Raw genomic sequence first — 57195 nt, 5'->3', positions numbered from 1 at the left:
AGATCGCCACCCTGGGCGACCGCGTTGAAAGCAGCAAATCTCTGAAAATCCGTATTGATGGCCATCTGGTCTCGATTGCTGAATCAGCAACCGAAGTTTGCCGCGTGCTGGCTTACTACAAACCAGAAGGTGAACTCTGTACCCGCAGCGATCCTGAAGGGCGCCCAACGGTATTTGACCGTCTGCCTCGTCTGCGCGGTTCACGCTGGATTGCCGTTGGCCGTCTGGATGTGAACACCTGTGGTCTGATGCTCTTCACCACTGACGGTGAACTGGCGAACCGCCTGATGCATCCGAGCCGTGAAGTGGAACGTGAATATGCGGTGCGCGTCTTTGGTCAGGTCGACGATGATAAGATTCGTCAGCTGAGCAAGGGCGTTCAGCTGGAAGATGGCCCGGCTGCCTTTAAAACCCTGAAATTTGGCGGTGGAGAAGGGATCAACCAGTGGTACAACGTGACCCTGACCGAAGGACGTAACCGTGAAGTGCGTCGTTTATGGGAAGCGGTCGGCGTGCAGGTCAGTCGTCTGATGCGTGTTCGTTACGGCGATATCACCTTACCAAAAGGCCTGCCACGCGGTGGCTGGACCGAACTGGATCTGCCTGCGGTTAACTACCTGCGTAACCTGGTGGAGATGGATGATGAAACGGTCACCAAACTGGTGGTCGAAAAAGATCGTCGTCGCACCAAAGCGAACCAGATTCGCCGTGCCGTGAAACGTCACAGTAAAGTGAGCAGCACCCCACGTGCACCACGCCGCAATCCGGGCAGCAAACGTAACTCCGGTTAATCACGTTGCCCGATCGCTAAAAACGCAGCCCCAGGGCTGCGTTTTCTTTTTCTGTTACCAGTCAATTCCCTGCTGAGCCTGTATTCCGGCATCAAAAGCGTGCTTAACCGGCCGCATCTCAGTCACCGTATCCGCCATCTCAGTCAGGCTGCGATGACAGCCACGTCCGGTAATGATGACGCTCTGATGCGCCGGGCGCTGTTGCAGGGCCGCTATCAGCTCTTCCAGTGGCAGATAATCCATGCTGACCATATAGGTGATTTCGTCGAGCACCACCAGATCCAGCTGCTCATCGGCCAGCATCCGTTTTGCATGCTGCCACACCGCCAGACAGGCAGCGGTATCCGTTTCGCGGTTCTGCGTATCCCAGGTAAAGCCGGTTGCCATCACCTGAAATTCAACACCGTGCTGTTCCAGCAGGTTTCGCTCGCCATTCGGCCAGTCACCTTTAATGAACTGGATAGCCGCCACGCGTTTGCCATGACCGGTGGCGCGGAGTGCGGTGCCAAAGGCCGCAGTCGTTTTGCCTTTGCCATTGCCGGTAAAGACCATCAGGATGCCACGAACCTCAGTGGCTGCAGCAATACGCGCATCAACCTGTTCTTTTAACCGCTGCTGACGCTGTTGATGACGATCGTCAGCCATTATTCAGCGGCTCCCGGTTTTCTGCCTGGCTGGGCATCAAAGCTGATCCCGGTTTTGCGACGGCTGTCATCACCCATAAGATAAAGGTAGAGCGGCATCAGATCGGCAGGGGTTTTCAGCTTATTGGCATCTTCCTGCGGGAACGCGCTGGCACGCATTTTGGTTCGCGTCCCGCCCGGATTAATACAGTTCACCCGCAATGCCTGCGTTTTATACTCATCAGCCAGTACCTGCATCATGCCTTCGGTAGCAAATTTAGAGACGGCGTAAGCCCCCCAGCCCGCGCGACCGGTACGGCCCACGCTGGAGGTGGTAAACACCAGTGAACCGGCATCAGATTTTAACAGCAGCGGCAACAGCGCCTGCGTCAGGAAGAAGGTGGCGTCCAGGTTGATGTTCATCACCTGCTGCCAGACCTGTGGGTCGAGTTCAGCCAGCGGCACAATCTCACCGAGGATACCGGCGTTATGCAGCACGCCGTCGAGACGCGGGAACTGCTGTGCCAGCTGTTCTGCCACCTGCTGGCAACGTTCCGGTGTCGCTTCGGCCAGATCGAACACCACAGTGTGAGCAGGGCAGAGATTGAGTTGATTGATCGCCTGTTCGACCTGCTGAAGCTTCTCAGGGTTACGGCCCATCAGGATCACTTCTGCGCCATAGCGGGCATAAGTCAGCGCCGCTTCCCGGCCAATGCCATCTGAAGCGCCAGTGACCAGGATAATGCGATGATTGAGCAGGTCGCTTTTCGGTTGATAATGCACAGCGGGGTCCTCCAGCGAAAACAGCATGATTCCGCTTTATGCCTGAATTTACGAATGGGCGCAATCGCCAACCCACGCATTCTGTGCCAGCTGCTGGCATTTCAGGCGACGAAGCGGGGCAAAACGGCTAAACTGGCGAACTGTTTTTGATTCTCAGTTTACTAAGGCGACCTATGGATTTTATTTCAACGTATGGACTGTTTTTAGCGAAAGTGGTGACACTGGTGGTTGCCGTCGCTGTGATTGTCATGATTGTGATGAATGCCGCGTTACGCAAACGGGCACAAAACGGTCAGCTTCGACTGACTCATCTGGATGATGACTATCAACAGATGAAAGAGGATTTGCAGCTGGCAAAAATGAAGCCTCAGGCACAAAAAGTCTGGCTGAAAAATCATAAGAAAAGTGAAAAGCTGAAAGCCAAAGCGGAAAAGCAGGCGGCGAAGCAGGGGCAGACAGACAGTGCGAAGCCCACGCTCTATGTACTCGATTTCAAAGGCAGCATGGACGCCCATGAGGTGACTTCACTGCGCGAAGAGATTTCAGCCGTGCTGGCCGTCAAGCAGCCTGGCGATGAAGTGCTGCTGCGTCTTGAAAGCCCTGGCGGCGTGGTTCATGGCTATGGCCTGGCAGCCTCGCAGCTGCAGCGTCTGCGCGATCAGGGTCTGCGTATCACGGCGGCCGTGGATAAAGTGGCGGCCAGCGGCGGTTACATGATGGCCTGCGTAGCCGATTGTATTGTGGCAGCACCTTTCTCGATTATTGGCTCCATCGGCGTGGTCGCGCAGATCCCCAATTTCAACCGCTTGCTGAAACGGAACGATATTGATATTGAGCTGCATACCGCCGGACAGTACAAGCGCACGCTGACGCTGTTTGGTGAAAACACCGAAGAGGGACGTGAGAAATTCCAGGAAGATCTCGACGAAACGCACCTGCTGTTCAAGCAGTTTGTCCACCAGATGCGCCCGTCACTCGACATCGATCAGGTGGCAACCGGTGAACACTGGTATGGCCGCCAGGCGCTGGACCTCGGCCTGGTTGACGAAATCGGCACCAGCGATGATCTGATCATCCGTCAGATGGATAAGTTCAGCGTGCTCGGCGTGCATTATGCCCGCCGCCGTAAGGTGATGGATCGCTTTACGCAGAGCGCCGGCTCGGTGGCAGAGCGCCTGCTGCTGAAACTCTGGCAGCGCGGCGAAAAGCCACTGCTCTGATGATCTGATGATGCTAAACCCGGCCTGCGCCGGGTTTTTTCATTCCAGGTGGTAGAGCGGCGACAGCACCACGGCAAGGTGTTTGAACACGTTAAACACCGCCGTGGTTTTAGCCGTCGGCACTCCATCGGCATCGAGAAAAAACGGTCCGCGAAATACCAGCACTTCTCCCTGCTGAATCACCTCATCCGCCTGCATTCCCGCTAAATAATCATCATGTTCTTTGATCAGCGCATTGGCCTTTTCCAGCAACGCCTGGCGGGAAATAGCCTGAGTTGAACTCTGCATTTATTCACTCCTGTTTGACAGTACTCCAATCCTTTCTATATTACTGGCGAGTCACAGGGTGTGACAAATCGGTGTAATCGATGAAAACCTGGCGTAAGTCCGGGCTGAGTGCTAATTAAGTTGCGTAACAGATTTTATCAGGTAGAGTGTGGGCGATTCCGATTTCAGGGATTTTGCACCAGGATGTGCGATGAGTTCAGATAGAAAAAGCACTCTTTATCATGCAGTTGCATAACGCCACATCATCTGATCTGAGATTGACCCCTCCGCCTTGAAATGTTAAACAGGCGCAGCAATATTGAACCCATTGGGTTTTTGGGCATCCAATCCTCTCCCGTTAAGCAGGATGTTTTCATTAGGTAAAGGTAAATATGGGTAAAGCACTCGTTATTGTTGAGTCCCCGGCAAAGGCTAAAACAATCAATAAATACCTGGGTAGTGATTACGTGGTTAAATCCAGCGTGGGTCATATCCGGGATCTGCCGACCAGTGGTTCAACCGCGAAGAAAAGTGCTGACGCCTCGACAGATAAGAAAGTCAAAGACGCTTCGACTGACAAGAAAGTCAAAAAAGTTAAAAAAGATGAGAAGGCCGCACTCGTCAGCCGCATGGGTGTTGACCCCTATCACGGCTGGGAAGCGGACTATCAGATTCTGCCCGGCAAAGAGAAAGTGGTCGCCGAACTGAAGGCGTTAGCCGCCAATGCTGACCACATCTATCTCGCAACCGACCTTGACCGCGAAGGGGAAGCCATTGCCTGGCACCTGCGGGAAGTGATTGGTGGTGATGACTCGCGCTTCAGCCGCGTCGTGTTTAACGAAATAACCAAGAATGCGATTCGTCAGGCGTTTGAAAAGCCGGGCGAACTGAATATTGATCGGGTGAATGCTCAGCAGGCGCGTCGCTTTATGGATCGCGTGGTGGGCTACATGGTCTCGCCACTGCTGTGGAAAAAGATCGCTCGTGGTCTCTCTGCCGGACGTGTGCAATCCGTTGCCGTTCGCCTGGTGGTGGAACGTGAACGTGAGATTAAAGCTTTTGTTCCCGAAGAGTACTGGGAAGTTAATGCCGCGCTGACCACGCCGAAAGGCGATGAGCTGTCGATGGACGTGACGCACAAAGGCGATAAAGCCTTCCGTCCGGTCAACCGCGACGAGACGTATGCCGCCGTCGCGCTGCTGGAAAAAGCGCGCTATGAGATCGTGGATCGTGAAGATAAGCCGACCAGCAGCAAGCCGGGCGCGCCTTATATCACCTCGACACTGCAGCAGGCTGCCAGCACCCGTCTCGGCTTTGGCGTCAAGAAGACCATGATGATGGCTCAGCGGCTGTACGAAGCGGGCCACATTACTTATATGCGTACCGATTCGACCAACCTGAGTCAGGATGCGGTCGCCATGGCGCGTGGCTATATCGAAAGTAATTTCGGTAAAAAGTATCTGCCTGAAAACGCCATAACTTACGCCAGCAAAGAGAACTCCCAGGAAGCGCACGAAGCGATTCGTCCTTCTGATGTGGAAGTGGTGGCGGAAAAGCTGAAAGATATGGAAGCGGATGCGCAGAAACTCTATCAGCTGATCTGGCGTCAGTTTGTTGCCTGTCAGATGACACCAGCAAAATATGACTCCAGCACCATTACTGCCGCCGCCGGTGATTTCCGGCTCAAAGCGAAAGGCCGTATTCTGCGTTTCGACGGCTGGACCAAAGTGATGCCTGCGCTGCGTAAGAATGATGAAGATCGTACGCTGCCTGCGGTAAGCGTGGGTGATGTTCTGGACCTGCAGCAACTGCTGCCCGGTCAGCACTTCACCAAGCCACCGGCGCGCTTCAGCGAAGCGTCACTGGTGCGCGAGCTGGAGAAGCGCGGAATTGGTCGTCCATCCACCTACGCCGCCATTACCTCGACGATTCAGGATCGTGGCTACGTACGGGTTGAAAACCGCCGTTTTTATGCGGAAAAAATGGGTGAAATCGTCACCGATCGTCTGGAAGAGAACTTCCGCGAACTGATGAATTATGATTTCACCGCCCGCATGGAGAGCAACCTTGATCAGGTTGCCAATAACCAGGCGCAATGGAAAGCGGTACTCGACCACTTCTTCACCGATTTTACCCAGCAGCTTGAACTGGCTGAGAAAGATCCTGAAGAGGGCGGAATGCAGCCGAATCAGATGGTGCTGACCTCGATTGACTGTCCGACCTGTAGCCGTCCGATGGGGATTCGAACTGCCAGTACCGGCGTCTTCCTGGGCTGTTCCGGCTATGCGCTGCCGCCTAAAGAGCGCTGCAAACAGACCATCAACCTGATCCCGGAAAATGAAGTTCTCAATATTCTGGAAGGGGATGATGCTGAAACCAACGCCCTGCGTGCCCGTCGTCGCTGCCAGAAGTGTGGCACGGCCATGGACAGCTACCTTATCGATAACGAACGTAAACTGCATGTCTGTGGTAATAACCCGGAGTGTGATGGTTACGAGATTGAGAAGGGCGAATTCCGCATCAAAGGCTATGACGGCCCGGTGGTGGAGTGCGAGAAGTGTGGTTCGGAGATGCACCTGAAGATGGGACGCTTTGGTAAGTACATGGCGTGTACCAATGAAGAGTGCAAAAACACCCGCAAGATCCTGCGTAGTGGTGAAGTTGCTCCGCCGAAAGAGGATCCGGTTCCGCTGCCAGAGCTGGCGTGTGAGAAGTCAGATGCTTACTTCGTGTTGCGTGACGGTGCGGCGGGCGTTTTCCTCGCGGCCAACACCTTCCCGAAATCACGCGAGACGCGTGCGCCGCTGGTGGAAGAGCTTCAGCGCTTCAAAGATCGTCTGCCTGAGAAGCTGAAATATCTGGCCGATGCGCCAGCAGCCGATCCGGAAGGCAACAAAACGCTGGTGCGGTTCAGCCGCAAGACCAAGCAGCAGTATGTCTCCTCAGAAAAAGAGGGCAAGGCAACCGGCTGGTCCGCCTTCTATATAGATGGCAAATGGCAGGAAGCGAAAAAGTAATACCTGAAGGCCAGCGCTCGCTGGCCTTTTTTCTGCCGACAGGGTCTATGCTTAGTGAATCCTGTAGCAGTGAATAAGCTCAGTGCGCAGGGAACCGGGGCAGAAGAGGAAAGCGTCCCGCGCCATGGATGACGCGGGCCGAGCGACCAGGGATTGGCTTGAGCGACTTTCCGATCTGCCCCGGTTCTATGCGCAAGACAGGTCTCAAAGCAGGCCAGACCCGACTCTGTCATCATACTCTGGCCAGCGCTCGCTGGCCTTTTTCTGAGCCTTATATCAATCCGTTCTACTCTCTCACTTAAACTGATATAGTTGTTATAGCATTTCCGACCTTTCCTGATGCATAGCATCTTTTTACCCTCGCGACTATACGTCAACCGGGGATGCGACTCTGTAACTTACCGGGATGGAATAGATATGAAATTACAGCAGTTGCGCTATATCGTTGAAGTGGTCAATCACAATCTCAACGTCTCTTCGACGGCGGAAGGTCTCTACACCTCTCAACCCGGCATCAGTAAACAGGTGCGTATGCTGGAAGATGAACTGGGCGTGCAAATCTTTGCCCGCAGCGGTAAACATCTCACCCAGGTCACGCCTGCAGGGGAAGAGATCATCCGTATAGCGCGAGAAGTTCTCTCCAAAGTGGATGCGATTAAATCGGTAGCCGGTGAACACACCTGGCCTGATAAAGGCTCGCTCTATGTCGCAACCACGCACACCCAGGCTCGCTACGCGCTGCCTGGTGTGATCAAAGGATTTATTGAGCGCTATCCTCGCGTCTCTTTGCACATGCATCAGGGTTCTCCAACTCAGATCGCCGAAGCCGTCTCCAAAGGTAATGCGGATTTTGCCATCGCCACCGAAGCCCTGCATCTCTATGACGATTTAATCATGCTGCCGTGCTACCACTGGAATCGGGCGATTGTGGTGACTGCCGATCATCCGCTGGCCGGAAAAGGGCAGGTCACCATTGAGGAGCTGGCCGAATATCCCCTTGTGACCTACACCTTTGGCTTTACCGGGCGTTCAGAACTGGATACGGCTTTCAATCGTGCAGGTTTAACGCCACGCATCGTCTTTACCGCGACCGACGCCGACGTGATCAAAACCTATGTCCGCTTAGGTCTGGGGGTTGGCGTTATCGCCAGCATGGCAGTAGATCCGGTGGCCGATCCTGACCTGATTCGCATTGAAGCCGCCGATATCTTTACCAACAGCACCACTAAGATTGGATTCCGCCGCAGCACCTTCCTGCGCAGCTATATGTATGATTTTATCCAACGTTTTGCACCGCACCTGACGCGCGATGTGGTAGATACTGCGGTTGCGTTGCGCTCCAATGAAGACATTGAAGCGATGTTTAAAGATATCAAACTGCCGTTTAAATAGAATTTAACCTCCCCGCGTAAACATAAGGCTGCCTGGTGCAGCCTTTTTTGTCTCCAGGCTTTAGCGCCAAATGAGACTCAAAAGTTTTTATGATTTTTTTGTAAATGAAACATTGATCACATGTTTCCTCATCGGGCTTTCTTAAATGCGAATTACAACACATTTTTAACTATGTCACTTTGCGGCTTGCCAGGAATATTCCCATACTCCAGTTAAGAGCTAACGTGGGAAGCCAGTAAACATAAGGTTCTTAAGTGTTATCTATAGTTTTGAGTGGATCTGTTTTTAAATTAACTCAAATTTTTTAGCGGGTTTTTTAATTAAATATTAGTTCCGGTATTAATGATTTCTTACGTTACCTGGGCTCATTGATTAATACCGTTAATCGTTGTACTCAATAAAAATAACTGGATTTTTGGCCTTAACGCGTTTAGGATTCCTCCTAAATCTTAATCGATGTTATCAATCATTTTGTTGAGAGTGATTATCAAAAACTATGAATACACGACTGACTGTACAACCGGGTTTCCCGGTAAAAAGCACCAAGGTTGAGCGTACCGGCAACACTCGTCGCAAAGCCTGGTTAACCGTATTCGCTGCCTCTGCGCTGTTTTGGGTAGTTGTCGCGTTAATGATTTGGCGTATCTGGGGCTAAAGCCATGTGGGCAAATACACTCAGCCATAAACGTTCCCTGACCTCGGGTCAGCACAAGACGGTCTCCTGTAAAGGAAAAGAACCCCTTGCAAAGGACGAAAAAGTGTCTATCCCCGATTCATGGGATTTGAGTGATAACCAGAGACTTTTTATTGAGTCGTTTCTGGACCCTAAAAACAAATAACGTTGTCAGACCATTTCTTCGTCACTGTTCTTTTAAAACCGGAATTTCCGGTGGGCCTATAAATGCCCTTACCACATCCTGTACGACCAAAGGGTGTCGCCTCTTTCTATAAGGTGACCGCAAAAACTTTTACGCCCGATTCCGGCGAAGGAGTGAACCAAATGAATATTATTAAAATGTCCTGGCTCAGCGCGTATGCATTCTCCTTTGCGTTCTGGTCTGCGGCGGTGTGGATAACCCTGTAATTTGAATTAAAATCACCTTTTCATGATGCCTCGTGACTTTACGGGGCATTTTCGTTTGCGATCGATTGTAGCAATTTGTGTTGTAATCAAAACGTTAACGAAATTGTGGTCTATCTTTAACATAAACCTTTGTCTCTCTGAGGTTTAAAGACCATGAATGAAAGGAGGAGCTATGTCGTCTACCCTACGCGAGCAGAGTCAGGAAGTACTGCAGGTCGACACCAAAAAATATCACATCTTCAGTCTTCCCCATGCTGCTCAACACCTTGGCAATATCGATCGCCTGCCAAAATCCCTCAAGGTCCTGCTGGAAAATTTACTGCGCTATCAGGATGGTGACTCTGTTACGACGGAGGACATCCAGGCGCTGGTTGACTGGCAAAAAGATGCCCACGCCGATCGTGAAATTGCCTACCGGCCAGCCCGTGTATTAATGCAGGACTTTACTGGCGTGCCTGCGGTAGTCGACCTTGCTGCGATGCGAGAAGCAGTGAATCGGCTAGGCGGCGATGTGGCGAAAGTCAATCCGCTGTCACCGGTTGATCTGGTTATCGACCACTCGGTGACTGTCGACCATTTTGGCAATGATGACGCCTTTGAAGAGAACGTCCGGCTGGAGATGGAGCGAAACCATGAGCGCTACGTCTTTCTCCGCTGGGGCCAGAAGGCGTTTGATAAATTCCGCGTGGTGCCGCCGGGCACCGGTATTTGCCATCAGGTGAACCTGGAATATCTCGGCAAGGCGATCTGGCATGAAACCGTGAATGGTGAAGAGTACGCCTGGCCCGATACCCTGGTCGGTACGGACTCTCACACCACCATGATCAACGCGCTTGGCGTGCTGGGATGGGGAGTAGGGGGAATCGAAGCCGAAGCCGCCATGCTCGGTCAGCCTGTCTCAATGCTTATCCCGGATGTGGTGGGTTTCAAACTCACCGGCAAACTGCGGGCGGGCATTACGGCAACCGACCTCGTGTTGACCGTTACCCAGATGCTGCGTAAGCACGGCGTTGTCGGTAAATTCGTTGAATTTTACGGTGATGGCCTGGCCGATCTGCCGCTGGCAGACCGCGCGACCATCGCCAACATGGCACCGGAATATGGCGCAACCTGCGGATTCTTCCCGGTTGATGACGTCACGCTGAGATACATGACCCTGACCGGACGCGATGCCGAACAGGTAGCGTTAGTGGAAGCCTATGCCAAAGCGCAGGGTCTGTGGCGCAACCCTGGCGATGAGCCGCGTTTTACCAGCACTCTGGCGCTGGATATGAATGAGGTGGAATCGAGTCTCGCAGGACCAAAACGTCCGCAGGATCGGGTGTCGCTGGGCGATGTGCCCGCCGCGTTTGATGCCAGCAATGAGCTGGAAGTGAATCAGGCGCAGAAACCCCATAAAATCGTTGAGTATACCGACAGTGATACCGGGCTGACGCATAAGCTGACCGATGGAGCGGTGGTGATCAGTGCGATTACCTCCTGTACTAACACCTCCAACCCCAGCGTCTTAATGGCGGCCGGTTTACTGGCGAAGAAAGCGGTCGAGCGGGGTCTGAAACGTCAGCCTTGGGTCAAAGCCTCACTGGCACCCGGTTCTAAAGTGGTTTCAGACTACCTGGCCGTCGCGCAACTGACCTCCTATCTCGACGAGCTGGGCTTTAATCTGGTTGGTTATGGCTGCACCACCTGTATCGGTAACTCCGGCCCGCTGAAAGATGAGATCGAGTCTGCGATCAAAGCAGGCGACCTTACGGTGGGTGCTGTGCTGTCCGGCAACCGCAACTTTGAAGGCCGTATTCATCCGCTGATTAAAACCAACTGGCTGGCGTCGCCGCCGCTGGTGGTGGCCTATGCGCTGGCGGGTAACATGAAGATCAACCTGCAGACCGAGCCGCTGGGCCACGATCGTCAGGGCCAGCCGGTCTACCTGAAAGATATCTGGCCTTCGCCGGAAGAGATCGCTACGGCCGTGCAGCAGGTCACCAGCGACATGTTCCATAAAGAGTACGCTGAAGTCTTCGACGGTACGCCAGAGTGGCAGGAGATTAAGGTGAGTGAAGCCGCGACTTACGACTGGGATGAGGGATCGACTTATATTCGTCTGTCGCCTTTCTTTGACGATATGGAGAAAGAGCCTAAGCCGGTGCAGGATATTCGCGGTGCGCGGGTGCTGGCCATGCTGGGCGACTCGGTCACTACTGACCATATTTCACCGGCGGGCAGCATCAAAGCGGAAAGTCCGGCCGGACGGTATCTGCTGTCACACGGCGTGGAGCGTACAGACTTTAACTCCTATGGTTCGCGTCGCGGTAACCATGAAGTGATGATGCGCGGCACGTTCGCCAACATCCGTATCCGCAATGAGATGGTACCCGGCGTGGAGGGCGGTTATACCCGACACTACCCAAGTGGCGAACAGCTGGCCATCTATGATGCGGCAATGAAATATCAGGCGGAAGGCGTGCCGCTGGCGGTCATCGCGGGTCTTGAGTATGGCTCAGGTTCAAGTCGCGACTGGGCGGCGAAAGGACCACGTCTGCAGGGGGTCAGGGTAGTAATTGCGGAATCTTTTGAGCGTATTCACCGTTCAAACCTGATTGGGATGGGCATCCTGCCACTGGAGTTTCCGCAGGGTGTGACCCGCAAAAGCCTGGGGCTGACCGGTGAGGAGCGCATTGACGTGGAAAATCTTCAGGCACTGACGCCTGGCTGCAGCGTTAAAGTGACGCTGACCCGTGCTGACGGCAGTAAGGAAGAGCTGGACACCCGCTGTCGCATCGATACCGGTAATGAGCTGACCTATTACCGCAATGACGGCATCCTGCACTACGTTATCCGCAATATGCTGGACTGAAAAAAAAGCCGGGGAAACCCGGCTTTTTTTATGTAGCTTACAACGTCTGTAATAAGAAGCGGTGAGACCGTGGCTGCACAGGGAGCACGGTCAGATCGGAAAGACGCAAAAGCCGTCATCCATGACATGCCCGGCCCGCGCAATTACGCACCTCATCCCTGAGGTGCGCCCGTACCGGGCCAACGCTTTGCGTTGTTCAAAAACGCTCCCGGCGTTTTTATCCGGGCGGCGGGACGCTTTCTTCTTCTGACCGTGCCCCCTGCGCGTTGAGCTAATCCGTTGCTTGAGGATTCTCTCAGATTGGGCTTCTTCAAGGGTCAGATGCCAGTGAGTCCCAGCTTATTTATGACTTCGGCAGCAGATGCCCCATCTTTTCCGCTTTCGTATCCAGATAGTGCGCATTCTTCGGATTACGTCCCACGACCAGCGGCACGCGTTCAACAATGTTGATACCGGCTTCGCTGAGGATCTCCACTTTACGCGGGTTATTGGTCAGCAGTCGCACTTCATTGACGCCCAGCAGTTTGAACATATCGGCGCACAGCGTGAAGTCGCGCTCATCGGCGGCAAAGCCCAGCTGATGGTTCGCTTCTACCGTGTCATACCCTTTGTCCTGCAACGCATAGGCGCGGATCTTATTCAGCAGACCGATGTTACGGCCTTCCTGACGGTGATAGAGCAGTGCGCCGCGACCCTCTTCTGCGATGGCATTGAGAGCGGCTTCCAGCTGAAAACCACAGTCGCAACGCAGGCTGAAGAGTGCATCGCCGGTCAGGCATTCAGAGTGAACGCGCGCCAGTACCGGCTCGTTATCATTAATATCGCCAAAAACCAGTGCAACGTGGTCATGTCCGGTTGCCAGTTCTTCAAAACCAACCATCAGGAAATCTCCCCATGGCGTGGGCAGTTTGGCTTCTGCCACCCGTTTAAGCTGCATGTGACTCTCCAGAACCTTCAGAGGATGCACTATCATCATGATAGTGCACAGGCCAGTGTGGCCCGACAAACGTGCAATATTGTGCCACAACCCGCAAGCGGGCTGGTAATCTCTGATACCAATTGCAGTGATAAAGCACAATTATCCAATCGGCAACGGTTATGTTATTCTTTTTTAAGCTAAAGTTATGCAATTGCTCTCTTTTGACGCCGGGATAAGGGAAGAGGATGTTTAAGATTTCACGTCGTACCACCTTTGGAATGCTGCTGCTGCTGATCATGCCGGTTGCAGTCTGGCTGAGCGGCTGGCGCTGGCAACCAGGCGAAAGCAATGCGCTGCTGAAAGGTCTCTTCTGGATGACCGAGACCGTCACCAACCCCTGGGGCATTGTTACCAGCGTCGTGCTGAGTGCCTGGATGCTCTGGTGCCTGCGCTTTCGGCTGAAGCCAGCTATCTTACTGCTGCTGATCATGAACGCCACCATTCTGGCCGGGCAATACACCAAATCCTATATCAAAGAGCAGATTCAGGAGCCGCGTCCCTATGTGATCTGGCTGGAACAGCATCACGGGCTGGATGAAAAGACCTTCTACGAGCTGAAGCGCAAACAGCGTGGCGAGATGGTAACCTCACTGATTGCCGATGAGACACAGCTCCCAGGCTGGCTGAAACGGCACTGGGCGTTTGAAACCGGTTTCGCGTTCCCGTCGGGACATACTATGTTTGCCGCCAGCTGGGCGCTGCTGGCATTGGGTCTGCTCTGGCCGCGTCGGCACTATAAAACCGTGGTGGTGATCTTTCTGTGGGCCACCGGCGTAATGGCGAGTCGTCTGCTGCTGGGCATGCACTGGCCACGGGATCTGGCGATGGCAACCATACTCTCCTGGCTACTGGTCACCATTGCCACCTGGCTGGCGCAGCGATTCTGTGGCCCGCTGACGCTGCCGCCGGAAGAGCAAAAAGAGGTGGCGCAGCGGGAGCCCTGATTGTAATTCACCCGTAAGACCCCATATTATTAGACGGGCCTGCGCAAAAGCGACCCGCCCGATGCTGCTGGGAGCAGCATTTTTGCTGGAGTTTTGGCATAATTCTACCCGACAACCTCACAACAGGATGCACTGTGAAATATTTGCTGATTTTTTTAGTGGTACTGGTCATTTTCATTATTTCCGTCACCCTGGGTGCGCATAACGATCAGGTCATTACATTTAACTATCTGCTGGCGCAGGGTGAGTTCAGCATCTCGACCTTACTGGCATCCCTGTTTGGCGCAGGTTTCGTGCTTGGCTGGATCATCTGCGGTCTGTTCTGGTTACGGACCCGCGTCTCCCTGGCGAATGCCAACCGGAAAATTAAGCGTATGCAGACCCAAATCGAGCAGAGTACTACCCTGGCGACCACGCCATCTTCTCCGGCTGGCCGGGAATAATCCCTGATGCATGAATTGCTGTTTCTGTTACTGCCGGTGGCGGCAGCGTATGGCTGGTATATGGGCCGTCGCAGCGCGCATCAGGATAAGCAACAGGAAGCCAACCGACTGTCACGTGAATATGTCGCTGGCGTAAACTTCCTGCTCTCCAATCAGCAGGACAAAGCGGTCGACCTCTTCCTTGAGATGCTGAAAGAGGACAGCGGCACGGTTGAAGCACACCTGACGCTGGGCAATCTGTTCCGTTCGCGCGGGGAAGTCGACCGCGCCATCCGCATCCATCAGGCTTTAATGGAAAGCGCCTCCCTGAGCTATGAGCAGCGTCTGCTCGCCGTACAGCAACTGGGCCGCGACTATATGGCGGCGGGCTTATATGACCGCGCGGAAGACATGTTTAAGCAGCTCACCGATGAAACTGACTTTCGGGTGGGTGCGCTGCAGCAACTGCTGCTGATCCACCAGGCAACCAGCGACTGGCAGCAGGCGATTGAAGTCGCAGAGCGGCTGGTTAAGCTTGGCAAAGAGAAGCAGAAAGGCGAAATAGCCCACTTCTACTGCGAGCTGGCTCTGCAGGCGATGAGCAGCGACGATCTCGATCGTGCCATGAGCCTGCTGAAGAAAGGGGAGTCGGCCGATCGTAACAGCGCACGTATCTCGATCATGATGGGCCGTATCCTGATGGAAAAAGGCGATTACGCTAAAGCGGTGGGCCATCTGCAGCGGGTGCTGGACCAGGATAAAGAGCTGGTGAGTGAAACGCTGGGGATGCTGGAGACCTGTTTCCAGCAGCTCAATCAGCCCGACGCCTGGTCAGAGTTTCTTCATCGCTGTGTTGAAGAGAACACCGGCGCAGCTGCGGAGCTCTATCTGTCTGACATCCTTGAGCAGCAGCAGGGGCCCGAAGCGGCCCAGAATTACATCAGCCGTCAGCTGCAGCGTCATCCTACCATGCGGGTGTTCCACCGCCTGATGGATTTAAATCTGCATGAAGCGGAAGATGGCCGGGCGAAAGAGAGCCTGATGGTGTTGCGTGACATGGTCGGCGAACAGATCCGCACCAAGCCGCGCTATCGCTGCCAGAAGTGCGGCTTTACCGCCCACGCACTCTACTGGCATTGCCCATCCTGCCGCACCTGGTCTTCGGTTAAGCCTATCCGCGGCCTCGACGGCCAGTAAACCGGCCGCTGCAGCCGCACCATTAATAGCTCATTATAGTTACAACATACTATAGGTTGAGTTAGCTTACAGACCTCAGCGACAGTGCATAATTTGCCAGGCAGGAGGGCAATGGCGATTGTGATGGTCAGACACCGCAGGTAGAATGCTTGCCGTTTGTCTATTGCGCCTGCGGGCGCCTGTTGCAGAGGAAATGCCATGCCTTCACCCCACAACGTGACCGCTTCGCCGATTCTGGTAGCGCTGGATTATCATGACCTCGACAGCGCACTGCGTTTCGTCGACCAGATCGATCCCCGCAGTTGCCGCCTTAAAGTAGGCAAAGAGATGTTTACGCTATTTGGCCCCTCGCTGGTTAACACTCTGCAGCAGCGCGGCTTTGAAATCTTCCTCGATCTTAAATTCCACGATATTCCCAACACCACCGCTCATGCCGTGGCGGCCGCTGCCGATCTCGGGGTCTGGATGGTCAACGTCCATGCCAGTGGTGGGGCTCGGATGATGAACGCGGCGCGTGAAGCGCTGCTTCCCTTTGGTAAAGAGGCGCCCCTGCTTATTGCGGTGACTGTACTGACCAGTATGGATGCAGAAGATCTCAAAGGGCTGGGCATTACGCTTTCTCCTGCTGAACAGGCAGAGCGACTGGCGAAGCTGACACTGTCGTGCGGGCTGGATGGTGTGGTCTGTTCCGCCCATGAGGCTGTCCGCTTCAAACAGGTTTTAGGTCAGGAGTTTGCGCTGGTCACGCCGGGGATTCGCCCGGCAGGCAGTGATGCTGGCGATCAGCGTCGCATCATGACACCTGAGCAGGCGAAGCAGGCGGGCGTGGACTATATGGTTATCGGGCGTCCGATCACCCAATCCGCCGATCCCGCCGCCACCCTGCAGGCGATCCTGCACAGTCTGGAGACACAATAATGGCGAAGGATAATCCACTGGTTTACTCAACCGATAGCGGACGCATTACCCAGCCGGAGCCGGCGAAGGAGCGGCCAAAAGGGGATGGCATTGTGCGCATCCAGCGCCAGACCAGTGGTCGCAAGGGAAAAGGCGTCTGCCTGATTACCGGTATCGACCTGGACGACGCGGCATTGACGCTGCTGGCGGCCGAACTCAAAAAGAAGTGCGGCTGCGGGGGTTCGGTGAAAGAGGGTGTTATCGAGATTCAGGGGGATAAGCGCGATTTACTGAAAAGCCTGCTGGAAGCCAAAGGCATGAAGGTCAAACTGGCGGGTGGCTGAAAAAAAATCGGGCTACCGAAGTAGCCCGATTGTTGTGTAGATGCTTAGCGTAGCCGATTATTCTTTTAATAAGGTCTTTAGTGGACCTGATGACCGATAATACCACCGACAGCGGCGCCACCGACTGTGCCGAGTGCGCTACCATTGGTCAATACTGAACCCCCAATCGCACCCGCGCCCGCGCCAATAGCGGTGTTGCGGTCACGTTTAGACCAGTTAGAACAGCCGCTCAGTGCAACAGCTAACGTAGTCGCCAGTACAACGGCAGTGATTCGTTTCATTGTTGTTGTCATACACTTCTCCTTTGATGTGCTCACAGAGGCAACACTCTTAGTATAGCTCCGATATTTCCTCAGCCCGCTTGTGTCGCATCATTGCCGCATCCGTGTCGGCATGGAAATGTGATCACCATGGACAAACCGTTTGTAGCGGGAGAGTCGCAATGTAAACCCGACAGGGCCACGCATTGCCTGAGAGGATTCTAAGCGTTCTGGTTAAATTCCGAAGATAGAAAATTCTGAAATCACGACACATTTTTGCATTCACAGCCATTCCTTCTGCGTTTATAGCCATTTGCTCCATAACTCTTTCGCGTCCGACTCCGCAAAATTCAGGGACGATTGTCAGCAGGAGAAAATAGATGCTGGAACACCTGAAACAACAGGTTCTGGAAGCGAATCTGGATCTACCCAAATACAACCTGGTGACCTTCACCTGGGGCAATGTCAGCGCTGTTGATCGCGAACAGGGTTTGCTGGTTATTAAACCTTCCGGCGTGCGCTATGAAGTGATGAAGCGCGACGACATGGTCGTGGTCGATCTGGCGAGTGGCGACGTGGTGGAAGGGGATAAACGCCCCTCCTCGGACACGGCGACACACCGCGCGCTTTACCTCGCCTGGCCGGAGGTGGGTGGCATTGTCCATACCCATTCGCGGCATGCGACCATCTGGGCCCAGGCAGGACGACCGATTCCTGCCTGGGGAACCACCCACGCCGATGACTTCTATGGTGAGATCCCCTGTACCCGGTCGATGCGCAATGAAGAGATTCAGCACGACTACGAGTGGAACACCGGTGAGGTGATTATCGAGACTTTTGCGCAACGTGGGTTGTCTCCTTCGGCGATCCCGGCGGTACTGGTCAACTCTCATGGCCCGTTTGCCTGGGGGAAAGACGCTCATGCTGCGGTGCACAGCGCGGTTGTGCTGGAGGAGGTGGCGTATATGGGCCTGTTCAGCCAGCAGCTGACCGCTAATCTGCCGCCGATTAACCAGACACTGCTTGACCTGCACTACCTGCGAAAGCATGGCGAGAACGCCTGGTACGGGCAAAAATAGCGAGCGGGACGCGATGGCGTCCCGTTTTTTTAGTCTCATCTGAGACTGGTATGGCGATCTCCATCATAGTTATCAAAACAACACGTCATTAAAAATAAAACAGCGTTTCATTTTATCGGGGCGATCACTGTTTTGATTACCTCAAGTCACTACTTTGCTTGCATCGCCTTCGGGCACTTCCTGCTCCACCCTCTGGCATAGCAAAGGTGACATCCATATGCATATCAAACGTGCAATAGACAAAATTCCGGGCGGTATGATGCTCATTCCGCTCTTTATCGGCGCACTCTGTCATACGTTTTCTCCAGGCGCCGGAAAATATTTCGGTTCTTTCACCAACGGCCTGATGACCGGCACGGTGCCCATTCTGGCCGTCTGGTTTTTCTGTATGGGCGCGTCGATTAAACTCAGCGCCACCGGGACGGTACTGCGTAAATCGGGCACGCTGGTGCTTACCAAGATTGCCGTCGCCTGGGTTGTAGCTGCCATCGCCTCTCGGGTGATGCCGGAGAATGGCGTAGAAGTAGGGATGTTTGCCGGGTTATCGACGCTGGCGCTGGTGGCTGCCATGGATATGACCAATGGCGGCCTTTATGCCTCGATCATGCAGCAATATGGTTCCAAAGAGGAGGCCGGTGCGTTTGTGCTGATGTCTCTGGAGTCCGGGCCATTAATGACCATGGTTATCCTGGGCACCGCCGGCATCGCCTCATTCGAGCCGCACGTGTTTGTGGGGGCGGTCCTGCCGTTTATTGTGGGATTTGCATTAGGGAATCTTGATCCGGAGCTGCGCGACTTCTTCGGAAAAGCGGTCCATACGCTGATTCCTTTCTTCGCCTTTGCTCTGGGTAACACCATTAACCTGGGTGTCATTGCGGAAACCGGACTGCTGGGCATCATGCTGGGCGTGTCGGTGATCATCATTACCGGTATCCCACTCATTCTGACCGATCGACTGATTGGGGGCGGGGATGGCACGGCTGGCATAGCTGCATCCAGTACGGCAGGCGCAGCGGTGGCGACACCGGTGCTGATTGCCGAAATGCTGCCGCAGTTTAAACCGATTGCCCCTGCTGCAACGGCGCTGGTGGCGACCTCCGTGATTGTGACCTCCGTGCTGGTGCCGATCATCACGGCCATCTATTCAAAACGTGTTAAGCGTCTTCATGTTGCCGTGGAGCAGCGTGCCGCTATTAAGTAACCCGCCTAATCAATCCCCGACGCGCGAGTCGGGGATCTCTCTGGATTTTGTGTTGTAAATCAATCTCTCATTTGGTCTGGCCTCACTCTGCATTACGCTGATGTGGCGTATTTAACGCATCAAATATAAACAGAGGATGAGACAATGACAGTTATTAACCAAGCAACGTGCAGATTATTTACCGAAGTCGGCAACACCACGCAGTTAGTCGCCTATTACGAAGAAGGACGTCGTACTATGTGGATGATGTTGCGTGCACAGCCCCGTCCGAGCTTCAACCATGAACTGATTGAGGAGATCATGAATCTGAGCTACGCCGCTCAGCGTTCCGGTCTGCCGATCGACTTCTGGGTTACCGGCTCTCTGGTGCCACAGATGTTCAACGCCGGTGGCGATCTGCGCTTCTTTGTCGAGTGCATTCGCAATAACCGCCGTGAGGCGCTGCGGGCCTATGCCCGTGCCTGCGTTGACTGCATCCATTCGGCAGCACGGGGGTTTGATACCGGCGCGGTGACGCTGGCGATGATTGAGGGCAGTGCCTTAGGCGGCGGATTCGAAGCGGCGCTGGCGCATCACTTCATTCTGGCGCAGAACAACGCGCGGATGGGCTTTCCGGAAATTGCTTTTAACCTCTTTCCCGGCATGGGCGGCTACTCACTGGTCGCGCGTCGTTCCGGCATGAAACTGGCAGAGGAGTTAATTTGTGAAGGGGAGTCCCACAGCGCAGAGTGGTATGAAACGCGCGGACTGGTGGATAAAGTCTTCCAGCCTGGCGACAGTTACCGCGCCACCCGCACCTTTATCGATACGTTACGTCCTAAACTCAACGGCGTGCGGGCAATGCTGAAAGCGCGTCAGCGCGTGCTGCAATTGTCACGCGCTGAGCTGATGGATATTACCGAAGATTGGGTCGATTACGCCTTTACCATCGAACCTAAAGACATTGCTTACATGGAACGCCTGGTTCAGTTACAAAACCGCCACAGCGCATCACTGCGTAAAGCGGGTTAATCTGAATTAGCGTTAAACGCGGGCAGGATGCTTAGCCAGCCAATGCCCAAACTGTTCCGCGGGCATTGGTTTTGCGTAGTAGTAGCCCTGACGCCCATCAACACCACTGTTAAGGACAAACTTCTCTTCATCCGGGGTCTCAATACCCTCTGCAATCACCTGCAAATCGAGCGCCTTGGCGACGGCGACGATAGCTCGTACCAGCGATTGTGAGACGGGCTGTTTATTAATATCGCGGATAAAGCTTTGGTCGAGCTTGATGGCATTGATCGGCACACGTGCGAGCTGAGAAAGCGATGAGTAACCCGTGCCGAAGTCATCCAGATGAACCTGTGCGCCCAGCTCCTGAAACTGCTTCATCAGCCGCAGGGCTTCAGCTTCATTCTCAATCAGGCAGCTTTCTGTGAGCTCAATATCGATAGGACAGTCGGTGATATTCGCCTCATGCAGCGCCTGTTTCAGGTCAGTATAGATGCTTTGATCAATCAGCTGACGTGCCGACACGTTGACGGCGACGCGCAGAAAAATGCCCTGCTGGCGCCAGACGATAATCTGTTTCAGCACATTGAGCATGACCCAGCGTCCCAGCGGCACAATCAGTCCCGACTCTTCGGCATAGGGAATGAAATCAGCAGGGGAGACCAGGCCGCGCTCGGGTGAGTTCCAGCGTACCAGCGCTTCGGCGCTGCGGACTTCACCATCACTGTCGATTTTCGGCTGGTAATGCACCAGCAGGTGATCCAGCTCCAGCGCCTTACGCAGATTGGTGTCCAGCCACAGGTACTCAAAGACCCGCTGGTTCATCTCTGCCGCGAAGACACAGAACTTGCCACGACCGTTCTCTTTGGCGTGATACATCGCGGTGTCAGCATTGCGAATAAGGCTCTCGCGATCTTCACCATGCAGCGGCGCGAAAGCGATCCCGATAGAGCAGCCGCTGTACACTTCGATTAGTCCGATACGGAAAGGCTGACGCAGGCGCTCAAGAATGCGGGAGGACATCGCCTCCAGCGCAGCCTGGCTGGTGTGCTCAGCCAGCACCACAAACTCATCGCCACCCAGCCGGCCCAGAGTCTGGTCTTTACCCAGACAGCTAAGAATCGCCAGTGAGACCGCCTGCAGTAACTGATCGCCGAACATATGACCGTATGCGTCGTTCACTTTTTTGAAATTATCGAGATCGAGATAGACCACGCCGGTCTCATCGCGCTCAGATCGCTCCAGCGCCAGGCTAATCTGTTGATGAATTGCGTTGCGATTAGGCAAACCGGTCACCGTATCGGTGTTTGCCAGCACCCGGAGGCGTTCCTGGGCGCGTCGCTCCTCGGTTATGTCGGTGCCAGAACAGATGAGGAAAATTTCATTTTTGCCACTGCCGCTGTGAACAAACTTATTACGAAACAGAAACAGTCGCTGACCTTTTTTGGTTTTAACCCAGCGCTCCACCTCATAGGAGTTACCGTCACGGAAGAAGCCCGCAATGTTGCGTCGTGACTGAGAGGCCTCCTGTTTGGTCATAAAGAGCTGAAAGACGTTACGGCCGATAACCTCATGCTCATTCAGACCGGTGTATTCTTCACTAAGACGGTTAAAACGCTGAATATTGCCGCGCTGATCGAGGATCACAATCACCGAGTTGGCTTCAGAAACCACCTGTTCGGCGAATGAAAGACCCAGGGTTAAGTCGCGGGCGACCGCTGAGGTATCGCCCCAGGCAGAAGCGGTTCCTGCCCAGGTCGCCTGGTTCACTTTGCGTCCGACAAAATGCATCGGAACATCAATGCCCTGCAGCGTCATGGTCAGATTGATGCTTGAAGTGATGACCGGCATCGCGCGTATCATGGCTGCCTGGCCGGGGGTTAACGGCAGGGCGATATTAGTTTGTGACGACTCATCTTCGGCAAAATGCAACGCATCGCTGTCCGCGGTCAGACGCCAATGAGGGCTGGTTGTACCGAAAAGGGTGTACAACAACGTTTGCCCTTGTTCATCGGTCATGGAAACTTCCTCCGGGAAGTGCTCTGCAGGCGTTATCTCATTATTTTAGCAACAGTATTCATCATCTGACGCCAGCACAAGATGCAAACCGAATATATTTTCCCATCCAGATAAGAATGGCACAAAAAAGCCCCGACGGTGCGGGGCTGTTTAGTGCGGTCAGCAGGGACATTTACCCAGTTTGCCTGCCTGGCTGGGGAAGCGGGCATCCAGACAATAACGGTGGAAATCGCGCTCATTCATCGGCGGCTGATCGGGATGATGGAGTCGCATATGCTGCAGATATTTTTGATAATCCTGCACCCCGACCATTAAGCGAAAACACTGTTGCAGGCCGCGCCAGAATCCCCGCCAGCTGAATGTTTGTGGCTGTGGGGCGGCGGCAGGCTGGCAGCGGATAATCTGCCACTCTCCCTGCGGACGCCGGGACTGATGAATAGCATCAGACATGACGCACCTCCTTGTTGCGCAGCGTCACAACGGACTCATGCGTAGTAGGAAGATCGCTGCGCAGCGCCCGGCGAATGACAAAGAACGCAGAGATCAGCATCGTGACCGCCACCAGCATAAAGAAGGCGCACAGGGCCGCGTTAATCTGATTGCTGAAGACGATGGTCTGCATATCCGCCACGCTTTTTGCCGGGGCGATGATCACCCCTTCATCCAGCCCTTTGCGGAACTTATTCGCCTGCGCCAGGAAGCCAATCGACGGTTTTTCATGGAAGATTTTCTGCCAGCCGGCAGTCATCGAGGTGATAAACAGCCAGACAGTTGGCAGGATAGTCACCCAGGCGTAACGCTGCTTTTTCATTTTGAACAGCACCACGGTGCCGAGGATCAGCGCCATGGACGCCAGCATCTGATTGCCGATACCAAACAGCGGCCACAGAGTGTTAATGCCGCCGAGCGGATCGACCACGCCCTGATAGACAAAGAAGCCCCAGCCCGCCACCGCCACGGTCGTGCCGGCCATATTGCCCAGCCAGGAGCGGTTATTCGCCATAGAAGGCACCACGGTGCCCACCAGATCCTGCACCATAAAGCGGCAGGCGCGGGTACCGGCATCGACCGCCGTCAGAATGAACAGCGCTTCAAACAGGATGGCGAAGTGATACCAGAACGCCATCATCGCCCGGCTGTTAAAGATCTCGGTAATGATGTGGGCCATCCCCACCGCGAAGGTTGGCGCGCCGCCTGCGCGGGACAGGATCGAGCCTTCACCCACGTCACGAGCGATGCCGCTCAGCATTTCCGGCGTGACGACAAAGCCCCAGCCGTTGATTACCTGAGAGGCGCTTTCAACGGTGGTACCAATCAGCGCAGCCGGGGAGTTCATGGCAAAGTAGACGCCCGGATCGAGCACCGAGGCACAAATCAGCGCCATGATCGCCACAAAGGATTCCATCAGCATCGCGCCATAGCCAATAAAGCGGATATGACTTTCCCGCTCCACCAGTTTTGGCGTGGTGCCGCTGGAAACCAGCGCATGGAAGCCGGAGATGGCGCCGCAGGCAATAGTAATAAACAGGAACGGGAACATCGCGCCGGAGAAGACCGGGCCGGTACCGTCGATAAATTTGGTGACCGCCGGCATTTTCATCTCTGGCATGGCAAAGACAATCCCCACCGCCAGCCCGACAATCACGCCGATTTTAAGAAAGGTCGAAAGGTAGTCACGCGGAGCCAGCAGCAGCCAGACCGGCAGCACGGAGGCAATAAAGCCGTAGATCACCAGCACCCAGGTCAGTGAGGTGCCTTTCAGGGTAAAGAAGGGCCCCCAGTAAGGATGCTGGGCTACGTCACCACCATAGATAATCGCCGCCATCATCAGCACAAAGCCAATCAGTGAAACTTCGGCGATTTTACCGGGCCGGATAAAGCGCATGTAGACGCCCATAAACAGCGCAATCGGAATGGTGGCCGCGATGGTAAACAGTCCCCACGGACTGTTCGCCAGCGCCTTGACCACCACCAGCGCCAGCGCCGACAGAATAATGATCATGACGCCCAGCGCGCCGAGCATGGTCACCACACCGGCAAACGCACCCAGCTCCTGCCGCGCCATCTCGCCCAGTGAACGGCCATCACGACGGGTTGAGATAAACAGGATCAGGAAATCCTGTACCGCACCCGCCAGCATCACCCCGACCAGGATCCAGATGGTGCCCGGCAGAAAGCCCATCTGCGCCGCCAGAATCGGACCCACCAGCGGGCCGGCACCGGCAATAGCCGCAAAGTGGTGACCAAACAGCACCCATTTATTGGTCGGGACATAATCGAGCCCGTCGCTCAGCCGCTCAGCAGGCGTCATCCGGCGGTCGTCCAGTTCGAAAATATTGCGGGCGATAAACAGGCTGTAGAAGCGATAAGCGATGCTGTAACAGGCGACAGCGGCTATCACCAGCCAGACTGCGTTGACGTGTTCGCCGCGGCTGAGGGCCAGCATGGCGAAAGCGCCCGCGCCGATTAACGCCACCACTAACCAGATCACACTGGTTTTGACGTTTTTCATGACTAACTCCTTGTTAGGACCGAGAGGAAAGCGATCGAAAACAACGAGTCAAACTTAATGTAATGGAATGTAAGTGAAAGTTAATCAGTGGAGAAGTGTGAAGCGGGGTACAAATTTAACTTTTTTGCAATGCGGGCGGGGCGGAAACAGGCGGGATAACCGGAGTTATCCCGCCCGATTGACTGCTCAGAACATTACTACTCAGACGGCGGGACGCGCCACGACGCTGCGGGTTTCCATGCGGACTTCGGTGATAGTGACATCAATCACATCGGTCACACGGTAAACCACTTCGCCTTTGATCTGAACGCTGCCATTTTCCTGGCTGCAGACCAGCTCATCACGCACCGCGTGAATGAACGGCGCCGGGATAAAGGCGACCGCGCCAAACTCCAGCAGGCGAACACGCATGCCACCACGGGACACATCGATAATTTCGGCGCTGAAGCGACGGTCGGTTGCTGCAAACGGTGCCAGATAACGGGCGTAGAGCCAGTCGCCAACATCACGTTCCGCCATGCGGTTCAGGCGGCGGCGCTCACTCATCGTCACCGTCAGCGCATCATCCGGACGAGCGATCTGCTCACCGCGAATAATCGCTTTCAGCAGACGATGGTTGACCATGTCGCCGAACTTACGAATCGGTGAGGTCCATGTGGCGTAAGCCTCAAGTCCCAGGCCAAAGTGCGGGCCAGGCTCGGTGCTGATCTCAGCGAAGGTCTGGAAGCGACGGATCCGGCTGTCGAGGAACTGGGTTGGCTGGGCATCAAGCTCACGACGCAGCACGCGGAAACCTTCCAGCGTAGTGATCGCCTGCGCATCCACGGTAATACCATGGTTGGCCAGCACGGCCGCGGCCTGTTCAGCATTGGTGGCATCGAAACCGGCATGGACGTTGTAGATACCAAAACCGAGACGGTCACGCAGCACTTTCGCCGCGCAGACGTTGGCCAGAATCATAGACTCTTCGACAATGCGGTTAGCGATGCGGCGCGGTTCAGCCACAATCTCCAGCACTTCACCTTTTTCACCCAGCAGGAAGCGGTAATCCGGGCGATCTTTAAACACCAGCGCGTGGGTCTGACGCCATTCGCTGCGCGCCAGGCAGAGGCGATGCAGCAGGCGAATCTGTTCAGCAATCGCCTCACTTTCCGGCTGCCATGCGCCGCTGTTTTCCAGCCAGTCAGAGACGTCGTCATACGCCAGCTTGGCTTTGGATTCGATCCAGGCGGCAAAGAACTCAACGTCATCACCTAAACTGCCATCGGCTGCCACGGTCACGCGGCAGGCCAGGGCCGGACGGCGCACATTCGGACGCAGCGAGCAGACATCATCAGAGAGTTCGCGCGGCAGCATCGGGATGTTAAAGCCCGGCAGGTAGTTGGTAAACGCACGCTGCGCCGCCAGCTTATCGAGCTGACTGCCTTCCGGCACATAGGCGGTAGGGTCGGCGATAGCGATAGTCAGACGCAGGGCGCCATCGTCCAGGGCTTCCGCAAAAAGCGCATCATCCATATCCTGGGTGCTGGCGCTGTCGATGGTAACGAAATCCAGCGCGGTCAGATCTTCACGCGTCAGATTTTCATCCAGCATCTCGCCAAAACTGACATCGGGCGCTTCACGCTCAAGGTTATGACGCGACAGCGTCACCCACCACGGCGCCAGATGGTCATCAGCTTTGACAATAAAATCGGTAAGTTCGGCATAAAAGCCGCGATCGCCTTTTAGCGGATGGCGACGCATCTCCGCCACGGCCCAGTCACCATTTTCAAACTCATGGCTGACATCGCGCGCAGGGCGACACTGGATCGCATCCTTCAGCAGGGGATGATCCGGCACAATTGACAGGCGATCGTCTTTCTTCTGTACCCGGCCAACAAAGCGGCTCAGGAACGGCTCAACCAGGGTTTCCGGCTCAGCGCTTTCGCGATCTTTATCGCTGTGGATCACGGCGGTGATGCGATCGCCGTGCATCACTTTCTTCATCTGCGGTGGCGGAATGAAGTAACTTTTTTGCGCATCGACTTCCAGAAAGCCGAAGCCTTTTTCAGTGCCTTTTACGACGCCTTCAGCACGAGGCGTTTGCGAATGGAGCTTCTCTTTCAGCTGCGCGAGCAGCGGGTTATCCTGGAACATAATTTTTACGTTTCGTTGGCTGATTGCGGCTGACAGTTTTACGCGAATCGACGTCGCGCGGCAAGGCAAAAAGCCGGACGAGCCGGCTTTTTGGGGGGGAGTGAAAGGGCTGTCAGGCGATGCGCTGATCGGCCAGTGCCTCAGAGAGTTCCAGCTTCACCGGCACCGATTTTGAGGTCGGTGTACCACTGTCATCACCAAAGCTGTTCAGCGGCACCAGCGGGTTGGTTTCCGGATAATAGGCCGCCAGGTTACCGCGCGGAATATTGTAGGGAACCAGTTTGAATCCGCTGACGCGACGGGTAATGCCATCATTCCACAGCGTTTCGATATCGACATTCTGGCCTTCGGTAAAGCCCAGGTCTGCCATATCGTCCGGGTTGATGAACACCACTTCACGCTGACCAAACACGCCACGGTAACGGTCATCGAGGCCGTAAATGGTGGTGTTGTACTGGTCGTGCGAACGCAGTGTCTGCAGGGTAAAAGGCACGTCCTGATCAAGATTCGGGAACAGTGAGGTCGGCAGCGCCGAGGCGTTGAACTCCGCTTTCTGGCTCGGCGTATTGAAGCGCAACTCGGCTGCTGCGTTGCCCAGATAGAAACCGCCCGGGATGTCACATTTGGCGTTAAAGTCGGCAAAGCCCGGAATCGTCGCGGCTATGTGCTCACGGATCAGGTTGTAATCACCCGCCAGCTCGCGCCATTTCACTTTTTCATCACCCAGCACCGCCTCGGCGATACCGGCAACAATCCAGGTCTCAGAACGCTGCGTTTCCGCCAGCGGAATACCGATCCCTTCAGAGGCGTGCACCATGCTGAAGGAGTCTTCCACGGTAATAAACTGATTGCCGGTGGCCTGCAGATCGCGCTCGGTGCGGCCCAGCGTCGGCAGAATCAGCCCTTCGTGACCTGGCACCAGATGGCTGCGGTTCAGTTTGGTGCTGATATGCACGGTCAGACCACAGCGTGACATCGCCTCTTCGGTGCGAGGTGAGTCAGGTGCCGCCGCCGCCAGGTTGCCACCCAGCGCGATCAGCACTTTCACTTCATCGCGCAGCATCGCGTTCAGCGCTTCCACGGTGTTGTGGCCTGCCGCACGCGGGGGCTCGAAATTGAAATGATTCCCCAGCGCATCCAGGAAGGCTTTCGCCGGTTTCTCATCGATGCCCATGGTGCGGTTGCCCTGCACATTACTGTGACCACGAACCGGGCAGAGGCCTGCGCCTTTTTTGCCCAGCTGGCCAAACAGCAGCTGCAGGTTGGTGATCTCGCGCACCGTGTCGACAGAGTGTTTGTGCTGGGTGATGCCCATCGCCCAGGTACAGATCACCCGGTCAGCGCTCTGGTAGATCGCCGCGGCTTCACGGATCTGCGCCTGCGTCAGGCCCGACTGCGCCACAATCTGCATCCAGCTGGTGTTATCCACAGCCTCGAGATACGCCTCAATGCCGTTGGTTTTGGCATTGATAAAGGTCTGATCGAACAGGCCGCTTTCGCCAGCCGCCAGACGCGCGCGGTGGGTTTCCAGCAGGGATTTCACCATGCCGCGCACCGCTGCCATATCACCGCCCAGGTTCGGCTGGTAATAGGAGGAGCTGATGTTACCCGCTCTCGAGGTTACCACTTCCAGCGGTTTCTGCGGATCGGCAAAACGTTCCAGACCGCGTTCACGCAGAGTATTAAAGGTGACGATTTTCGCACCGTGATCGGCAGCGTGACGCAGGCTGTGCAGCATACGCGGATGGTTAGTGCCGGGATTCTGACCGAAGACAAAAATGGCATCTGCATGGTCGAAATCATCCAGACGAATGGTGCCTTTACCGACGCCAATGCTGCGCTTCAGGCCGGTGCCGCTGGCTTCGTGGCACATATTGGAGCAGTCAGGGAAGTTATTGGTCCCCATCAGGCGACCAAACAGCTGATAGAGCCAGGAGGCTTCATTGCTGGCGCGGCCAGAGGTGTAGAGTTCCATCTGATCCGGATGATCCATCGCCTTGATGTGCTGCGCGATCAGCGCAAATGCATCATCCCAGCTAATGGGTTCGTAGTGATCGGTTTCCGCGTTGTAGCGCAGCGGATGGGTCAGACGTCCCTGATACTCCAGGAAGTAGTCACTCTGGGTATAGAGCGTGGTCACGCTGTGTTTGGCGAAAAAGTCGGTGTCGACCATCCGGCGTGTCGCTTCCCAGGTCACCGCTTTGGCGCCGTTCTCGCAGAAGCTGAAGGTACTTTTATTGTCATCACCCCAGGCGCAGCCCGGACAGTCAAAACCGCGTGCTTTGTTCATGCGCATCAGGTTGCGCATATTTTTCAGGGCCGCTTTGCTGTCAAGAACGAAACGCGTGGTGGCTTCCAGTGAACCCCAGCCGCCCGCTGCCGCGCGATAGGGTTTGATTTGGCGTTTAAATTTCATATTGAGTGCAGGCTTTTTATAGTAGGAATTATTGTTTGGTGTTTGTTATCAGGTTATATCCTGATGGTGAAAGGAAGTCTGCAGCTATCCTCATACCTTGTCTAATTGATTGACTTAATGGTGCGATAGCTGGCGTTTATCGTGCATAAGCCAGAAATGTGATGCTGGTCAGATTTTACCCGCCTTTAACCTGCTGATAACGGGAGTTCTCCCGACAACAGGCTAATACTTGCTGTTCACAATCAGAGAGGGCACGACTCCATGAAACAGCTGACCAGCCAGATTCATGCATTTGGCAAAGCGTTGATGATGCCAATCTCGGTCATCGCTGCCGCAGGTATCTTCCTTGGGCTGGCGGCGGCCATGCAGAACCCGGCGGTCACCGGCGATGCCTTTGCGCAGATGCAGGTGCCGCAGTTAATTATCGGCTTCATTCGCAAGGTTGCCGGAGCGCTATTCGCTAATCTGCCGGTCTTCTTTGCGGTAGCGAGTGCCATCGGACTGGCGAAAGCGGAAAAACCTACCGCCGCCTTTGCCGCGGTGATTGGCTATATCGTGATGAACGTCGGTATCAGCGCGACGCTGGCGGCCAAGGGGATCACCGCCACCACCACCACGCCTGAAGCCCTGCAGCAGGCGGGGATGGATCAGACCACTGCCATGATGACCTCGGCGGAATATATCAACATGCTGGGCGTCTTTACCTACAACATGAGCGTACTGGGCGGGGTGATTGCCGGACTGGTAACGGTGGCGCTGCACAATCGCTTTTATACCCAGCAATTACCTACCGCGATCAGCTTCTTTGGCGGACGGCGTTTTGTGCCGATTGTGACCGTGGTCTGTCTGCCACTGATTGGGGTCTTGCTGGCGCTGATCTGGCCGACCATTGGTGACGGTATCGCCTGGATTGGACAGATGATTGGCAAAAGCGGGCAGTATGGCGCTTTTCTGCTGGGAGCCTTTGAGCGCATCCTGATCCCCACCGGCCTGCATCATATCCTCAACGAAACCGTGCGTTTCACGCCTATTGGCGGCATGGCGGTGGTCGATGGTCAGACCGTTGTTGGCGCACTGAACATCTTCAACGCGTCACTGACTCATCCGGGATCGATCCCCGATGAGACGCTGCGCACCGCCACGCAGTTTCTGGCGCAGGGCAAGATTCCGGTGATGATGTTCGGCCTGCCCGCCGCGGCGCTGGCGATCTACCATACCGCCCGACCCGAGCATAAACAGCGGGTCAAAGCACTGGTCATGGCGGGGGCGCTGACCTCCTTCACCACCGGCATCACCGAACCGCTGGAGTTCTGCTTTATCTTTGTCTCGCCGGTGCTCTATCTGCTGCACGCTTTCCTGACCGGCCTGTCGTTTATGCTGATGTCGATGCTGCATCTGATGATTGGCAACGTGCAGGGCGGTGTTATCGACCTGGTGGTGTTCGGCATGCTGGGCGGGGCAAAAACCCACTGGTGGTGGACGCTGGCGCTGGGCGTGATCTATGCGCCAATCTACTACTACGCTTTCCGGCTGGTGATTACCCGGATGAATGTTGAAACGCCGGGCCGTGAATCGGAGGATGAGAAACCGCAACAGGTCGCCGCGGATGAACGGACTCAGGTCATTATCAGCGGGCTGGGCGGGCAGGCCAATATCGAGGATGTCGATTGCTGCTTTACCCGGCTGCGCGTGCGGGTCAAAGAGATGAATCAGGTGGTCGATCAGACGCTGATGAGCACCGGTGCCAATGGGGTCAATCGCGTCAGCGAGCACGACATTCAGGTGATCTACGGCCCGCAGGTCGAGAAGATCGCCAACGAGGTAAAAATGGCGCTGGGCGTCGCTTAACGGCAGCCTGTTTCACTCTTCGTCACAACGCTAACCGCCGACACTCGTGGGCGGTTAGCCCCTCTTCGCCGGAGCGCTCCGCCCGCTGCCGTCCCGCTTATTGTAACTAAAAAAAGCCCAGCCCTAATGGGCCGTACCTTTCTGCCGATATAGCGACTAATCCTCTTACTTTTCGGAACACCGCGATGTCGTTAAAAAAATCCTCCCTGATTATCTTCTCCTTCCTGCTGGCGCTGTTTCTTACCAGCGTGGCAATCAGTACCTGGCTGCTAATTCAGAGCAATCACTCGCTGAATGCGGTTAACAAAGAGATCCGCGTGGTGCTCTCGGTGATTGATCCAATCAACCACAGCCGCACGCTGCGTGTGCGTCTGATGGAGTACATGAAGGAGATTGAGGGCAGTGACGCAAATAATCCCGCCACGCTGGACAGCGTTCGGACCGTGGCCAGCAAAGCGGATGCTGCATTTCAGGCCTATATGAATGCGCCGCGTCTGCCGGGCGAAGAGGCGGAAGCCGACGCCTATAGCCAGGCTTATCAGGCCTATCGTCAGCAGGGTTTACAGCCGTTGATTGAGGCGGCAGAGGCACACGATCAGGTGCGCTTTAAAAATCAGATCGCCACCGTGGTTCGCCTTGATCGTCAGTATGAAATCATTCTGGACCGGGTGCTGGCTCAGCATGAAACCTATGCCAAAAAGCTTAACAGCGATGCACAGAGTCACTTTACCTCCGGCATTACCCTGCTGGGGCTGTTTGGGGTGCTGTTTTTCGCCATCATCGTCGCCATTTACATCTTCATGAAGCGCTATGTGCTTTCGCCGATCAATGATGCGCAGGAACACTGCAAGCTGATTGCGGCGGGCGTCCTGGATACCACGGTGCCGGTCAAAGCCGGTTCGCGCAGTGAAATTCAGTTGCTGATGGGCTCGCTGGAGCAGATGCGCAGCGCGCTGACCGCCATTATTCTCCAGGTGCGCGATTCAACCCGCTCAGTCTCCACCGCCTCTCAGGAGATTGCGGCGGGCAACATCGATCTCGCCTCGCGAACAGAACAGCAGGCTGCCGCGCTGACGGAAACCGCTGCCAGCATGGAGCAGCTGGGCGCAACGGTGAAACAGAACACTGAAAACGTCTTTGAAGCCTGCCGCCTGACCAGTGAAGCGGTGAAAAACGCGGAAAGCGGCGAAAAGGTCTCGCAGGAAGTGGTGACATCGATGGCGCTGATTAATGCCAGCTCGAAGAAGATCGAGGAGATCACCACCGTGATCGACAGCATCGCCTTCCAGACTAATATTCTGGCGCTGAACGCGGCAGTCGAAGCCGCCAGGGCGGGTGAACAGGGTCGCGGTTTTGCGGTGGTGGCAGGGGAAGTCCGTAATCTGGCCCAGCGCAGCGCTACCGCAGCCAAAGAGATTGAGGGGCTGATTGCGGAATCTGTTTCGATCATCCACGCCGGTTCCGATCAGGTCAGCCGGACCGGTGAGGCGATGAGCGCCATTATCTCCTCTGTCAGCCGCGTGAATCTGCTGATGGAGCACATCTCAACCGCTTCTGATGAACAGAGTCGCGGTATCGGTCAGATTGAGCAGGCGGTTACCGAGATGGACAGCGTCACACAGCAGAACTCGGCGCTGGTGCAGGAGTCTGCAGCGGCATCCGCCTCACTGGAAGAGCAGGTGCAGTATCTGACGCAGTCGGTCTCCACCTTCCGTCTGGCAAACAGTTAATCAGGGCTGATCCGCGCTGAGTTTATGCAGCGCGGAGTCCGGAGCCCCGATGCTGAGTAATGCCCGACAGAGAGGGGAGAGTTTGATTCAGTGCCTTGTGGCGCAGGGCTAATCGGCGGATTATAAGGCTTTCCAGTAAATATGGGGTGGTCATGCTAATCAGCACGGAAAGTGCCCGCAGCAACAGCGCGGATACCCGACTGGCCTGTACGCTTGCCGCTGCCGCAGGCGCACTGAATACCGCAGCCTTTGAGATCGTCGGTTTTTTTTCAGCCAACATGACCGGGAATGTCTCGCTGCTGTCCGATCACCTGGCAAAAGCGAATCTGGGGCCTGGCCTGTTTTTTCTGTCGATCGTGCTTCTGTTTATTGCGGGTTCCATGTGTTCAACGCTGATCATTAATGCCGGGCACCGCAGAAATATCCGCACCATCTATGCCTTTGTCATCCTGATTGAGGGCAGCGCGCTGATTGCACTGGGGGTGATTGAAAATCACTTTCCGCCGCAGTCGCCCGGTGTGGTGTTAATTATGAGCCTGAGCTTTTTAATGGGGTTGCAGAATGCGGTGGTGACGCGTATCTCCAATGCCCGCGTTCGCACTACCCATATCTCCGGCACGGCGACCGATATCGGGATTGAGCTGGCAATGCTGTTTGAGGTGCTGCGGCGCACAGCGTCACCGAAAGAGGCACCGCTCTATCTGAGTCGGCTGCGACTGCACTGTCTGACCCTGCTTTCTTTCCTTGCAGGAGGGATAGCCGGAATCGGGCTTTACCGGCTGCTTAGCTACGATTTCCTGCTGCCAGTAGGGTTCGGGTTAATCTGTCTGGCGCTGAATGCCATCTTTACTAAGCCAGCAAAACAACAGGGCGCGATGATTTAAGTGCGCTACCCTCACTGATGCGTAAACCAGGGCGGCGCGGAGTCCTGATTTCATCGATCCGCCTGTGCAAATGAACCGTGCGGTTAAAACATCCGAGCCTGCGCGGGGTAACATTCAGCCTTATACTCTGGTTGATCCTGCGAACGAGACAGTAATGCGAACAGCCTTCAACCTGCTGATGGATAATTAACATCGACATTAAACAACTCATTTACTTGTGTAACCTGGAACGTGAACGCCATTTCGGGCGGGCCGCGGAAGCCAGTTTTGTTACACAGCCAACCCTCTCTATGCGCCTGAAGAATCTTGAGCGCGAGCTGGGCCTGCCGCTGATTAACCGCAGCAATAACTTTGCCGGATTTACGCCGGAGGGCGACCGTGTGCTGGCATGGGCGCGGGAGATCGTTTCGGTCTATCAGGGGCTGAAGCTGGAAGTGGAATCGCTGAAGCATGGGGTGAACGGTACGCTGCGGGTTGGCGTGGTGCCGCAGTGCAGCATGGCACTGCCGCTGCTGCTGAAAGCGGTGCAGGCGCGTTATCCTCAGCTCGACTATCGTATTGCGGTGCTGAGTGCTGACCAGCTGCTGGAAGCGCTCAACAGCCATACCGTGGATGTCGGGATCGGTTTTTTCGAGATGGCAACACTGCGTGAACTCCATTTTCAGACCGAGATGCTGGCAGATCGGGGCGTTGAAGCCATATTCCATCCCGACCATTTCCCTGAGCTGGTGGGGGAAACCGCGCTGACGCTTGATGAAGTGGCACAACAGCCGCTCTGCCTGGCGGAGCCGACGCGTTATTTCCGGCGTTATCTTGATATGGCTTTTCGCGAGGCGGCGCTGGTACCCCGGGTGATCGTGGAGAGCGCCTCTGTCATGCAGCTGATGCAGTGCGCGCAGGTCGGCCTCGGGCTGCTGGTGTCGCCGGTCGGTCATCTGCTGTCCGCTTCATTACAGGGGCTGCAGCAGCGCGCCATTACGCTGCCGCCGATGGCGCGCCAGGCGGCGCTGGTCATCGCTGAGCCTGGCCGTGCCACACCGCTGGCACAGCACTTTTTCGACGAAGCGCGCGGTCTGCTGCCGGTTTAACGCGGTTACTGCGATTCGCCCAGGGCGTAAAACAGGCGGCTGTTCCAGTTGCCTATGGCGACACTCTGTATCAGCGTGAACAGCGCATCAGCCTCCCAGCCCGCCTCCATTAGCGGCTGCAGATGGGCCGCGCTGAAACGCTCTGGCGAACGGGTCAGCTGCGCTGCCAGCGCAATAATCTGCTGCTCCTGGTCTTTTGCCGCCGCGTCATCCACGCCCTCAATTAAGATCTCATTTCCGGCCAGCAGCCGGAACGCCCAGCGACTGCCCAGAATACGGGCGGCCGTCGCCTCTGCCAGAGTATTGTCCTGAGTGAGATGCTGACGCAGTTGCGCCCAGCCGTAGAGCACTGAGGGATCGTGGGCCAGCAGCCATACCGCGTCCTGCATTCCCGGCAGCGACTGACAGCGGGTAATGGCAGCGAGCTGCTCAGCACTGGCATACCGCAACTCCAGCGGTTTCAGCACGGGCTGCCAGCGGGCAGGCTGATCAAAACCTGAGGCCTCAGCATCCGGTGGTGCAGTGCTGCCAGGCAGCCAGCGTACCGGCTGGGCCTGCAGCGCCTGTAAACCGGCGACCACCCGCGCCTGATAACTGACAAAGCCGATCACCTGATTCAGCGTCACAATATCGGGCTCTGTCAGGCCGACCGCATCCAGGGCGGTGATTGCGCTGGCGCTGATCAGCTCAGGCTGCATCGCCAGCTGGCGTGCATACTGCGTAATCTGGGTCAGGCGATTATTACTTTCACGTGAGGAGTCGGGCCCGGGCAACGGATTGAGGCGGGCAGAGTAGTGATTACACAGCCGCTGTACACCCGCCACCTGCGCCACCGTCAGCGCCGTGCTGAGGCGATCGTAAAGCGTTAAGGTGTGCGTGAGCGTGGTGACGACGCGGTCGGGAAACAGCAGCTGTGCCAGATCGCGCGCCGCCAGCAGGGCGGGCTGATTAGTGCGTAGCAGTGACTGCACCACGTTGTCATCGGCGTAACATCCCAGCAAAAAACGGTCATCGATATGGGCGGCCTCTGGCACCAGCGGTGCGGCCTGTGAGGTACGTGGACTGGTCTGGCTCTCGTAAAACCAGTGGTTATGGCCCGGATAGCGGCGTTGTTCCATGATCAATCCTTTTGCAAATTCGGGTTCGGTATGCAGGCGGCAGAATCTGAAAATGTGCATAAACCGAAGGGCAGGCTTATCGTCGCTGATGGCCAGTCCGGGGCAAAAGATTGATCGGTGATAATTAATAGCGTTACGGTATAACGGCAGCGAAATCAGGCAGGAAGGGCGAGGCGGGAGCAAAGAGAAGGGCGAGCCAGGCTCGCCCTTGCAGAACTTATTTCAGTTCCAGTTCGTTCATTGCGGCGATGCTGAAGCCGCCATCAACGTGTACCACTTCACCGGTGATGCCGCCAGCCAGGTCAGAGCAGAGGAATGCTGCTGAGTTGCCGACATCTTCGATGGTGACAGTCCGGCGAATCGGGGTGACCGCTTCGCAGTGTGCCAGCATCTTACGGAAATCTTTGATGCCTGATGCTGCCAGGGTGCGGATTGGACCGGCAGAAACGGCGTTAACACGCACGCCTTCCGGGCCCATGGCGTTTGCCATGTAGCGCACGTTGGCTTCCAGCGACGCTTTCGCCAGACCCATCACGTTGTAGTTCGGGATCGCGCGCTCAGCACCCAGGTAAGAGAGGGTCAGCAGCGCAGAGTGTGGATTCAGCATCTCGCGGCACTCTTTGGCCATCGCGACGAAGCTGTAAGCACTGATGTCATGCGCGATTTTAAAGCCTTCGCGGGTAACGGCGTTCACGTAGTCGCCAACCAGCTGCTCGCCAGGGGCGAAACCGATAGAGTGAACGAAACCGTCAAATTTCGGCCAGGTTTTTGCCAGTTCAGTGAACAGAGATTTGATGCTCTCATCTTCGGCTACGTCACATGGCAGCACGATGTCTGAACCCAAATCTTTGGCAAACTCTTCCACACGACCTTTTAATTTGTCGTTCTGGTAGGTGAAAGCCAGTTCTGCGCCCTGTTTGTGCATCGCCTGTGCAATACCGTAGGCGATGGAAAGTTTACTGGCAACGCCAGTAATCAGAATGCGCTTACCGGAAAGAAAACCCATAGCTGTAATCCTTATGGTCATTGTAGTTGGCGGCCGCATGGTTAAAAAGTAAGCGACCGACGTTAATCGACGTGCGGATTCTAGCACGTCTCTCATAAATCAGGTAAATCGGCCCGCAATTTCCGCGATATGCAGCAAAAATCAACGCTCTCGCCGCCAGGCTTCGGCACTCAATGCTTCGCCAAAGTGGCTGCTGATCAGTCGTCGGGTCAGATCGTGTAGCGGGGAGGCCAGTACATCAGCGGTGCCGCCGCGCTCGACCACTTCGCCCTGATGCATCACCAGCACCTTATCGCTGATGTGCTTCATCATTCCCAGATGCTGGGTAACATAAATGTAAGCGATCCCATGCTTCTCCTGCAGTTCCAGCATCAGATTCACCAGCTGGGAACGCATGGTCATATCCAGCGAGGCCAGCGCTTCATCGGCCACAATCACTTTGGGTTGCAAAATCAACGCGCGGGCCAGCCCCAGACGCTGCTTCTGACCGGGTGCCAGCATGTGCGGATAATAGCCGGCGTGATCGCGCAGTAATCCCACCTGACGCAGGGTAGCGATAATGCGTTTCTCTCGATCCTCCGCGCTGAGATCGGTATTGAGCCGCAGCGGGAACTCCAGAATCTGGCTGATACGCTGACGCGGATTCAGTGAGGTTGAGGGATCCTGGAAAATCATGCGGATGCGCTGACTGCGATAGCCATAATCGCCGAAGGTCAGCGGATGATCGTCTATCAGAATCTCACCTTCGGTAGGGGCGACCATGCCGCTGAGCATCTTCGCCAGCGTGGACTTGCCGGAGCCATTTTCGCCGATTATCGCCAGCGTCTGCCTCTCGCGTAGGGTAAAACTGACCGACTTCACCGCCTCAACGTGCTGACGGCGGAACAGGCCCGTGCGATAGCGAAAGGTTTTACCCAGGTTGCGCACTTCCAGCAGGGTCTCCATGCTACTGGCCCTCCATATTCAGCGGGAAATGACAGGCATAAAGATGCGTTTTGCTGCCGGTGAGCCGTGGCGTTTCAATACATTTGCGCTGCGCATAAGGGCAACGTGGCCCCAGACGACAACCAATCGGCAGGCTCTCCAGCGACGGGATCGCTCCTGACAAAGTATTGAGACGGCTTTTGTGCGGCAGGGATCGTCCAAAATCGGGCATCGCCCGAATCAGCGCCTGAGTATAAGGATGGTGCGGCGTACTCATTAAATCTTCGCTCTGGGCGGTTTCTACCGTCTGACCACAGTACATCACGTTGATACGGTCCGCCCACTGGCTCATGGTGCGCAGGTCATGACTGATCAACAGAATGGTGGTGTTGTTATTCTGGTTCAGACGGCTCAGCAGGCGGAAAATCTGCGCCTGCGTAGTGGGTTCCATGGCATTCGTCGGCTCATCGGCAATCAGCAGACGCGGCTGATTAGCCAGCGCAATCGCGATCATGACTTTCTGGCATTCGCCTTCGGTCAGCTCATAGGGGAAGCTGCGCATTATATCTTTGTGATCTTTAATGCCGACGCGATGCAGCAGTTCGATGGCGCGGGTTTTGCGCCAGAACCAGAAGCGTTTCAGCCACGGACCTTTATACGTCCAGCGCGGGATCACCTGCATCAGCTGACGACCGATGCTTTCAGAGGGATCCAGACAGGATTGCGGCTCCTGAAAAATCATCGAGACGTTATGTCCGATAATGCGGCGGCGCTCGCGCGACGACAGGCGCAGCAGGTCAACATCATCAAACACCATGCGATCGGCGGTGACACGCCAGTTATCGTTAGTTACGCCGCAGATCGCCTTGGCAACCAGACTCTTACCGGAGCCGGACTCACCGACCAGGCCACGGATTTCACCTTCGCCCAGCGTCAGATTGACGCGATCGACCGCTTTGACCGGTCCGTCAGCGGTCATAAATTCAATGGTCAGATTACGGATATCGAGTAACGGCATTTATTCCACTCCCGCTTCGACGGCGCGACGGATGCCGTCACCGAGCAGGTTAACAATTAATACGCTGACCATCAGCGCCACACCCGGCAGCATAACGGTCCAGGGGGCGACGTAGATCAGCTCCAGCGAATCACCCAGCATCGCTCCCCATTCGGGCGAAGGCAGCTGCGCGCCCAGGTCGAGAAACCCGAGTGCGGCAATATCCAGAATCGCCATCGATAGCGCGCGGGTAATTTCGGTGATCAGCAACGGTAAAATGTTAGGCAAAATGGCGTAGCGCAGGATGTTGCGGCCTCTGGCACCATCCAGACGTGCCGCCACCACATACTCTTTTTCCAGCTCATCATGCACGGCACTGTAAATCTCGCGCACCAGACGTGGAATCAGCGCCAGCCAGACTGCCAGCAATGCGTGCTCGAGTCGCGGTCCGAGAAACGCCACCACGATAATCGCCAGTAACAGCGACGGAATAGAGAGCAGGGTATCCAGTACGTGGTTCATCACCGCCGAGCGTATGCCATGCGTCATGCCTGCCAGCACGCCCAGCACCAGCGCGCCGAGCGTGGCGAACAGCGTCACCAGAATCGCCGAACCCACCGTCGGGCCCGCACCGCTCAGCAGGCGGCTCAGCACATCCCGACCCAGATCGTCAGTGCCGAGAAAGAAGGAGACATCGCCGTAGTGTGACCAGGACGGCGGCAGCAACTGATAACCCAGGAACTGCTGATCGATATCGTATGGCGCTATCAGCCCGCCAAACAGGCAGAGCAGCAGCAGTGCGCCAAAGCCATACAGCCCGACCATCGAAATCGGGTTGCCATAAAAATGGTGCCAGCTCTGACGAAACGCGCTGGGCAGGCGTTTTTCGGCGTAGATATTATCGGAGGGCATACGCTTTCACTTTATTGTGCTTGAGTTCGGACAACGTTTCTTTATAAAAATCACTCATATCAGAGGGTTATCCTGAGGACATGCTTTATCTTTCTTTATCATGGCTGACTCTGAGTAGCGTTAATTTATGTGTTTTGTGTACGCCTCTGCGTAGACGCAAAGAAGATGTACACATTGCAGACAGACACTAAGCTCAGGAAAGCGCTGGGTAAGCGCCGCGACAAAGCAGAGGTTATCTTCAACTCGTCCGGACTGAATGTCAGGCTCTCCATTCGAGGCGGCGTGACATTTTTCTACCGTTATCGCTGGGAGGGTTAGCCCGTCAGCTGTCTACAGGGGATTATCCGTCGATATCCCTGTTACAGGCAAGGAAACGGCGTCAGCAATTTCGGCTCTGGATTGCAAAGGGTTATGATCCGCGTCGGCATATCGTCCTGAACAGAGTGAAAAAAGTCATATTCACCTCCGGATAACAGGCAATAAAAACCGCCCTGTTGGGCGTAATGCCAGTCAGTTAAGTGAAAAGTGATAACGCAGTCTGGTGCCGGGCAGGGGCTGGCGGTCCTCGCGCCGCTGCGCGGTTCCTTCACGTCATTCCTCTGCCTGACGGACCGCCGGGGATGGCACATCCCGTGCCGCCCCGCCTTTCGCCCGCGTCCTGCGGGCTCTCCTGGCAGACTCATTCTGTTCAGCGCTGCGGATTGCCTGCCCCTGCCCGGCCCCGGCCTGCTCTGAAACTTCAGTGTGTATTGTTAAAAAGGGCACGAGAGTGGAGGCCAGCGCGCCTCTGCTGCTGAAAGGGCTATCCGCAGCGCTGAGGCGTGACGACGGGCCAGAAGTCCACGCCGGGAAGCGTGGACAGTTCGGGGCCGGCCAGGGAGGGCCGATCCCCGAACGGTTCGTCGGCACGACGTCAAAGCCGAAGGTACCGCGTGAGCGGCGCGAGGACGGCCCGGCAGCAGCAGAGGTGCGCTGGTCCGCACTGCGGCTCGCTCGCCCGGAAAAAAAGCTGCCACGTCTGACCGTGACAGCCTTTACAAATCTAATCTTAACTGACCAGCATTACCTCTGTTGGGCGGCGGATTAGATTTTAGCGGATGCTACGCTGGCCGGACCCTGGCCTTTGTCGGGTGTCCGTCAGGCCCATCGTCATGGGTGTGGTCAGGATCCGGCTCAATGATCACGATATAATCTTTACCTATCCCATCGCGCGTTAACGTCACTAAATCTCCGGCAACAGGTTTGGTGTCAAACTCATGTTCCTCTTCAACGCCGGTATCTTCAAAAATTACAGCGAATTTCATTTTTCGTCCTCTTTCTGATAAACCGCGTCGTTACCGCGAGGTTTGTTGCTGACGCCTACTTAAAGAATTTTAGACTATCCTGAAAATATCAGGCATCTCAGTGAATTACCTGATTCCGATATTACGCGCGATTACCGGCTGGCTTCAGGTGTCCCGGTGTTCAGACCGCTGTGGAAGCATGCCCGCCTGGCGGTTTCAGGTGCAGACGCGCTACGCGAATGGCTCACTACTGAAACCCTGCCGGAACCCGCACAGGAAATCGTTCATGATGCTGCATGAGTAATACACCGTAAATCTTCCACGGAAGACGGATAATCCAACACCTAAGACGTTCGCCTCAACAGAGATCCCTTTTTGTGCAACATTGACAGATTCTTCATCATTTCCAGATTGTTCATTGATGACTTTAGGGGATAGTCGCGTCCTGAGAGTGAACTCTTTACTAAAGGAGATAAATCGGTGGCGAGAATAAAATGAAAGGAGCTTAGATAAAGTAATTGCAAACGATCAATATAGAATTAAATTTTGTGTGACAATGGATTTTAATTAAAAGAGACCGCAAAAAACGCAAAAGGGGAACGGCATGACAGATAAAAACTTCTTTAATGCATTAACAGAATGGATTGATGATCATGCGGATGAAAAAATAAGCCTGGATAAAGTGGCTAAAAAAAGTGGATATTCAAAATGGCACCTTAACAGAATGTTCACAAAGCATTCCGGAGTCAGCCTCGGGAAATATATTAATAACACCAGAATGCAGGCGGCCTCGCTGAGTTTAAGGTTTACTGAAGCCACTATTGCAGAGGTGGCTGATCAGTTCAACTACGACTCACAGCAAACGTTCACTCGCGCCTTCTCACGACATTTTGGTATGCCTCCTGGCATCTGGCGAATCACTGATGCTGAAAAAAAATCAGATAAGAACTCTCTCTGCTTCCCTAGGGATGACGCCATTTTCAGGCAGCGGTTGAGAGCTTACATAATGCCGTAGGTTTACCTGATTGCATCCGCAGCAAATTATTATCTACAGGACGGCGGGGAAGGACCGCGATGCATAAAAAATTAAAATCGGCCCTGAGATTAAACGTTTTATCTTTAAACACCCTTCATGGGTGCCTGGCAATTCAGGAACGCGCCGTTTTGTGCTAATTTTCAGCCGCTCTGTTGCAGAAAATAAGCCTGATTCCTAAGAAAGATTAAAAAATTGTTTTCCCCGTGGAGTGCGCATCCGCCCAGCGAAGCTTATACGTCCATTCTTTATCAAGTGAGCCGATTGAAAGCCTCATCTCTTTTCCCGTCTGTTTACAGAAGTCCCTTGCCGCACCAATGTTTTTCCACATAAGTAAACTACCCGGGCTAAGGTCCGAATATTTCATGTTAACGCCGCCGTTTGGCACATCAAAATAGATAATGTGTTCACTCTCAGCCATGAAGAGCAGATCCATCGCGCACGGCTCGTTCCCTACAAAAAGAATATAGCCGAAGAGCATCCTTTTCATGGCAATGATAAGCGTGATCAGGTTCTCTCTGGAATAACAGGTTATGCTGTCAGAGAAACGGGATTTAAAAAGGAAGATATAATAGTCTGCCAGCTCTTCTGGGCTGAATTGATTCATATCACAGCAGCGGCCACCCGCACGTGTGAACCGGTTGTATTCGTTGCGGCGATTCTTTTCAGTTTTTACTGAATAGCTCTCTTTTACAAAGCACACTTTATTTTTTCGGGCAAAAGAAAAGTTAAAATTTATGAAGTTGTGCTTGTTGAAATGTGACATTTTATTGGTTCTTTCAGGGAAACACATAGAAGCATTTTTAGCCGCTGGCACCATGATCTCATCATAAGATAGCGGGAACTTTTTCCATTGATCGACACCTATCCGTGAGTGATCCAGCAGGGCATATGCGGCAATATAGCCACCTTGCTTTACTTTATGAAAATACGTTGCCTCATGACCTGTGCGAGATGAGAAAAACCTGATCACGTCAGGATGCATATTAACACTCCCGCCAAAACGGTTAAAACAGTGCTCATAAATGCCAGCGTCGGATTTTTCCCAGCCGTAAAGCATTCTTTTGAAGTGGCTCATATAAAATGTTAAACCTGATAGTTGTTCTGATAAATCGAGTTAAAAAGATGGCTCCTGAATGTCAGCCACCCTATGCTATTTTTTCCTGTCACTAATTCCGGACAGATGGTCTCTGTTGTGACATTTAATCAGGGCATTATGTATTTTTTTTATCAACGTAAAGGCAAGGAAATATCAAGAATCTATCAAGCGATGTCGTTTTATTGCTTTATATTTGTGAGGGCTGCCTGACATTTATATCAAGTTTATCTGAGTCACCCGCGTAATAGCCTGACCGGGTGACTTCATTCTCTTTCAAACAATCCGCTGGCTCTGCTCCCGGCGATGCTTGTGATAATCCTCATCACACTCGCTTGAACAGAAAGCAGTTTCAGCCACTACGGGCTCATCTTTACACCAGATGCATAAGCCGTTTGGGCTTTTAAGTTTGGCCTTACGAGCTGCCAGAGAGGCAGCGAGATGCGCTTCTTCACGCTCCTGTGCCAGATCAACTTCATCCATAAATGTTCATCTCCTCATTAATTATTACGCTTCGAACTTAAATCGGTTTCTGCAGGAACAATATTCGTGTACATCAATTCCTGCTTGCAGCACGACTTCTGAAAGACAAAAGTCATATGTTTATTCTATGTTTGCCTTAGCGCCCTGAGCGTTAGCGGAGGGCATACCATTCCTTATGTTTCAGCGGATTCATGGCCGCACCAATCACGTCAGAAATCACATTGACCAGAATCACCAGCCCGCCAATCACCATCACGCCAGCGGAGATCGCCGCGTAATCCTGCTGTCGAATCGCGTTGATCAACCAGCGGCCCAGACCCGGCCAGTTAAAGACCATCTCGGTGATCATCGCCAGCGTCAGCATGGTGGAAAATTGCAGACCCAGACGCGGGATCACCGGCGGCAGCGCATTATGCAGCACGTGGCGGCGGATCACGGTAAACGGCGAAAGACCCCGCGTGGCCGCCGCTTTGACATAATTTTTGTCCATCACGTCGCTGGTGCTGTTGCGCAGCAGGCGGATCACTTCCGTCGTCGGCGCCATCGCCAGCACCAGCACCGGTAAAATCAGGTGGTTCAGGACGCTGATTATCATCTCATGTCGCCAGGGCGAAGGACTCATCCAGGCATCAATCAGCGCAAAGCCAGTGACACTCTGCACCGGATAGAGCAGGTCGTGACGACCGGACACCGGCAGCCAGCCCAGCGTCAGCGAGAAGAACAGCGTCAGCAGTAGCGCCAGCCAGAAAATTGGCGCAGAGAAGCCAATCAGCGCCAGCGCACTGATGGTTTTGTCCTGCCATTTATTGCGCATCACGCCGGCACAGATCCCCAGCGGGATCCCGACCAGCAGCGCGAACAGAAACGCCAGGATGCACAACTCCATGGTGGCCGGGAAAACCTCACGCAGTTGCAGGCCAATCTCCTGACCGTTGGTGCTGGAGACGCCGAAATCAAACTGCAGCATCCCTTTAAACCAGAACCACCAGGCGTCCGAGAGCGCCGCGCCTTCCAGCGGTGCGTCAGGCGTAAAGTAGCTCAGGCTGAAGCTCACCAGCGACAGCAGAAACAGGGTAATGATCAGTAGCAGCAGGCGCCGCAAAATATAGATAATCACTTACTTTTCCTTATCGCTTTCACGATAAACCCCGGCAAACGAGGCGTTGCCAAACGGACTCAGGACCAGCCCTTTAATATCATGACGAAACGCCTGCAGTCGCAGAGAGGATGCCAGCGGCAGCACCGGCAACTCCTGCGCCAGAATCTGCTGCGCTTTGTCATAACTGTCGATGCGGCCAGAGAGTTGTTGTGATAACAGCGCATTCTGCAGCGTTTCGTCAAAGGCCGGCGAGCACCAGTGCGCGTAATTGGTCTGCGAGCGAATCGCCGCACAACTGAGCAGCGGCCGGAAGAAACTGTCTGGATCGTTACTGTCGGTGGCCCAGCCTGACAGTGTCAGATCATGATTCATCGCCATCAGCTGCGCCTCCTGAAAACGCCCCTCTACCGGCACAATGGTCAGCCGGACGCCAACCTGCGCCAGATCCGCCTGCAACAGTTCGGCGGTTTTCAGCGGGCTGGGATTCCACGACTGCGACGCGGCAGGCACCACCAGCCGCAGATGCAGATCGCTGATGCCCAGAGCCGCCAGCGCGGCACGGGACTTCTCCGGATCATAGCTGGTGATGCGCGCATCATTATCATATGCCCATGAGGCGCGAGGTAATATCGAGGCGGCGGTTTCGGCGGTGCCGTAATAGATTGACTCCATCAACCGCTCATTGTTGATCGCCAGCGCCAGCGCGTGACGCACCTCAGGGCGGTCGAGCGGCGGCTTGCGGGTATTAAAGGCCAGATAGGCGATGTTCATGCCGGGACGCAGCGTCATCCGCAGGCGCGGGTCATCGCGCAGGATGGTGAGCTGGCTGGCCGCGGGATAGGCAAGCACGTCACATTCACCGGTCAGAAGCTTGGAAAGCCGCCCGGTGCCGCCCGAGCCGAGATCGATCACCGCCTGTTGCAGACGCGGCACCCCTTTCCAGTAGTGAGGATTGCGCGCCAGGCGGATGTACTGACCGGTACGGTATTCACTGAGCTGATAAGGACCGGTGCCAACCGGTTGTCTGTCCATCTCTTCCTGCCGGCCCTGCGCGGTGAGCTGGTCGGCATACTCTTTCGACAGCACTGGCGCATAGTGGGTCGCCATGTGCCACAGGAACGACGCATCCGGGCTGTTTAACCTGAACTCAACCGTTCTGTTATCGATTTTCTTCACGCTCTGCACGGAGTCTGAAAATTGCAGACTGTCAAAGTAGGGATAGTTGCCGCCATTGACGTTGTGCCAGGGGTGATTGCGGTCAAACATCCGGGCGAAGCTGAACACGACATCGTCGGCGTTCAGCGCCCGGGAGGGGCGGAACTGATTCGTCTGCTGAAACTGCACGCCGCTGCGCAGATGAAAGCGATACGTTGCGCCGTTATCGCGCACTTCCCAGCTGGACGCCAGATCGGGCTTGAGACGATAGGTGTAAGGATCGACATCCAGCAGGCGGTCATAGAGTTGTGCCGCCAGCGTATCGACAGTCAGCCCGCTGCTGGCCATCTGCGGATTAAAGGTGTTCAGCGTGCCGCTGACGCAATAGACGAAGCCGGTCTGGCGGATATCACCCGCAGGCGCTGACCACGCAGGGGCACTCAACACGCTGAGACTTAGCAACAGCGAACATAATAGTTTTGACATAGAACTCAACGATTTTGAGGCATTAAACAGAGTGTATCGCAAAGCGGGCATTGTCCCAAAACCTGCAACCGCTGCCAGACTGATTTTCATCATCGCGGCGGTAAAAAGAGCGTACAGAAGGTGTGGTAATGAGAAAAATTCTCAATAACTTGTTTACAGATGATAATAAGAATGATTATTATTCATCTGCGCTTCGACGGTGGCTCTGCCGAAGAAGAGCACGACATTGCTCACATTGCTTCCAGTATCGTTGCCCGCCTGTTGGCGGGCTTTTTTTTGGTTTTTATAGAGTGGCATGCCTGCCTGGACGGGGAAGGGATTGCAAGCAAAGGGGATCAAAGTGGTGAAGCGGTGAGGAAGACCGGGACGGAATAGGGCTCCTCGTTGATGCGAATACCAGGCAAATTGTGGAAAGCGAAAATCTCGCCGTTTATCGTCAAATATACCGTCTTATCACGAACCCGAGGAAAGACGTCACCATCTGAGGTGATCAGGAAAGGCTTTAGGTCGTCGTTCAGACTTTCTTTAAAAGATTCATCGCTTCGGGATGCATCATAAAGATAAAAACGGTATGAGAAGGCAGTTGTGGCACCCGCACTGGCTTCGGTGATGTAAAGGTTAATCCTGCTGCTGACGTTAACTTTCCTGATGATCGACTGTTCAAGCGGTGATAACTGCGAAAGTCGCCAGCCTGCAAAGACAGTAGTCATCAGCATCAGCATCAGCATCAGCGTGCGCTTTTTAAAAACCGGAACGTTTTGCATAATCTATCCCTGCTCTTATCCAGTATTGATCGTCAGGGTCATCTCCAAAAGGCGCTGCGCCATACCAGACATCAAATTCCTCTCTGCGGGTTCCGGCCCGGTTTTGCGCCCAACCGGCTGCGCGAAGAAGAACAGCGTCTTTTATTCCAGCGGCATGCCCCACAGCACCATAATGAAAATTACCAAAATGTTCATATTGGCTCCCATGTTGAAATTTATAATCCCATGGGCCATGTCCTTTAACCTGGTTATAAAACCAGACATATGTCAGGGCTGAGGGTCCCCTGTGAAAACGTGCAACCATCATATTGTTTATCAACGAAACTCCAGCTGGAGTAAATGATAGAATATCATAAGGAGGAGAGGGAGATGCCGCTAAGGCAGGATATCTCATGATTTATGCCTTTTCATTCCAGCTATCTGAAAAAATAATGTTACCATCACAATGCTTCCAGGTTATTTTCTCGTAAGCAAACTCAACGCATTCAAGATGATTATGTTTTTCTTTTTCAGGGTCTTTAGTGTCATGCATAATAGGCGAAATACCGACAATTCTGACATTTTCAAGTAGTATGTTGAAGTATTTTTCTTCCTGACCTGCGTAGTTGATATTGTACCATCTGAACTCGGCTGACCTTAATGTTTGTCCAGTTGTCACTGCTTTATAAAGGTAGGGCGAAGATGAATCGAATTCTTTTTGAACGATGATGGGTGCATGTTTTCTTGTCCCTGTCGGCTTGCCTGTCATAGAATCAGTCGGCAGTCTTAAGTTATGAGAAAAACCCGTAACTTCAATACTTCCCTCTCGGTCTTTAACATCTACTGAACCATTGATGCTCGCACCACCATCATCTTTCAGCCAAAGATATGCTGGAATAGCCATATTAAAAATCCTTTAATGGGTTAAGTTATATTCCTTTTGGAGGATAGTTAATGCTGGCTTCGCATAAACCTCAAGTGCATATTAAAAAAATCGAAGGCATAATGATAAAGATCAATATTTAATAATTTCATATGTAATGGCTGGGGTCTTTCCACACCATGGTTATGTAGTGCGAAATGGATTATTCAATTAATTGCTGTAAATCTGATTAAAAAGCCACTTCAACTATTAATGGGTATTGGTATCATTAATTTAGTTAAGATTCAAACTCAGAAGAGTAAATCATGTAATCCCTTGAATTATAGATTGTGTTTATATCCGCATGCATTCGATGTATCTGACGCTGGAAAGTGTAATATCGCGCTTAACTTTTACAAAAACGCAGGTACTATAAGCTCATCTTCTGGTCACCCACTTCCTGGCAATGAATAAATTCCAAAAAAACGTTCAGGCTTTTCAGCATACATCCTTTCGCTATCTCTTTTTTGGACGCCTGTTCACCGTGCTGGGCAATGGGATTGCACCCATTGCGCTGGCTTTTGCGGTACTGGATATTGGCGGGTCTGCTTCTGATTTAGGGATAGTGGTTGCGTCCCGTTCACTGTGTAACGTGCTTTTCCTGCTGGTGGGCGGTGTTGTCGCCGATCGCTACTCACGCAGTCGGGTATTAGTTTCATCGGCAGTAGTTGCCGCTGTTTCTCAGGCTATCGTCGCCTGGTCTGTGCTTGATGGCTCAGCCACTGTCATTAGCCTGACTTTGCTGGGTGCCCTGAATGGTGCGGCGGCAGGCATCGCACTGCCTGCATCGTCTGCGCTGGTTCCGCAGGTGGTTCCGGCAACGAATTTGCGTCAGGCTAACGCATTAATCCAGCTGGGGATTTATGGCGGTACTGTGATGGGGGCATCGCTGGGGGGTATTATCACCAGCGCTGTCGGGCCGGGCTGGGGGCTGGCAATTGATGCGCTGGGTTTTGCCGTTTCCGCGCCGCTCTATTTCCTGATCCGTGTGAAATCGAATAAAGCCGCGGCTTCGCAAGGCAATATCCTGCGCGATATCAAAGAAGGCTGGGCAGAGTTCGCCGGACGAAGCTGGATTTGGTCGATAGTCCTTCAGTTCGCCATTATCAACGTCGCTTTTAATGGCATTGTGGTGGTACTTGGCCCGATGATTGCTGACGCCTCTTTCGGACGGGCGCGATGGGGAATTATTGTGGCCGCCCATAGCGCGGGTTTAATTGCAGGTTCATTTCTGGCTATGAAATGGCATCCACGTCGTGATCTCTTTATTGGCGCGATGCTGGCAGGTCTTTACGCACTCCCAATATTTATGCTGAGCCAGAATGCGTCAGCAGCACTGCTGATAGTAGGGTTCTTCATTGCTGGCATGTCATTGGGCCTGTTCGGCGTAACCTGGGCGCACTCATTACAGACTCATATCCCACCGGATAAGCTGGCTCGCGTGTACGCTTATGATGCGATGGGTTCCTTTATCGCCATTCCCTTTGGACAACTGGTCGCGGGTCCGCTGGCAACACACTTTGGTATGAGTGCTGTATTGCTGATGTCAGCACTGGCCGTGGTGATGGCTACCGCTGGCGTCGGTCTGGTTCCTGCCATCAGGCAACCTGAAAAAATGGGGACTAAGTCGCACAACACATGATGGATAGGTGGCTCAACGTGAAAAACAGCCCGGTTTATACCGGGTTGTTAATTCACAAAGCAGAGAAAAATCATAGGTTGGGGCGGCGTTAATTAACTCTCTGCTTTTATATCGTGCTTCTTCATCATTGCGCGCAACTGATGATAGGTGACGCCTAATAAGCCAGCCGCACGGCGTTGGTTATAACGTGCCTGTTGCAGGCTGGCTTCCACCAGATCCCGCTCCTGCTGATTCTGCCATTGACGCAGATCCAGCGGCAGGGCAGGCAGCGCGCTGCTATCCGCCTCATGACTGGTCCGGATGACAGCAATCGGTTCAGGGCGTGTAGCAAACGGGTTGATAATGACATTATCCAGAGGCTGTTCGCTGCTGTTATGACGATAGACCGAGCGCTCCACCACGTTTTTAAGTTCGCGAACGTTGCCGGGCCAGTGGTAATCAAGCAGAGCCTGCTGTGCCCGTGGGGTAAAGCCGGGAAACAGTAACAGGCCAAGCTCGCGACACATCTGGATAGCGAAATGCTCGGCCATCACCAGTATATCACTGCGTCGTTCGCGCAGTGGCGGTAACTGCACCACATCAAAGGCCAGACGATCCAGCAGATCGGCGCGGAATTTTCCCGCTGTTGCCAGCGCGGGCAGGTCTTCGTTGGTCGCACAGACCAGCCGCACATTTACCTGCAGGGAGTGATTGCCGCCGACCCGCTCCAGCTGTCCATATTCAATAACCCTGAGCAGCTTTTCCTGAACCAGCATCGGTGCCGTTGCCAGCTCATCCAGAAACAGCGTGCCGCCGTCAGCACGTTCAAAACGGCCAAGATGGCGCTTCTGCGCGCCGGTGAAGGCGCCAGCCTCATGACCAAACAGTTCAGAATCAAGCAGGTTTTCATTCAGCGCGGCACAGTTCAGCGAGATAAACGGCCCCTGCCAGCGGTCAGAGAGATAGTGCAGTCGGCTGGCGATCAGCTCTTTGCCCGTTCCACGCTCGCCAATCACCAGTACCGGTTTCTCAAGGGGAGCCAGTTTGGAAACCTGCTCCAGCACCTCAAGAAAATTGTTCGACTCCCCCAGGAGATTATCGCTAGTGCCTGTCATGATGAATTTCGCCACCCCTTAATCATTTTGACTATCTTAAAACAAGCGGGAAAGGCTGTAAAATTTAAAATATGATAATAATCAATAAATTATAAAATTGGCACGCATTTTGTATTAACTCAGCAGGACTTCACGTTTTAAAACATTAAAAGAGGAACATCATTATGGGTATTTTTTCTCGTTTCGCCGACATCGTTAATGCCAACATTAATTCTCTGCTGGAGCGTGCGGAAGATCCGCAGAAACTGGTCCGGCTGATGATTCAGGAAATGGAAGACACCTTAGTTGAAGTACGCTCCACCTCTGCACGCGCACTGGCTGAAAAGAAACAGTTGTCACGCCGTATTGAGCAGGCGGAGATTCAGCAGGCTGAGTGGCAGGAAAAAGCGGAGCTGGCGCTGCGAAAAGATAAAGATGATCTGGCCCGTTCCGCGCTGATTGAAAAACAGAAACTCACCGATCTTATCGCCTCCCTGAAACAGGAAGTGGGTCATGTTGAAGAGACGCTGGAGCGCATGAAAGGCGAAATCAGCGAGCTGGAGAAAAAACTGAGTGAGACACGTGCCCGCCAGCAGGCGTTGACGCTGCGTCATCAGGCGGCCTCTTCATCACGCGATGTTCGTCGTCAGCTGGACAGCGGTAAGATCGACGAAGCAATGGCACGGTTTGAATCTTTTGAACGTCGCATCGACCATATGGAAGCGGAAGCAGAAAGCCACGGTTTTGGTAAACCAAAGACGCTGAACCAGGAGTTTACTGACCTGAAAGCGGACGATGAAATCAGCGAGCAGCTTAATGCGCTGAAAGCCAAAATGAACCGCAGTGAGTAATCATCGACGTTGCGATAAGTGATTAAGGAGAGTCAATGAGCGCACTTTTTTTCGCCATACCGTTAACGATCTTCGTGTTGTTTGTCGCACCGATCTGGTTATGGCTGCATTACAACAACAAACGCAACGGCGGTTCGGAACTGTCGCAAAGCGAAATCCAGCGCCTGCAGCGCGTGACCCAGGACGCGCAGCGGATGCGCGAACGTATTGACGCGCTGGAAGCGATTCTGGACGCCGAACATCCAAACTGGAGGCAGCCATGATTAAAGGACGCAAGTTGTGGCGCAAGCCAGACGAAGGGAAATTTATGGGTGTCTGCGCAGGCCTGGCAGAGTATCTCGATATTCCGGTTCGTCTGCTGCGTGTCATCGTGGTGTTATCACTGTTCTTTGGCCTGTTTCTCTTTACGGTGATCGCCTACTTTGTGCTGGGTTTTGTGCTGGATGTCAAACCCGCCTCTGCCTCCCGGACTGAGCGCCAGCCCAGCGCCAGTGAACTGCTGGATCAGCTGGAGAGCACCCTGCAACGGGATGAGCGCAGCGTGCGCGACCTGGAACGCTATGTGACGTCTGAAACCTTCAGCGTGCGCAGCCGCTTCCGCCAGATTTGATTCTGCTACTGTTATTGCCGGGCCTGTCTCAGGCCCGTTCGCTCACTCAATGGAGGTGTTGATGTCTTTTTCGCGATCCACTGCTTTTCGTCACCGCGCGGCACCTGCATTGAAGTCGGCCGCTAAATTCATCATTATTAATGCTGTTACCTACGGTCCCGCCGGTGTCACTGGCTGGGCAGTGAAATCGGTAGCGCGACGCCCGTTACGTCTGCTGCTGGCTGTGGCGCTTGAGCCATTGCTGAAACGCGTGATGAACCGGCTGGCATCGCGCTTCATCAGGGAGAAAGATGAAAAGACTGCAAACTGAATTGATGGCGTTGATGAACCGTGGCGTTGATCGCCACCTGCGGCTGGCGGTAACCGGATTAAGCCGTAGCGGCAAAACCGCCTTCATCACCTCACTGGTTAATCAGCTTTTAACCGTTCACAGCGGCGCGCGTTTGCCGCTGTTTTCCGTGGTGCGGGATGAGCGCCTGTTAGGCGTAAAGCGGGTGCCCCAGCGTGACATGGGCACGGCCCGTTTCACCTATGACGAAGGGCTGGCACAGCTCTACAGCACGCCGCCTGCCTGGCCCACCCCCACACGCGGCGTCAGCGAAATGCGACTGGCGCTGCGTTACCGCCCCAATGATTCGCTGCTGCGTCACCTGAAAGAGACCGCGACACTCTATCTGGAGATTGTCGACTATCCAGGCGAATGGCTGCTGGATCTGCCGATGCTGGCGCAGGATTATCTCGCCTGGTCCCGGCAGATGAACGGTCTGCTGCAGGGCGATCGCGCTGAGTGGGCAAAGCCCTGGCGAACCCTCTGCGAAAAACTCGACCCGCTTGCACCCGCCGATGAAACCCAGCTGGCAGAGATTGCCGCTGCCTGGACCGACTATCTGCATCGCTGCAAATCTGAAGGCTTACACTTTATTCAGCCCGGTCGCTTCGTGCTGCCTGGCGATATGGCAGGCGCTCCCGCGCTGCAGTTCTTCCCCTGGCCGACGGCTGATGAAGCGCAACTCACTAAGCTGGCGCAGGCGGACAAGGGCAGTAACTTCAGCATGCTGCAGCAGCGGTTTAACTACTACTGTCAGCATGTGGTGAAAGGTTTCTATAAAAATCACTTCCTGCGTTTTGACCGTCAGATTGTGCTGGTTGACTGCCTGCAACCGCTTAACAGCGGACCCCAGGCGTTTAACGACATGCGGCTGGCACTGACGCAGCTGATGCAGAGTTTTCATTACGGTCAGCGAACCCTGTTTCGTCGGCTCTTTTCACCGGTAATCGACAAATTGCTGTTTGCCGCCACCAAGGCGGATCACATCACCAGCGATCAGCACGGCAATATGGTGTCACTGTTACAGCAGCTGGTGCAGGATGCCTGGCAGAACGCGGCGTTTGAGGGGATTAGCATGGATTGCATCGGACTGGCGTCGGTGCAGGCGACGCAGAGCGGGCTGGTCGATCACCGCGGCGAGAAGATCCCGGCCCTGCGCGGAAACCGGCTGGATGATGGTGAGCCGCTCACTGTCTATCCGGGCGAAGTCCCGCCGCGTCTGCCCGGTAATGCCTTCTGGCAGCAGCAGGGTTTTCAGTTTGAACAGTTCCGGCCGCAGCAGCTTGACGTCGATCGCCCGCTGCCACATATCCGCATGGATGCCGCGCTGGAATTTTTATTGGGAGATAAATTGCGATGAGTGATCCGCTAAAGCCGCGTATCGATTTTGCCCGTCCGCTGGATGAGAGCAGCGCCACGCCGCTGCGCCCGGCACAGACTTTTGAAGCGGAAGCGCAGGCGGCGTTTCTGGCGGTGCAGGATGAAGAAGTCGCTGTCGAAGAGGAGGGCGCAGGTGAACGGGCGGTGGAAGCTGCGCTGAAACCTAAGCGCAGCCTGTGGCGAAAACTGGTGACCGCTGGCGTGCTGCTGTTTGGCGTCAGCGTGATTGCGCAGGGTGTCCAGTGGACACATGACGCCTGGCTGGCCCGCGACTGGTTTTCACTGGGCAGCGGCGTGGCGGGTGGTCTGATCGTCCTGGCGGGGGTGGGTGCGCTGACCACCGAGTGGCGTCGTCTCTATCAGCTGCGTCAGCGCGCCGAGGAGCGGGATGTGGGCCGTGAGCTGCTGCACAGTCATGGCATCGGCAAAGGTCGGGCATTCTGCGAAAAACTGGCGCAGCAGGCAGAGCTGGATCAGGCGCATCCGGCCCTGCAGCGCTGGCATGCTTCGCTGCACGAAACCCACAATGACAGTGAAATTGTCCGCTTATATGCGCAACTGGTGCAGCCGGTGCTGGATCGGCAGGCGCGGCGCGAAATCAGCCGTCATGCTGCGGAAGCGACGCTGATGATTGCGGTCAGCCCGCTGGCGCTGGTGGATATGGCGTTTATCGCCTGGCGTAATCTGCGGCTGGTCAATCGCATCGCGGCTATTTACGGCATTGAGCTGGGTTACTTCAGCCGTATCCGGCTGTTCCGTCTGGTGCTGCTCAACATGGCCTTTGCCGGGGCTTCCGAACTGGTGCGGGAAGTGGGTATGGACTGGATGTCGCAGGATATCGCCGCCCGGCTTTCCACGCGCGCCGCGCAGGGCATTGGCGCGGGTTTGCTGACTGCAAGACTGGGCATCAAAGCGATGGAGCTGTGCCGTCCACTGCCGTGGCTGGAGCAGGATAAACCACGGCTCGGCGATTTCCGTCGTGAGCTGCTGGGCCAGTTGAAAGAGGCGTTGCAGAAGGGCGGCAATAAGTCAGCCTGACGCTCTCGTGACAAATTAAAGGCGGCATTGCCGCCTTTATTCTTTAGTGTGGCTGGCGCAGCACTTGTCGGGAGTCGATGACCAGACACTCACCCGGACAGCCCGACTCATCAGTGATAACCGGATCCGCCGGCAGCGTGTAGGCCATTCCATTTTTCTCCCTGATAAAATGCGCCATCCCGGCAAACATTTGTGACCACTCATCATGATTTTCTCCGGCAGTACAAAAGTCCGCCATACGCGCCGGAGCTGTCAACTTTTCCTGACAGATCCCTTTCTGCAGGTGCGCGACTTAGCGTATTATTGTCTTATCTGAACCTGATTAAGGCGAACGCAATGCGTCTGGAAGTGTTCTGTCAGGACCGACTCGGTCTGACGCGTGAACTGCTCGATCTGCTGGTGGCACGCAACATTGATTTACGCGGTATCGAAATCACGGCGCTGGGCCGCATCTACCTGAACTTTTCTGCACTGGAATTTGACGCCTTCAGCAATCTGATGGCTGAAATCCGGCGTACACCGGGCGTAACAGATGTGCGCACGGTAGCGTACATGCCCTCTGAACGCGAGCATCGTGCGCTGAGCGCGCTGCTGGTGGCGATGCCGGATCCGGTTTTCTCCATCGATCTGAAAAGCAAGGTTGAACTGGCTAATCCGGCCGCACAGAACCTGTTTAATCTCGATGAAGAGAAGATGCGCAACTTCAGCGCCGGTAACCTGATTAACGGCTTCAACTTCATGCGCTGGCTGGAGAGCGATCGGGTTGAAGCGCAGGCGCAGCATGTGGTCATTGAGGGCCGCGATTTTCTGATGGAGGCGCGTCCTATTTATCTGCCGGGCGAAGAGGGCCAGAATGACAGGCCGGTGGGGGCGATGGTGATGCTGAAGTCGACAGCCCGCATGGGTCGTCAGTTGCAGAATCTGGTGGTCACCGATGAATCGGAGTTTGACCATATCATTGCTGTCACGCCGAAGATGCGTCAGGTGGTGGATCAGGCGCGTAAACTTGCGATGCTTGATGCACCTTTACTGATTGTTGGCGACACCGGCACCGGGAAAGATATGCTGGCACGCGCCTGCCATCTGCGCAGTGCCCGCGGTAAGAATCCCTTTTTGGCGCTCAACTGTGCCTCACTTCCAGATGACGTCGCTGAAAGCGAGCTGTTTGGTCATGCCGCCGGAGCATATCCGAATGCGCTGGAAGGTAAGAAGGGCTTTTTTGAGCAGGCTAACGGCGGCTCTGTGCTGCTGGATGAGATTGGTGAGATGTCGCCGAGAATGCAGACCAAGCTGCTGCGTTTTCTCAATGATGGCACCTTCCGCCGCGTCGGTGAAGAGCATGAAGTGCATGTCAATGTGCGGGTAATCTGCGCTACGCAGAAAAACCTGATTGAGCTGGTGCAGCGTGGAGAATTCCGCGAGGATCTCTTTTACCGGCTCAATGTGCTGACGCTGCAACTGCCGCCTCTGCGCGATCGTCCGCAGGATATTCTGCCGCTGACCGAGATGTTTGTTGCCCGCTTTGCGGATGAGCAGGGAATGGCGCGTCCGCGACTCTCGCCGCAGCTTAACGCTTTTCTGACCCGCTACGCCTGGCCTGGCAACGTGCGTCAGCTGAAAAATGCGCTTTATCGGGCGTTAACCCAACTGGAAGGTTACGAACTGCGTCCGCAGGATATCGTGTTGCCTGAACAGGCACTGGATGTGTCACTGGGCGATGAGGCGCTGGAAGGGACGCTGGATCAGATCACCAGTCGTTTCGAACGGTCGATTCTGACGCGGCTCTATCTCTCCTATCCCAGCACCCGAAAACTGGCAAAACGGCTTGGTGTGTCGCATACGGCGATTGCGAATAAATTGCGGGAGTATGGTCTGGGGCAGAAGCGCACCGAAAGCGAATAAGTGACGGACTGCAGGTGAGAAGTGGGTAAGCTGATTATTCGTTGGATATGGTCGATAGAGTCTGGCCCATCTGGCATTGAGGCTGAGCCTGCTCAGGGAACCGGGTCAGATCGGAAAGACGCAAAAGGCGTCATCCC

54 protein-coding genes and 1 pseudogene (1 of these 55 only partly in view) are annotated in these 57195 nt (G+C 54.7%); 31 read left to right on the top strand and 24 right to left on the bottom strand.

Translation table 11 applies throughout. The features are described 5' to 3' along the window. A protein-coding gene (gene rluB / locus PAG01S_RS03840) for a 23S rRNA pseudouridine(2605) synthase RluB (RefSeq protein ID WP_010670251.1) crosses the window boundary here: on the top strand, positions 1-791 show its 3' portion. Its footprint begins 100 nt before the window's first position; the window shows 791 of its 891 coding nt (coding positions 101-891); its start codon lies off the left edge, out of view; the stop codon is at positions 789-791. Positions 792-845: 54 nt separating this feature from the next. Here rluB and cobO read toward each other — a convergent pair whose 3' ends face one another. Together cobO and PAG01S_RS03830 are read right to left on the bottom strand one after the other, a co-directional pair. Continuing rightward, positions 846-1436: a cob(I)yrinic acid a,c-diamide adenosyltransferase gene (gene cobO, locus PAG01S_RS03835; protein WP_010670250.1), complete on the bottom strand. Its 591-nt coding sequence runs from the start codon at positions 1434-1436 to the stop codon at positions 846-848. Then, positions 1436-2197 (bottom strand): YciK family oxidoreductase, encoded by a 762-nt coding sequence (locus PAG01S_RS03830; protein ID WP_010244466.1) that lies wholly within the window; start codon positions 2195-2197, stop codon positions 1436-1438. Before PAG01S_RS03830 ends, cobO begins: the two co-directional genes overlap by 1 nt. Positions 2198-2370: 173 nt before the next feature. Between PAG01S_RS03830 and sohB the strand changes: the two genes are divergently transcribed. Next, positions 2371-3417: a protease SohB gene (sohB, locus tag PAG01S_RS03825; protein WP_062757766.1), complete on the top strand. Its 1047-nt coding sequence runs from the start codon at positions 2371-2373 to the stop codon at positions 3415-3417. Positions 3418-3456: 39 nt separating this feature from the next. Here the strand turns inward: sohB and PAG01S_RS03820 are convergent, their stop codons facing one another. Beyond that, a complete protein-coding gene (locus tag PAG01S_RS03820; RefSeq protein ID WP_033757844.1) occupies positions 3457-3705 on the bottom strand; it encodes a YciN family protein in 249 nt (82 codons plus the stop codon). Positions 3706-4076: 371 nt separating this feature from the next. Here PAG01S_RS03820 and topA point away from each other — a divergent pair, with 371 nt between their 5' ends. From topA to acnA, 5 genes are all read left to right on the top strand, one after another. After that, positions 4077-6701, top strand: a complete 2625-nt coding sequence (gene topA / locus PAG01S_RS03815) for a type I DNA topoisomerase (RefSeq protein ID WP_010244475.1) — start codon at positions 4077-4079, stop codon at positions 6699-6701. A 417-nt stretch (positions 6702-7118) separates the two neighbouring features. After that, the gene (gene cysB, locus PAG01S_RS03810; RefSeq protein WP_003853865.1) at positions 7119-8093 is read left to right on the top strand and encodes an HTH-type transcriptional regulator CysB; all 975 of its coding nucleotides are present in this window, start codon (positions 7119-7121) and stop codon (positions 8091-8093) included. Between the two features lie 496 nt (positions 8094-8589). Continuing rightward, on the top strand, positions 8590-8748 hold the full coding sequence (locus PAG01S_RS21505; RefSeq protein WP_073970646.1) for a YmiA family putative membrane protein: 159 nt from the start codon (positions 8590-8592) through the stop codon (positions 8746-8748). A 4-nt stretch (positions 8749-8752) separates the two neighbouring features. Next, complete coding sequence (locus PAG01S_RS22800) at positions 8753-8932, top strand: YciX family protein (protein ID WP_071778594.1); 180 nt, start codon at positions 8753-8755, stop codon at positions 8930-8932. A gap of 417 nt (positions 8933-9349) precedes the next feature. Continuing rightward, positions 9350-12031 (top strand): aconitate hydratase AcnA, encoded by a 2682-nt coding sequence (gene acnA / locus PAG01S_RS03805; RefSeq protein ID WP_062757764.1) that lies wholly within the window; start codon positions 9350-9352, stop codon positions 12029-12031. Between the two features lie 343 nt (positions 12032-12374). Here the strand turns inward: acnA and ribA are convergent, their stop codons facing one another. Next, complete coding sequence (gene ribA, locus PAG01S_RS03800) at positions 12375-12968, bottom strand: GTP cyclohydrolase II (RefSeq protein ID WP_010244482.1); 594 nt, start codon at positions 12966-12968, stop codon at positions 12375-12377. Positions 12969-13195: 227 nt separating this feature from the next. On the opposite strand from ribA, the gene pgpB reads away from it, so the two are divergent. The 5 genes from pgpB (at position 13196) to yciH (ending at position 16814) form a co-directional block, all read left to right on the top strand. Then, a complete protein-coding gene (gene pgpB, locus PAG01S_RS03795; RefSeq protein ID WP_033769163.1) occupies positions 13196-13954 on the top strand; it encodes a phosphatidylglycerophosphatase B in 759 nt (252 codons plus the stop codon). 134 nt (positions 13955-14088) lie between these two features. Then, positions 14089-14397 carry a LapA family protein gene (locus tag PAG01S_RS03790; protein ID WP_010670247.1) on the top strand — a complete coding sequence of 103 codons (309 nt, stop codon included), beginning with the start codon at positions 14089-14091 and terminating at the stop codon, positions 14395-14397. Between the two features lie 6 nt (positions 14398-14403). Beyond that, positions 14404-15573 carry a lipopolysaccharide assembly protein LapB gene (gene lapB, locus PAG01S_RS03785; protein WP_010244490.1) on the top strand — a complete coding sequence of 390 codons (1170 nt, stop codon included), beginning with the start codon at positions 14404-14406 and terminating at the stop codon, positions 15571-15573. A gap of 198 nt (positions 15574-15771) precedes the next feature. Beyond that, positions 15772-16491 carry an orotidine-5'-phosphate decarboxylase gene (gene pyrF / locus PAG01S_RS03780; protein ID WP_022625580.1) on the top strand — a complete coding sequence of 240 codons (720 nt, stop codon included), beginning with the start codon at positions 15772-15774 and terminating at the stop codon, positions 16489-16491. Then, complete coding sequence (yciH, locus tag PAG01S_RS03775; protein WP_010244495.1) at positions 16491-16814, top strand: stress response translation initiation inhibitor YciH; 324 nt, start codon at positions 16491-16493, stop codon at positions 16812-16814. The genes pyrF and yciH overlap by 1 nt, the downstream gene beginning before the upstream one ends. Positions 16815-16891: 77 nt before the next feature. On the opposite strand, the gene osmB is transcribed toward yciH, so the two are convergent. Beyond that, positions 16892-17107 carry an osmotically-inducible lipoprotein OsmB gene (osmB, locus tag PAG01S_RS03770; protein WP_003853848.1) on the bottom strand — a complete coding sequence of 72 codons (216 nt, stop codon included), beginning with the start codon at positions 17105-17107 and terminating at the stop codon, positions 16892-16894. A 347-nt stretch (positions 17108-17454) separates the two neighbouring features. On the opposite strand from osmB, the gene araD reads away from it, so the two are divergent. The 3 genes from araD (at position 17455) to PAG01S_RS03755 (ending at position 20365) form a co-directional block, all read left to right on the top strand. Next, positions 17455-18153, top strand: coding sequence for an L-ribulose-5-phosphate 4-epimerase (araD, locus tag PAG01S_RS03765; RefSeq protein WP_010244508.1), 699 nt, complete (start codon positions 17455-17457; stop codon positions 18151-18153). Positions 18154-18370: 217 nt separating this feature from the next. Continuing rightward, a complete protein-coding gene (kdgT, locus tag PAG01S_RS03760; RefSeq protein WP_010244511.1) occupies positions 18371-19354 on the top strand; it encodes a 2-keto-3-deoxygluconate transporter in 984 nt (327 codons plus the stop codon). A gap of 144 nt (positions 19355-19498) precedes the next feature. Beyond that, the gene (locus tag PAG01S_RS03755) at positions 19499-20365 is read left to right on the top strand and encodes a crotonase/enoyl-CoA hydratase family protein (protein ID WP_003853843.1); all 867 of its coding nucleotides are present in this window, start codon (positions 19499-19501) and stop codon (positions 20363-20365) included. Between the two features lie 12 nt (positions 20366-20377). Here the strand turns inward: PAG01S_RS03755 and pdeR are convergent, their stop codons facing one another. The 5 genes from pdeR to PAG01S_RS03730 all read right to left on the bottom strand — a co-directional run bounded on the left by pdeR (position 20378) and on the right by PAG01S_RS03730 (position 29427). Continuing rightward, complete coding sequence (gene pdeR, locus PAG01S_RS03750; protein ID WP_010244518.1) at positions 20378-22363, bottom strand: cyclic di-GMP phosphodiesterase; 1986 nt, start codon at positions 22361-22363, stop codon at positions 20378-20380. Positions 22364-22522: 159 nt separating this feature from the next. Beyond that, positions 22523-22813, bottom strand: coding sequence for a YbdD/YjiX family protein (locus PAG01S_RS03745; RefSeq protein ID WP_010670244.1), 291 nt, complete (start codon positions 22811-22813; stop codon positions 22523-22525). Then, positions 22806-24875 (bottom strand): carbon starvation CstA family protein, encoded by a 2070-nt coding sequence (locus PAG01S_RS03740; RefSeq protein ID WP_062757762.1) that lies wholly within the window; start codon positions 24873-24875, stop codon positions 22806-22808. The genes PAG01S_RS03745 and PAG01S_RS03740 overlap by 8 nt, the downstream gene beginning before the upstream one ends. A 201-nt stretch (positions 24876-25076) precedes the next feature. Then, positions 25077-27011 (bottom strand): exoribonuclease II, encoded by a 1935-nt coding sequence (locus PAG01S_RS03735; RefSeq protein ID WP_062757760.1) that lies wholly within the window; start codon positions 27009-27011, stop codon positions 25077-25079. Positions 27012-27123: 112 nt separating this feature from the next. After that, positions 27124-29427 carry an FdhF/YdeP family oxidoreductase gene (locus PAG01S_RS03730; RefSeq protein ID WP_062757758.1) on the bottom strand — a complete coding sequence of 768 codons (2304 nt, stop codon included), beginning with the start codon at positions 29425-29427 and terminating at the stop codon, positions 27124-27126. A 261-nt stretch (positions 29428-29688) separates the two neighbouring features. Between PAG01S_RS03730 and PAG01S_RS03725 the strand changes: the two genes are divergently transcribed. From PAG01S_RS03725 to PAG01S_RS03710, 4 genes are all read left to right on the top strand, one after another. Then, entirely contained in the window at positions 29689-31275 is a 1587-nt protein-coding gene (locus tag PAG01S_RS03725) for a PTS transporter subunit EIIC (protein ID WP_062757756.1), read from the top strand. A 185-nt stretch (positions 31276-31460) separates the two neighbouring features. Continuing rightward, complete coding sequence (locus PAG01S_RS03720; protein ID WP_033757823.1) at positions 31461-33005, top strand: methyl-accepting chemotaxis protein; 1545 nt, start codon at positions 31461-31463, stop codon at positions 33003-33005. A gap of 152 nt (positions 33006-33157) precedes the next feature. Further along, positions 33158-33889, top strand: coding sequence for a YoaK family protein (locus tag PAG01S_RS03715; protein ID WP_033779094.1), 732 nt, complete (start codon positions 33158-33160; stop codon positions 33887-33889). A gap of 191 nt (positions 33890-34080) precedes the next feature. After that, on the top strand, positions 34081-34977 hold the full coding sequence (locus tag PAG01S_RS03710) for a LysR family transcriptional regulator (protein ID WP_029519092.1): 897 nt from the start codon (positions 34081-34083) through the stop codon (positions 34975-34977). Positions 34978-34982: 5 nt separating this feature from the next. Here PAG01S_RS03710 and PAG01S_RS03705 read toward each other — a convergent pair whose 3' ends face one another. The 5 genes from PAG01S_RS03705 to sapC all read right to left on the bottom strand — a co-directional run bounded on the left by PAG01S_RS03705 (position 34983) and on the right by sapC (position 39934). Beyond that, positions 34983-36095 (bottom strand): CMD domain-containing protein, encoded by a 1113-nt coding sequence (locus tag PAG01S_RS03705; protein ID WP_062757754.1) that lies wholly within the window; start codon positions 36093-36095, stop codon positions 34983-34985. 217 nt (positions 36096-36312) lie between these two features. Beyond that, positions 36313-37101 carry an enoyl-ACP reductase FabI gene (gene fabI, locus PAG01S_RS03700; protein WP_010244547.1) on the bottom strand — a complete coding sequence of 263 codons (789 nt, stop codon included), beginning with the start codon at positions 37099-37101 and terminating at the stop codon, positions 36313-36315. Positions 37102-37242: 141 nt separating this feature from the next. Next, entirely contained in the window at positions 37243-38046 is an 804-nt protein-coding gene (gene sapF / locus PAG01S_RS03695) for a putrescine export ABC transporter ATP-binding protein SapF (protein WP_062757752.1), read from the bottom strand. A 1-nt stretch (position 38047) separates the two neighbouring features. After that, positions 38048-39043, bottom strand: coding sequence for a putrescine export ABC transporter ATP-binding protein SapD (gene sapD, locus PAG01S_RS03690; protein WP_010244553.1), 996 nt, complete (start codon positions 39041-39043; stop codon positions 38048-38050). After that, positions 39044-39934: a putrescine export ABC transporter permease SapC gene (sapC, locus tag PAG01S_RS03685; protein ID WP_010670235.1), complete on the bottom strand. Its 891-nt coding sequence runs from the start codon at positions 39932-39934 to the stop codon at positions 39044-39046. A 174-nt stretch (positions 39935-40108) separates the two neighbouring features. On the opposite strand from sapC, the pseudogene PAG01S_RS21495 reads away from it, so the two are divergent. Then, positions 40109-40389, top strand: a pseudogene (locus PAG01S_RS21495) (Arm DNA-binding domain-containing protein); the annotation flags it as partial. Between the two features lie 645 nt (positions 40390-41034). Here PAG01S_RS21495 and PAG01S_RS03675 read toward each other — a convergent pair. Further along, positions 41035-41238 carry a hypothetical protein gene (locus PAG01S_RS03675; RefSeq protein WP_010244562.1) on the bottom strand — a complete coding sequence of 68 codons (204 nt, stop codon included), beginning with the start codon at positions 41236-41238 and terminating at the stop codon, positions 41035-41037. 156 nt (positions 41239-41394) lie between these two features. On the opposite strand from PAG01S_RS03675, the gene PAG01S_RS22550 reads away from it, so the two are divergent. Both PAG01S_RS22550 and PAG01S_RS03670 read left to right on the top strand, forming a co-directional pair. Then, positions 41395-41517, top strand: coding sequence for a hypothetical protein (locus tag PAG01S_RS22550; RefSeq protein WP_255265339.1), 123 nt, complete (start codon positions 41395-41397; stop codon positions 41515-41517). Positions 41518-41821: 304 nt separating this feature from the next. Then, entirely contained in the window at positions 41822-42232 is a 411-nt protein-coding gene (locus PAG01S_RS03670; RefSeq protein WP_062757749.1) for a helix-turn-helix domain-containing protein, read from the top strand. A gap of 205 nt (positions 42233-42437) precedes the next feature. Here the strand turns inward: PAG01S_RS03670 and PAG01S_RS03665 are convergent, their stop codons facing one another. The 4 genes from PAG01S_RS03665 to sapA all read right to left on the bottom strand — a co-directional run bounded on the left by PAG01S_RS03665 (position 42438) and on the right by sapA (position 46569). Next, a complete protein-coding gene (locus PAG01S_RS03665) occupies positions 42438-43328 on the bottom strand; it encodes a GNAT family protein (RefSeq protein WP_033779098.1) in 891 nt (296 codons plus the stop codon). A gap of 294 nt (positions 43329-43622) precedes the next feature. Next, positions 43623-43829, bottom strand: a complete 207-nt coding sequence (locus tag PAG01S_RS03660; protein ID WP_010244571.1) for a TraR/DksA C4-type zinc finger protein — start codon at positions 43827-43829, stop codon at positions 43623-43625. A gap of 151 nt (positions 43830-43980) precedes the next feature. After that, complete coding sequence (sapB, locus tag PAG01S_RS03655; RefSeq protein ID WP_010244573.1) at positions 43981-44946, bottom strand: putrescine export ABC transporter permease SapB; 966 nt, start codon at positions 44944-44946, stop codon at positions 43981-43983. Further along, positions 44947-46569 carry an ABC transporter substrate-binding protein SapA gene (gene sapA, locus PAG01S_RS03650; protein WP_062757747.1) on the bottom strand — a complete coding sequence of 541 codons (1623 nt, stop codon included), beginning with the start codon at positions 46567-46569 and terminating at the stop codon, positions 44947-44949. Positions 46570-46740: 171 nt separating this feature from the next. Between sapA and PAG01S_RS21485 the strand changes: the two genes are divergently transcribed. Next, complete coding sequence (locus PAG01S_RS21485) at positions 46741-46944, top strand: hypothetical protein (protein WP_073970652.1); 204 nt, start codon at positions 46741-46743, stop codon at positions 46942-46944. Here PAG01S_RS21485 and PAG01S_RS03645 read toward each other — a convergent pair. The 3 genes from PAG01S_RS03645 to PAG01S_RS03640 are packed head-to-tail and all read right to left on the bottom strand — an operon-like array spanning position 46905 to position 48216. Further along, positions 46905-47333, bottom strand: a complete 429-nt coding sequence (locus PAG01S_RS03645) for a hypothetical protein (RefSeq protein ID WP_062757746.1) — start codon at positions 47331-47333, stop codon at positions 46905-46907. The genes PAG01S_RS21485 and PAG01S_RS03645 overlap by 40 nt on opposite strands. Further along, positions 47311-47727, bottom strand: a complete 417-nt coding sequence (locus PAG01S_RS21480; protein ID WP_072101287.1) for a polymorphic toxin type 44 domain-containing protein — start codon at positions 47725-47727, stop codon at positions 47311-47313. The genes PAG01S_RS03645 and PAG01S_RS21480 overlap by 23 nt, the downstream gene beginning before the upstream one ends. A 3-nt stretch (positions 47728-47730) precedes the next feature. Further along, positions 47731-48216 carry an Hcp family type VI secretion system effector gene (locus tag PAG01S_RS03640; protein ID WP_062757745.1) on the bottom strand — a complete coding sequence of 162 codons (486 nt, stop codon included), beginning with the start codon at positions 48214-48216 and terminating at the stop codon, positions 47731-47733. A 424-nt stretch (positions 48217-48640) separates the two neighbouring features. On the opposite strand from PAG01S_RS03640, the gene PAG01S_RS03635 reads away from it, so the two are divergent. Beyond that, the gene (locus PAG01S_RS03635; protein ID WP_062757744.1) at positions 48641-49876 is read left to right on the top strand and encodes an MFS transporter; all 1236 of its coding nucleotides are present in this window, start codon (positions 48641-48643) and stop codon (positions 49874-49876) included. 92 nt (positions 49877-49968) lie between these two features. Here PAG01S_RS03635 and pspF read toward each other — a convergent pair whose 3' ends face one another. Continuing rightward, complete coding sequence (pspF, locus tag PAG01S_RS03630) at positions 49969-50970, bottom strand: phage shock protein operon transcriptional activator (protein WP_062757742.1); 1002 nt, start codon at positions 50968-50970, stop codon at positions 49969-49971. A gap of 164 nt (positions 50971-51134) precedes the next feature. On the opposite strand from pspF, the gene pspA reads away from it, so the two are divergent. The 7 genes from pspA (at position 51135) to tyrR (ending at position 57058) form a co-directional block, all read left to right on the top strand. Continuing rightward, complete coding sequence (gene pspA / locus PAG01S_RS03625) at positions 51135-51800, top strand: phage shock protein PspA (protein WP_052271819.1); 666 nt, start codon at positions 51135-51137, stop codon at positions 51798-51800. A gap of 35 nt (positions 51801-51835) precedes the next feature. Next, positions 51836-52063 (top strand): envelope stress response membrane protein PspB, encoded by a 228-nt coding sequence (gene pspB / locus PAG01S_RS03620; protein WP_010244592.1) that lies wholly within the window; start codon positions 51836-51838, stop codon positions 52061-52063. Then, a complete protein-coding gene (gene pspC / locus PAG01S_RS03615) occupies positions 52060-52410 on the top strand; it encodes an envelope stress response membrane protein PspC (protein ID WP_039386333.1) in 351 nt (116 codons plus the stop codon). Before pspB ends, pspC begins: the two co-directional genes overlap by 4 nt. A 61-nt stretch (positions 52411-52471) precedes the next feature. After that, positions 52472-52720, top strand: a complete 249-nt coding sequence (gene pspD, locus PAG01S_RS03610) for a phage shock protein PspD (protein WP_010244599.1) — start codon at positions 52472-52474, stop codon at positions 52718-52720. Continuing rightward, positions 52701-54098 (top strand): YcjX family GTP-binding protein, encoded by a 1398-nt coding sequence (locus PAG01S_RS03605; protein WP_010244602.1) that lies wholly within the window; start codon positions 52701-52703, stop codon positions 54096-54098. Before pspD ends, PAG01S_RS03605 begins: the two co-directional genes overlap by 20 nt. Then, positions 54095-55156: a YcjF family protein gene (locus tag PAG01S_RS03600; RefSeq protein WP_062757741.1), complete on the top strand. Its 1062-nt coding sequence runs from the start codon at positions 54095-54097 to the stop codon at positions 55154-55156. The genes PAG01S_RS03605 and PAG01S_RS03600 overlap by 4 nt, the downstream gene beginning before the upstream one ends. A 336-nt stretch (positions 55157-55492) precedes the next feature. Then, entirely contained in the window at positions 55493-57058 is a 1566-nt protein-coding gene (tyrR, locus tag PAG01S_RS03590) for a transcriptional regulator TyrR (RefSeq protein WP_031591537.1), read from the top strand. Positions 57059-57195: the final 137 nt, after the last annotated feature.

The organism is Pantoea agglomerans NBRC 102470 (assembly GCF_001598475.1).
Taxonomy (GTDB): domain Bacteria; phylum Pseudomonadota; class Gammaproteobacteria; order Enterobacterales; family Enterobacteriaceae; genus Pantoea; species Pantoea agglomerans.
This window is presented reverse-complemented; position numbering and strand designations above follow the sequence as displayed.

Coding starts and splice junctions, on each gene's coding strand:
- PAG01S_RS22800 (WP_071778594.1), top strand. CDS start 8,753: ATGTGGGCAAATACACTCAGCCATAAACGTTCCCTGACCTCGGGTCAG.
- PAG01S_RS03640 (WP_062757745.1), bottom strand. CDS start 48,216: ATGGCTATTCCAGCATATCTTTGGCTGAAAGATGATGGTGGTGCGAGC.
- PAG01S_RS03720 (WP_033757823.1), top strand. CDS start 31,461: ATGTCGTTAAAAAAATCCTCCCTGATTATCTTCTCCTTCCTGCTGGCG.
- pspC (WP_039386333.1), top strand. CDS start 52,060: ATGATTAAAGGACGCAAGTTGTGGCGCAAGCCAGACGAAGGGAAATTT.
- pyrF (WP_022625580.1), top strand. CDS start 15,772: ATGCCTTCACCCCACAACGTGACCGCTTCGCCGATTCTGGTAGCGCTG.
- sohB (WP_062757766.1), top strand. CDS start 2,371: ATGGATTTTATTTCAACGTATGGACTGTTTTTAGCGAAAGTGGTGACA.
- sapF (WP_062757752.1), bottom strand. CDS start 38,046: ATGGAGACCCTGCTGGAAGTGCGCAACCTGGGTAAAACCTTTCGCTAT.
- PAG01S_RS03705 (WP_062757754.1), bottom strand. CDS start 36,095: ATGGAACAACGCCGCTATCCGGGCCATAACCACTGGTTTTACGAGAGC.
- sapA (WP_062757747.1), bottom strand. CDS start 46,569: ATGTCAAAACTATTATGTTCGCTGTTGCTAAGTCTCAGCGTGTTGAGT.
- PAG01S_RS21485 (WP_073970652.1), top strand. CDS start 46,741: ATGATTATTATTCATCTGCGCTTCGACGGTGGCTCTGCCGAAGAAGAG.
- PAG01S_RS03730 (WP_062757758.1), bottom strand. CDS start 29,427: ATGAAATTTAAACGCCAAATCAAACCCTATCGCGCGGCAGCGGGCGGC.
- pspF (WP_062757742.1), bottom strand. CDS start 50,970: ATGACAGGCACTAGCGATAATCTCCTGGGGGAGTCGAACAATTTTCTT.
- PAG01S_RS03715 (WP_033779094.1), top strand. CDS start 33,158: ATGCTAATCAGCACGGAAAGTGCCCGCAGCAACAGCGCGGATACCCGA.
- cobO (WP_010670250.1), bottom strand. CDS start 1,436: ATGGCTGACGATCGTCATCAACAGCGTCAGCAGCGGTTAAAAGAACAG.
- PAG01S_RS03740 (WP_062757762.1), bottom strand. CDS start 24,875: ATGAAAAACGTCAAAACCAGTGTGATCTGGTTAGTGGTGGCGTTAATC.
- yciH (WP_010244495.1), top strand. CDS start 16,491: ATGGCGAAGGATAATCCACTGGTTTACTCAACCGATAGCGGACGCATT.
- osmB (WP_003853848.1), bottom strand. CDS start 17,107: ATGACAACAACAATGAAACGAATCACTGCCGTTGTACTGGCGACTACG.
- PAG01S_RS03675 (WP_010244562.1), bottom strand. CDS start 41,238: ATGAAATTCGCTGTAATTTTTGAAGATACCGGCGTTGAAGAGGAACAT.
- PAG01S_RS03645 (WP_062757746.1), bottom strand. CDS start 47,333: ATGCAAAACGTTCCGGTTTTTAAAAAGCGCACGCTGATGCTGATGCTG.
- PAG01S_RS21505 (WP_073970646.1), top strand. CDS start 8,590: ATGAATACACGACTGACTGTACAACCGGGTTTCCCGGTAAAAAGCACC.
- PAG01S_RS03725 (WP_062757756.1), top strand. CDS start 29,689: ATGAAACAGCTGACCAGCCAGATTCATGCATTTGGCAAAGCGTTGATG.
- pdeR (WP_010244518.1), bottom strand. CDS start 22,363: ATGACCGATGAACAAGGGCAAACGTTGTTGTACACCCTTTTCGGTACA.
- PAG01S_RS03660 (WP_010244571.1), bottom strand. CDS start 43,829: ATGGATGAAGTTGATCTGGCACAGGAGCGTGAAGAAGCGCATCTCGCT.
- pspA (WP_052271819.1), top strand. CDS start 51,135: ATGGGTATTTTTTCTCGTTTCGCCGACATCGTTAATGCCAACATTAAT.
- pspD (WP_010244599.1), top strand. CDS start 52,472: ATGTCTTTTTCGCGATCCACTGCTTTTCGTCACCGCGCGGCACCTGCA.
- PAG01S_RS03670 (WP_062757749.1), top strand. CDS start 41,822: ATGACAGATAAAAACTTCTTTAATGCATTAACAGAATGGATTGATGAT.
- PAG01S_RS03605 (WP_010244602.1), top strand. CDS start 52,701: ATGAAAAGACTGCAAACTGAATTGATGGCGTTGATGAACCGTGGCGTT.
- pspB (WP_010244592.1), top strand. CDS start 51,836: ATGAGCGCACTTTTTTTCGCCATACCGTTAACGATCTTCGTGTTGTTT.
- PAG01S_RS03735 (WP_062757760.1), bottom strand. CDS start 27,011: ATGTTCCAGGATAACCCGCTGCTCGCGCAGCTGAAAGAGAAGCTCCAT.
- PAG01S_RS03820 (WP_033757844.1), bottom strand. CDS start 3,705: ATGCAGAGTTCAACTCAGGCTATTTCCCGCCAGGCGTTGCTGGAAAAG.
- PAG01S_RS03600 (WP_062757741.1), top strand. CDS start 54,095: ATGAGTGATCCGCTAAAGCCGCGTATCGATTTTGCCCGTCCGCTGGAT.
- topA (WP_010244475.1), top strand. CDS start 4,077: ATGGGTAAAGCACTCGTTATTGTTGAGTCCCCGGCAAAGGCTAAAACA.
- sapC (WP_010670235.1), bottom strand. CDS start 39,934: ATGCCCTCCGATAATATCTACGCCGAAAAACGCCTGCCCAGCGCGTTT.
- lapB (WP_010244490.1), top strand. CDS start 14,404: ATGCATGAATTGCTGTTTCTGTTACTGCCGGTGGCGGCAGCGTATGGC.
- PAG01S_RS21480 (WP_072101287.1), bottom strand. CDS start 47,727: ATGAGATATCCTGCCTTAGCGGCATCTCCCTCTCCTCCTTATGATATT.
- sapD (WP_010244553.1), bottom strand. CDS start 39,043: ATGCCGTTACTCGATATCCGTAATCTGACCATTGAATTTATGACCGCT.
- kdgT (WP_010244511.1), top strand. CDS start 18,371: ATGCATATCAAACGTGCAATAGACAAAATTCCGGGCGGTATGATGCTC.
- PAG01S_RS03755 (WP_003853843.1), top strand. CDS start 19,499: ATGACAGTTATTAACCAAGCAACGTGCAGATTATTTACCGAAGTCGGC.
- tyrR (WP_031591537.1), top strand. CDS start 55,493: ATGCGTCTGGAAGTGTTCTGTCAGGACCGACTCGGTCTGACGCGTGAA.
- PAG01S_RS03635 (WP_062757744.1), top strand. CDS start 48,641: ATGAATAAATTCCAAAAAAACGTTCAGGCTTTTCAGCATACATCCTTT.
- PAG01S_RS03745 (WP_010670244.1), bottom strand. CDS start 22,813: ATGTCTGATGCTATTCATCAGTCCCGGCGTCCGCAGGGAGAGTGGCAG.
- pgpB (WP_033769163.1), top strand. CDS start 13,196: ATGTTTAAGATTTCACGTCGTACCACCTTTGGAATGCTGCTGCTGCTG.
- ribA (WP_010244482.1), bottom strand. CDS start 12,968: ATGCAGCTTAAACGGGTGGCAGAAGCCAAACTGCCCACGCCATGGGGA.
- araD (WP_010244508.1), top strand. CDS start 17,455: ATGCTGGAACACCTGAAACAACAGGTTCTGGAAGCGAATCTGGATCTA.
- fabI (WP_010244547.1), bottom strand. CDS start 37,101: ATGGGTTTTCTTTCCGGTAAGCGCATTCTGATTACTGGCGTTGCCAGT.
- cysB (WP_003853865.1), top strand. CDS start 7,119: ATGAAATTACAGCAGTTGCGCTATATCGTTGAAGTGGTCAATCACAAT.
- acnA (WP_062757764.1), top strand. CDS start 9,350: ATGTCGTCTACCCTACGCGAGCAGAGTCAGGAAGTACTGCAGGTCGAC.
- PAG01S_RS03665 (WP_033779098.1), bottom strand. CDS start 43,328: ATGAGCCACTTCAAAAGAATGCTTTACGGCTGGGAAAAATCCGACGCT.